The organism is Kitasatospora sp. NPDC028055 (genome assembly GCF_040637885.1).
Classification (GTDB): domain Bacteria; phylum Actinomycetota; class Actinomycetes; order Streptomycetales; family Streptomycetaceae; genus Kitasatospora.
Genome location: NZ_JBEZXE010000059.1, coordinates 1 through 45,238 on the forward strand (window position 1 = coordinate 1; position 45,238 = coordinate 45,238).

33 protein-coding genes are annotated in these 45,238 nt (G+C 72.4%); 19 read left to right on the top strand and 14 right to left on the bottom strand.

Annotated features, from left to right (window positions below; all coding sequences use genetic code 11):
- Window positions 1-220 precede the first annotated feature (220 nt).
- Entirely contained in the window at window positions 221-2,428 is a 2,208-nt protein-coding gene (gene glgX, locus AB0F71_RS35230; RefSeq protein WP_360243683.1) for a glycogen debranching protein GlgX, read from the top strand.
- Between the two features lie 70 nt (window positions 2,429-2,498).
- Here the strand turns inward: glgX and AB0F71_RS35235 are convergent, their stop codons facing one another.
- Window positions 2,499-3,926: a family 2B encapsulin nanocompartment shell protein gene (locus AB0F71_RS35235; RefSeq protein WP_360243685.1), complete on the bottom strand. Its 1,428-nt coding sequence runs from the start codon at window positions 3,924-3,926 to the stop codon at window positions 2,499-2,501.
- 235 nt (window positions 3,927-4,161) lie between these two features.
- On the opposite strand from AB0F71_RS35235, the gene AB0F71_RS35240 reads away from it, so the two are divergent.
- Window positions 4,162-6,030 (top strand): ABC transporter ATP-binding protein, encoded by a 1,869-nt coding sequence (locus AB0F71_RS35240; protein WP_360243687.1) that lies wholly within the window; start codon window positions 4,162-4,164, stop codon window positions 6,028-6,030.
- The gene (locus AB0F71_RS35245; protein ID WP_360243689.1) at window positions 6,027-7,898 is read left to right on the top strand and encodes an ABC transporter ATP-binding protein; all 1,872 of its coding nucleotides are present in this window, start codon (window positions 6,027-6,029) and stop codon (window positions 7,896-7,898) included. Before AB0F71_RS35240 ends, AB0F71_RS35245 begins: the two co-directional genes overlap by 4 nt.
- An 88-nt stretch (window positions 7,899-7,986) precedes the next feature.
- Here the strand turns inward: AB0F71_RS35245 and AB0F71_RS35250 are convergent, their stop codons facing one another.
- Window positions 7,987-8,886, bottom strand: coding sequence for a hypothetical protein (locus tag AB0F71_RS35250; RefSeq protein ID WP_360243692.1), 900 nt, complete (start codon window positions 8,884-8,886; stop codon window positions 7,987-7,989).
- Between the two features lie 88 nt (window positions 8,887-8,974).
- On the bottom strand, window positions 8,975-11,638 hold the full coding sequence (gene glgP, locus AB0F71_RS35255; RefSeq protein WP_360243695.1) for an alpha-glucan family phosphorylase: 2,664 nt from the start codon (window positions 11,636-11,638) through the stop codon (window positions 8,975-8,977).
- A gap of 1,061 nt (window positions 11,639-12,699) precedes the next feature.
- Here glgP and AB0F71_RS35260 point away from each other — a divergent pair.
- From AB0F71_RS35260 to AB0F71_RS35280, 5 genes are all read left to right on the top strand, one after another.
- A complete protein-coding gene (locus AB0F71_RS35260; protein ID WP_360243767.1) occupies window positions 12,700-14,655 on the top strand; it encodes an alpha-1,4-glucan--maltose-1-phosphate maltosyltransferase in 1,956 nt (651 codons plus the stop codon).
- Window positions 14,652-16,376 (top strand): maltose alpha-D-glucosyltransferase, encoded by a 1,725-nt coding sequence (gene treS, locus AB0F71_RS35265; RefSeq protein WP_360243698.1) that lies wholly within the window; start codon window positions 14,652-14,654, stop codon window positions 16,374-16,376. The genes AB0F71_RS35260 and treS overlap by 4 nt, the downstream gene beginning before the upstream one ends.
- 253 nt (window positions 16,377-16,629) lie before the next feature.
- The gene (locus AB0F71_RS35270; protein ID WP_360243701.1) at window positions 16,630-18,120 is read left to right on the top strand and encodes a phosphotransferase; all 1,491 of its coding nucleotides are present in this window, start codon (window positions 16,630-16,632) and stop codon (window positions 18,118-18,120) included.
- 64 nt (window positions 18,121-18,184) lie between these two features.
- Complete coding sequence (glgB, locus tag AB0F71_RS35275; protein ID WP_360243704.1) at window positions 18,185-20,605, top strand: 1,4-alpha-glucan branching protein GlgB; 2,421 nt, start codon at window positions 18,185-18,187, stop codon at window positions 20,603-20,605.
- A 46-nt stretch (window positions 20,606-20,651) separates the two neighbouring features.
- Window positions 20,652-21,323 (top strand): hypothetical protein, encoded by a 672-nt coding sequence (locus tag AB0F71_RS35280; protein WP_360243707.1) that lies wholly within the window; start codon window positions 20,652-20,654, stop codon window positions 21,321-21,323.
- 25 nt (window positions 21,324-21,348) lie between these two features.
- Here AB0F71_RS35280 and AB0F71_RS35285 read toward each other — a convergent pair whose 3' ends face one another.
- Together AB0F71_RS35285 and AB0F71_RS35290 are read right to left on the bottom strand one after the other, a co-directional pair.
- Complete coding sequence (locus AB0F71_RS35285; protein WP_360243710.1) at window positions 21,349-21,753, bottom strand: type II toxin-antitoxin system VapC family toxin; 405 nt, start codon at window positions 21,751-21,753, stop codon at window positions 21,349-21,351.
- Window positions 21,750-22,031, bottom strand: coding sequence for a type II toxin-antitoxin system prevent-host-death family antitoxin (locus AB0F71_RS35290; protein WP_360243713.1), 282 nt, complete (start codon window positions 22,029-22,031; stop codon window positions 21,750-21,752). The genes AB0F71_RS35285 and AB0F71_RS35290 overlap by 4 nt, the downstream gene beginning before the upstream one ends.
- A gap of 178 nt (window positions 22,032-22,209) precedes the next feature.
- Between AB0F71_RS35290 and pta the strand changes: the two genes are divergently transcribed.
- The 3 genes from pta to pyk all read left to right on the top strand — a co-directional run bounded on the left by pta (window position 22,210) and on the right by pyk (window position 27,081).
- Window positions 22,210-24,339 carry a phosphate acetyltransferase gene (gene pta / locus AB0F71_RS35295; RefSeq protein ID WP_360243716.1) on the top strand — a complete coding sequence of 710 codons (2,130 nt, stop codon included), beginning with the start codon at window positions 22,210-22,212 and terminating at the stop codon, window positions 24,337-24,339.
- Window positions 24,336-25,559, top strand: a complete 1,224-nt coding sequence (locus AB0F71_RS35300) for an acetate kinase (RefSeq protein WP_360243719.1) — start codon at window positions 24,336-24,338, stop codon at window positions 25,557-25,559. Before pta ends, AB0F71_RS35300 begins: the two co-directional genes overlap by 4 nt.
- Before the next feature lie 94 nt (window positions 25,560-25,653).
- A complete protein-coding gene (pyk, locus tag AB0F71_RS35305) occupies window positions 25,654-27,081 on the top strand; it encodes a pyruvate kinase (protein ID WP_360243722.1) in 1,428 nt (475 codons plus the stop codon).
- Window positions 27,082-27,156: 75 nt separating this feature from the next.
- On the opposite strand, the gene AB0F71_RS35310 is transcribed toward pyk, so the two are convergent.
- The 4 genes from AB0F71_RS35310 to AB0F71_RS35325 all read right to left on the bottom strand — a co-directional run bounded on the left by AB0F71_RS35310 (window position 27,157) and on the right by AB0F71_RS35325 (window position 31,883).
- Window positions 27,157-28,623 (bottom strand): hypothetical protein, encoded by a 1,467-nt coding sequence (locus tag AB0F71_RS35310; RefSeq protein WP_360243725.1) that lies wholly within the window; start codon window positions 28,621-28,623, stop codon window positions 27,157-27,159.
- Window positions 28,620-29,333 (bottom strand): DUF6114 domain-containing protein, encoded by a 714-nt coding sequence (locus tag AB0F71_RS35315; protein ID WP_360243728.1) that lies wholly within the window; start codon window positions 29,331-29,333, stop codon window positions 28,620-28,622. The genes AB0F71_RS35310 and AB0F71_RS35315 overlap by 4 nt, the downstream gene beginning before the upstream one ends.
- Before the next feature lie 133 nt (window positions 29,334-29,466).
- Window positions 29,467-30,138 (bottom strand): DUF6230 family protein, encoded by a 672-nt coding sequence (locus AB0F71_RS35320; RefSeq protein WP_360243731.1) that lies wholly within the window; start codon window positions 30,136-30,138, stop codon window positions 29,467-29,469.
- Window positions 30,139-30,890: 752 nt separating this feature from the next.
- Window positions 30,891-31,883 (bottom strand): tetratricopeptide repeat protein, encoded by a 993-nt coding sequence (locus AB0F71_RS35325; protein WP_360243734.1) that lies wholly within the window; start codon window positions 31,881-31,883, stop codon window positions 30,891-30,893.
- Between the two features lie 384 nt (window positions 31,884-32,267).
- Here AB0F71_RS35325 and AB0F71_RS35330 point away from each other — a divergent pair, with 384 nt between their 5' ends.
- Window positions 32,268-32,897 (top strand): TetR/AcrR family transcriptional regulator, encoded by a 630-nt coding sequence (locus AB0F71_RS35330; protein WP_360243770.1) that lies wholly within the window; start codon window positions 32,268-32,270, stop codon window positions 32,895-32,897.
- Between the two features lie 56 nt (window positions 32,898-32,953).
- Here the strand turns inward: AB0F71_RS35330 and AB0F71_RS35335 are convergent, their stop codons facing one another.
- The 3 genes from AB0F71_RS35335 to AB0F71_RS35345 all read right to left on the bottom strand — a co-directional run bounded on the left by AB0F71_RS35335 (window position 32,954) and on the right by AB0F71_RS35345 (window position 35,816).
- Complete coding sequence (locus AB0F71_RS35335; protein ID WP_360243737.1) at window positions 32,954-34,639, bottom strand: methylmalonyl-CoA mutase family protein; 1,686 nt, start codon at window positions 34,637-34,639, stop codon at window positions 32,954-32,956.
- 225 nt (window positions 34,640-34,864) lie between these two features.
- Window positions 34,865-35,203: a DUF3817 domain-containing protein gene (locus AB0F71_RS35340; RefSeq protein ID WP_360243740.1), complete on the bottom strand. Its 339-nt coding sequence runs from the start codon at window positions 35,201-35,203 to the stop codon at window positions 34,865-34,867.
- Between the two features lie 76 nt (window positions 35,204-35,279).
- The gene (locus tag AB0F71_RS35345; RefSeq protein WP_360243743.1) at window positions 35,280-35,816 is read right to left on the bottom strand and encodes a MarR family transcriptional regulator; all 537 of its coding nucleotides are present in this window, start codon (window positions 35,814-35,816) and stop codon (window positions 35,280-35,282) included.
- Between the two features lie 497 nt (window positions 35,817-36,313).
- On the opposite strand from AB0F71_RS35345, the gene AB0F71_RS35350 reads away from it, so the two are divergent.
- Both AB0F71_RS35350 and AB0F71_RS35355 read left to right on the top strand, forming a co-directional pair.
- Complete coding sequence (locus AB0F71_RS35350) at window positions 36,314-37,942, top strand: M4 family metallopeptidase (RefSeq protein ID WP_360243746.1); 1,629 nt, start codon at window positions 36,314-36,316, stop codon at window positions 37,940-37,942.
- A 386-nt stretch (window positions 37,943-38,328) separates the two neighbouring features.
- Window positions 38,329-39,951, top strand: coding sequence for a M4 family metallopeptidase (locus tag AB0F71_RS35355; RefSeq protein WP_360243749.1), 1,623 nt, complete (start codon window positions 38,329-38,331; stop codon window positions 39,949-39,951).
- A gap of 110 nt (window positions 39,952-40,061) precedes the next feature.
- Here the strand turns inward: AB0F71_RS35355 and AB0F71_RS35360 are convergent, their stop codons facing one another.
- On the bottom strand, window positions 40,062-40,376 hold the full coding sequence (locus AB0F71_RS35360; protein ID WP_360243773.1) for a DUF3817 domain-containing protein: 315 nt from the start codon (window positions 40,374-40,376) through the stop codon (window positions 40,062-40,064).
- Window positions 40,377-40,620: 244 nt separating this feature from the next.
- Here AB0F71_RS35360 and AB0F71_RS35365 point away from each other — a divergent pair, with 244 nt between their 5' ends.
- From AB0F71_RS35365 to AB0F71_RS35385, 5 genes are all read left to right on the top strand, one after another.
- A complete protein-coding gene (locus AB0F71_RS35365) occupies window positions 40,621-41,424 on the top strand; it encodes a DUF2127 domain-containing protein (RefSeq protein ID WP_360243752.1) in 804 nt (267 codons plus the stop codon).
- An 80-nt stretch (window positions 41,425-41,504) separates the two neighbouring features.
- Entirely contained in the window at window positions 41,505-42,143 is a 639-nt protein-coding gene (locus AB0F71_RS35370) for an AIM24 family protein (RefSeq protein WP_360243755.1), read from the top strand.
- A complete protein-coding gene (locus AB0F71_RS35375; RefSeq protein ID WP_360243758.1) occupies window positions 42,143-42,793 on the top strand; it encodes an AIM24 family protein in 651 nt (216 codons plus the stop codon). The genes AB0F71_RS35370 and AB0F71_RS35375 overlap by 1 nt, the downstream gene beginning before the upstream one ends.
- Before the next feature lie 251 nt (window positions 42,794-43,044).
- The gene (locus tag AB0F71_RS35380; RefSeq protein WP_360243776.1) at window positions 43,045-43,845 is read left to right on the top strand and encodes an AIM24 family protein; all 801 of its coding nucleotides are present in this window, start codon (window positions 43,045-43,047) and stop codon (window positions 43,843-43,845) included.
- 40 nt (window positions 43,846-43,885) lie between these two features.
- Window positions 43,886-44,401, top strand: coding sequence for a MarR family transcriptional regulator (locus AB0F71_RS35385; protein WP_360243761.1), 516 nt, complete (start codon window positions 43,886-43,888; stop codon window positions 44,399-44,401).
- A 60-nt stretch (window positions 44,402-44,461) separates the two neighbouring features.
- On the opposite strand, the gene AB0F71_RS35390 is transcribed toward AB0F71_RS35385, so the two are convergent.
- Complete coding sequence (locus AB0F71_RS35390; RefSeq protein WP_360243764.1) at window positions 44,462-44,974, bottom strand: hypothetical protein; 513 nt, start codon at window positions 44,972-44,974, stop codon at window positions 44,462-44,464.
- Between the last annotated feature and the right edge of the window lie 264 nt (window positions 44,975-45,238).

The window sequence follows — 45,238 nt, forward strand, 5'->3', positions numbered from 1 at the left end:
AGACCGCCAACGGCGAGCACCCCCCACCATGAGGGTCGGCGGTCCGAAAATCATCCAGCCCCCGGAGCGCCCACCCCCGGAACCGCCCCCGGACCCACCCACCCTCCCGAAAGCCCCCCAAACCCCCCAGCCCCGCGCAGCGGCCTGCTTTCCAGTCCCACATTCCGGGAAAGAGAAGGTGAACGGGGCCCGGGACCCCCCGTTCAGGGAGGGCACGACCATGACCTCAGGTCAGGATCTGGAAACCGAGGAAACCGAGGAGACCGAGCAGGCCGCAGTACGGCCCGGCAGCTGGCAGCCCCTGGGCGCCCGCTTCCGGCCGGACCGGCCGGACCCAGGCGGCCCCGGCACCAACTTCGCCCTCTGGGCGGCCGGCGCCGAGGCCGTCGACCTGTGCCTGTTCGACGAGGACGGCCGCGAGCACCGCCACCGCCTCACCGAGCAGGACCTCCAGGTCTGGCACGCCTTCGTCCCCGGCGTCCGCCCCGGCACCCGCTACGGCTTCCGGGTGCACGGCCGCTGGGACCCGTGGACGGGCGCCCGCTGGAACCCCGCGAAGCTGCTGCTCGACCCGTACGCCCGCGCCGTCGACGGCTGCTACACCTCCCACGACGCCGCGTGCTCCGCCGTCCGCAACTGGCCGGAGGCCGACGTCGCCGACACCGTCCGGGACAACCGCGACTCCGCCCCGTACGTGCCCAGATCCGTGGTCGTCCACGACGACGACGACTGGTACGACGACCACCGCCCGAAGACCCCCTGGGCCGAGACGGTCCTCTACGAGCTCCACGTCCGCGGCTTCACCATGCGCCACCCCGACGTCCCCCCGCACCTGCGCGGCACCTACGCCGGCCTGGCCCACCCGGCCGCCCTCGCCCACCTCACCCGCCTCGGGGTGACGGCCGTCGAGCTGCTGCCGGTGCACCAGTACGTCAGCGAGGACCACCTCCAGGCCCGCGGCCTGGTCAACTACTGGGGCTACAACACGGTCGGCTACTTCGCCCCGCACGCCGGCTACTCCGCCTCGGGCTCCCGCGGCGGCCAGGTCGGCGAGTTCAAGCGGATGGTCCGCGCCCTGCACGCCGCCGGGATCGAGGTGATCCTGGACGTGGTGTTCAACCACACCGCCGAGGGCGCCGAGCTGGGGCCCGCACTCTCCCTGCGCGGCATCGACAACGCCGCCTACTACCGGCTGGCCCCGCACCGCCCGCGCGGCTACGCCGACTACACCGGCTGCGGCAACACCCTGGACACCCGCCGCCCGCAGGTGATCCGGCTGATCACCGACTCCTTGCGCTACTGGGTCTCCGAGATGGGCGTGGACGGCTTCCGCTTCGACCTCGCGGCCGCCCTGGCCCGGGCGAGCGACGGCGTCGACATGGAGCACCCCTTCCTCGCCGCGATCGCCCAGGACCCCCTGCTGAGCCGGGTGAAGCTGATCGCCGAGCCGTGGGACGTCGGCCCGGGCGGCTACCAGGTCGGCGGCTTCCCCCCGCTGTGGGCCGAGTGGAACGACCGCTACCGCGACACCGTACGGGACTTCTGGCGCGGCGCCCGCCCGGACGTGCGCGAGCTCGGCTACCGGCTGGCCGGCTCCTCGGACCTCTACCAGCGCGGCGGCCGCCGCCCGTACGCCTCCGTCAACTACGTGACGGCGCACGACGGTTTCACCCTGCGCGACCTGGTCTCCTACGACCGCAAGCACAACGAGGCCAACGGCGAGGCCAACCGGGACGGCACGGACGACAACCGCTCCTGGAACCACGGCACCGAGGGCGAGACCACCGACCCGGAGGTGAACGCCCTACGGCTGCGCCAACTGCGCAACCTGATGGCCACGTTGCTGCTCTCCACGGGCGTCCCGATGATCACCGCCGGGGACGAGCTGGGCCGCACCCAGGGCGGCAACAACAACGCCTACTGCCAGGACGGCGAGATCAGTTGGCTGGACTGGTCGCTGCTGGAACAGCCCGGCTGGCGGGGGCTGTGCGAACTGACCGCCCGGCTGGTCCGGCTGCGCCGGGCCCATCCGGTGCTGCGCCGAAGGGCGTTCTTCTCCGGCCGGGCCGCCACCCCCGGCGGGCAGCCGGACCTCGCCTGGTTCACCCCGCTGGGCAAGGAAATGACCGAGGCGGACTGGTTCGGCCCCACGGCCTGCCTCGGCATGCTGCTCTCCGGCGCCGCGCTGCCCGAACAGGACGACACCGGGCTCCCGTTGGCCGACGACAGCTTCCTGCTGCTGCTCAACGCCGGCCCCGAACCGGTGGTGTTCACGCTGCCCGGCGAGCCCTGGGCGGAGCCGGAGGCCGCCTACGAGACGGTGCTGGACACGGCCGCCGCGGGCACCGGCGAGGCCCGGCCGCGGGGCGCGACGGTGCTGGGCGGGCGCTCGCTGCAACTGCTGCGCGCCCCCGCCCGCGACGCCTAGGCCTCACGCCCGGCCCCGACCCCGACCCCAAACCCGCGCCCGGACCCCGCGCCCGGCCTCAGCCCCGGCCTCAGCTCCGGGCGTGCCCGATCTCGACGTTCTCCAGGACGCCGATCGCGTCCGGCACCAGCACCGCCGCCGAGTAGTAGGTGCTGACCAGGTAGGAGGCGATCGCCTTCTCGTCGATGCCCATGAAGCGGACGTTCAGGCCCGGTTCGACCTCGTCCGGGATGCCGACCTGGGTGAGGCCGACCACGCCCTGGTTGTCCTCGCCGACGCGCAGCGCGATGAAGGAGGTGGCCTGGCCGCCCAGCACCGGGATCTTGTCGCAGGTGAGGATCGGCACCCCGCGCCAGACCGGCCGCTGCTTGCCGAGGACGTCGACGGTGCCGGGGTTGATGCCGCGCTTGTTGCACTCCCGCTCGAAGGCGGCGATCGCCCTCCGGTGGGCGAACAGGTAGTCGGTGTCGCGGCGCATGGCGAGCAGCTCGTCCAGGTCGTCCGGGGTGGGCGCGCCCGAGTGAGTCTGGATCCGCTGGTCGAAGTCGGCGTTGTGGAGCAGGCCGAACTCCGGGTTGTTGATCATCTCGTGTTCCTGCCGCTCGCGCAGCGCCTCGATGGTCAGCCGCAGCTGTTCCTCGGTCTGGTTCATCGGCTTGCTGTAGAGGTCGGAGACCCGGGTGTGCACCTTGAGCACCGTCTGCGCCACGCTCAGCTCGTACTCGCGCGGCTCCAGCTCGTAGTCCACGAAGGCGCCGGGCAGCTCGTACTCGCCCTGGTGGCCGGCCGAGAGGTCGATCTCCGCCTCGCCGTGGGCGTTCTGCGCCTGGGCGGCGTCGGCGGCGAATCCCAGCAGCTGCTCGCGCAGCGGCGCGGAGCGGTCGACCAGCTCCTGCAGCCCGGCCGCGTTCAGCGCCATGGCGACACCGGCGGTGGCGGCCCGCACGGTGTACGGCCAGTTGCCGCCGGGCTCGGTGATCACCTCGTCGCCGACGTGGTCGCCGTCCGCGAGGGTGCCGAGCACGGTCTCCTCGCCGTACTTGCCGGTGCCGATCCGGTCGACCTTGCCGTGGGCGATCAGGAACACCTCCTCGATCGGCGTCCCCTCCCGCACCAGGACGTCACCCGGCGCGAAGTCCCGCTGCACGAAGCGGCGGGCCAGCTCGGCCAGCACCTCCTGGTCCTCGAACCCGCGCAGCGCCGGCACCTCGGCCAGCGAGGGCGCGATCACCGTCACCGTGGAACCGGCCTTGGCGAAGCCCACCCGGCCGCGCCCGGAGGCGTAGCTGAGGCGACGGTTGACCCGGTACGTACCCGCGCTGACCTGCACCCACGGCAGCACCTTGAGCAGCAGCCGGGAGGTGATCTCCTGCATCTGCGGCTTCGACTTGGTGGTCGTCGCCAGGTTGCGGGCGGCAGTGGTGCTGAGACTGAGCTGGGCCCTGACCTGGAGAGTTGTCGTTCCGGGGCCGGGGGTGGGCTCGGTGTCGACCGTCATGTCCACACACTCCTGTCACTCGCTTACCAATGAGCATCCGTCAGGAGATGTAATCGGCCGTTCGGCAGGCGCTCGCAAGAGGCGCACGGCGCACTCCTCCCTGCACGAACGGCTTTGCACGCCCCGCCCCGCGCCCTCGCCTCACCCGTTCGGGTGGCCGGTTCTCGGCGGCCGTCGCCGTCAGGGGCGAAAAACCGGATGAGAAATGACGGGCAATCCGCCTACCCTCACCGCGATGGCCGAGAACCGACAGGACTCCGAGCTCACGACCGCGCGACGCCGCTCCACGGTCCGCTCACTGCTGCGCCTGTGGCCCTACGCCCGGGCCGTCCGCGGCCGGCTGCTGGTCTCGGTGTCGGCCGCCACCCTCGCCATGCTGAGCACCCTGGCCGTCCCGGTGGTGCTCGGCCGGATCGTCGACGGCCCGCTCGCCGCGCACGACCTCGACGCCCTGTGGCCGCCGGTCGGCCTGCTGCTGCTCCTCGGCTTGGTCGAGGCCGCCCTGTTCTACACCCGCCGGGTGGTGCTGTCCCGCCCGCTGGGCCGGCTGGAGGCGGCCATGCGCGCCGACCTCTACGCCCGGCTCCAGCGGCTGCCGGTCTCCTTCCACGACCGCTGGGGCTCCGGCCAGATGCTCTCCCGGGCCACCACCGACATGAACGCCATGCGGATCTTCCTGGCCTTCCCGCTGGTGTTCCTGGTCGTCAACTCGGTGACCCTGCTGGCCGGCGCGGTGCTGATGTTCGCCCAGGACTGGCGGCTCGCCCTGATCCTCCTGCTGCCCGCCGCGCCGCTGCTGGTGCTCACCCGGCGCTTCGTGTCCGAGTTCTCGGTCACCGCCCGGCTCGCCCAGGACCAGAACGGCGACCTCGCCACCGTGGTCGAGGAGTCGGTGCTCGGCATCCGCGTCCTCAAGTCCTTCGGCCGGCACCGCTCGATGGCCGAGCACTTCCGCGCCCAGTCCCACCGGTTGCGCCGCACCGAACTGAGCAAGGCGCACCAGCTCGCCAAGCTGTGGGCGGTCATCGTCGGCCTGCCGGAGATCGCCCTGGGCTGCGCCCTGGCCGTCGGCGCCTACCTGGTCGCCCACGACGAGCTGAGCGCCGGCACCCTGGTCGCCTTCCTCTCCACCGCGCTCGCGCTGCGCTGGCCGGTCGAGTCGCTCGGCTGGCTGCTCGCCTACGCCAACGAGGCCGCCACCGCCACCGACCGGTTCTTCGAGGTCATCGACGAGCCCGAGCCCGCCGACCCGGCCGCTACGACCACCACGACCACCGCAGACGCCACGACCGCCGCAACCGCCACCTCCGGGGCCCCGGGCACCCCGGACGGCATCCGCTTCACCGGCGTCCGCTTCCGCTACCCCGACGCCCCGGACGACACCCCCGACCTGCTGGCCGGCATCGACCTGCACGTCCGCAGCGGCGAGACGATGGCCCTGGTCGGCGCCACCGGCAGCGGCAAGACCACGCTCACCGCCCTGCTCCCCCGGCTGTACGAGGCCACCGGCGGCCGGATCACCCTGGACGGCCGGGACATCGCCGAGCTGCCCCGGCAGGAGCTGCGCGAACTCGTCGCGGTCGCCTTCGAGGAGCCCACCCTGTTCTCCGCCACCGTCCGGGAGAACGTCCTGATGGGCGCCCCCGGCGCGGACGACCGACAGCTGGCCGCCGCCCTGGCCACCGCCCAGGCCGGCTTCGTCGAGAGGCTCCCGGACGGCGTGGAGACCGAGGTCGGCGAGCAGGGCCTGAGCCTGTCCGGCGGCCAGCGCCAGCGCCTCGCGCTGGCCCGCGCCGTGGTCGGCGACCCGCCCTTCCTGGTGCTGGACGACCCGCTCTCCGCGCTCGACGTGCACACCGAGGCCCTGGTCGAACGGGCGCTGCGCGAGGTGCTCGGCTCCACCACCGCCCTGGTGGTCGCCCACCGCCCCAGCACGGTGCTGCTCGCCGACCGGGTCGCGGTGCTCGCGGACGGCCGGATCGAGGCCGTCGGCACCCACCAGGAGCTGCTCCGGGACTGCCCCCACTACCGCGAACTGATGTCGGGCGAGGCCGCCCCGGCACCCGAGCGCCCCTTCGTCCTCGAGGAGGGCTCCGCCCGATGACCACCACCGTCGACCCCACTGGGCCCGCCGCGGCCGAGCCGGCCGACCAGGCCGGCCCGGCCGAGGAGGAGCTGCCCGCGCCCCCGGCGGACGAGGAGGACATCCCCGTCCCGCCCGGCGCGCCCCGGGCGCTGCTGCGCTCGCTGCTCGGCCCGCACCGGGCCCGGATCGCCGTCGCCATGGTGGTGATCCTGGTCCAGCAGGCCGCCCTGCAGTCCGGCCCGCTGCTGGTCGCGGTGGCAATGGACCGCGGCATCCCGGCGCTGCGCGAGCACGACTCCGGCCCGCTGGTCGCGGTGGTGGCCGGCTACCTCTGCTGCGCCCTGCTCAGCCCGCTGCTGCAGTGGGTGTTCATCAAGATCAGCGCCCGGGTGAACCAGGACGTCCTGCTGGACCTGCGCGGCCGGATCTTCCGGCACGCCCAGCGGCTCAGCCTGGACTTCCACGAGCGCTACACCTCGGGCCGGATCATCTCCCGGGCCACCAGCGACATCGACGCGCTGCGCGAACTGCTCTCCGAGGGCCTCCAGGAGCTGCTGACGGTCTTCCTGTCGGTCTGCTACATCTCGGTGCTGCTGGTGGTGCTGGACTGGCGGCTGGGCCTGGCCTCGCTGACGGCCTTCCTGCCGCTGGCCCTGATCGCCCACTCCTTCCGCACCCGCTCGCGCCGGGTCTACCGCCGCTCGCGGACGGCCGCCGCCTCGATGATCGTGCGCTTCACCGAGACCATGAACGGCATCCGCCCGGTGCAGGCCTTCCGCCGCGAGAAGGCCAACGACGCCGCCTTCGGGGTGGTCAACCGGCAGGCCTCTGCGGCCAACGCGGAGGGCTTCCTGGAGCTCGCCCGGTACGTCGGCCTCTCCCGCGCCACCGCCAACATCTGGTTCACCGGCAGCGTGCTGATGGGCGCCTACCTGGTCGCCGACGACGCCCTGGAACTGGGCGTGCTGACCGCCTTCGCGCTCTACCTCCGCCGCCTGTTCGACCCGCTCGACCAGCTGGCGATGTTCCTGAACAGCTACCAGTCCGCCGCCGCGGCGCTGGAGAAGATCGCCGGCCTGCTCGCCCACGAGCCGACCGTCGTCGAGCCGGCCGAGCCGAGGAAACTGCCGAGCGGGCGAGTCACAGTCAAGGGCCGCGAGGTCTCCTTCGAGCGGACGCGCTTCGCGTACCGCACCGGCAAGGAGGTGCTGCCGCCCTTCGACCTGCTGATCCCGGCCGGGCAGACGGTCGCGGTGGTCGGTGCGACCGGTGCCGGCAAGTCGACGGTCGCCAAGCTGCTGGCCCGCTTCTACGACCCGACGGACGGCCGGATCCGGCTGGACGGCGTGGACCTGCGCGACCTCGCCACCCCGGAGCTGCGGCGCGGGGTGGTGATGGTGACCCAGGAGTCCTTCCTGTTCTCCGGCACCGTCGCCGAGAACATCGCGATCGGCCGCCCCGACGCCACCCGCGCCGAGGTCGAGCAGGCCGCCCGGGAGATCGGCGCGTACGGGTTCATCGCCTCGCTCCCGGACGGCTTCGACACCGACGTGCGCAAGCGCGGCGGCCGGATCTCCGCCGGGCAGCGCCAGTTGGTCGCCTTCGCCCGCGCCCTGCTGGCCGACCCGGCCGTGCTGATCCTGGACGAGGCGACCAGTTCCCTGGATGTACCGGGCGAGCAGGCGGTGCAGCGGGCGATGCGCACGGTGCTGGCCGGCCGCACGGCGGTGATCATCGCGCACCGGCTCTCCACGGTGGAGATCGCCGACCGGGTGCTGGTGATGGACCAGGGGCGGATCGTCGAGGACGGCACACCGCGGCAGCTGATCGAGGGGGCGGGCCGTTTCGCCACCCTGCATCGTGCCTGGCGGGACAGCCTGGTGTAAGAAAGGCCCTGGCCGCAGGGCCCACAGTTGTGCCCGTCCGGGTGCGCCGTCACGCACCCGGGCGGGCCGCTCCGTGTCCGGGCCGGCGTCAGTTCACGGTCACCACGTAGTCGGTGTGCCAGTCGGGCGACGGGCAGTCCTCCTCCGCGGCCACCACGTCCAGCGTGCCGCCCGGCAGCACCTGCCCGGCGACCGTCGAGGTATCGATCACCACGGCCGGGTCGATGTAGACCGCGTCGTGGTAGCGCGGCCCGGTCGGGTAGTGGCAGCTCAGCGTGCGCGGCCCGGTGGCGGTGCAGCCGTACGGGGGCGTGCCGGTCAGCGTGGTGTGCTCGGGCACGGTGATCGCCAGGTCGATCGGGTGCCGCGAGTACGAGGGGCCCGCGTTGTACACCCACAGCGGCAGGTTGATGGTCGCCCCGGGCGCGCCGGTGAGGTCGCCCGGCTGCGGGACGGGGTGCCCGGCCTGCCAGGCGGAGGAGGCGCCGACCATGAAGTGGGCCTTGGTGTCGGCGGTGGTGAGGCTGTACGCGGTGGTGTGGCCGGACTGGTCCGGGTCACCCGGGTAGTAGGCCTGGACGTCGCCGCTGATGGTGATGAACGGGTCGGTGACCGGCGCGACGTACAGCGCCAGCCGCTCGACCGAGGCCGCCCCCGGCGCCAGCCGGGCCGGGACCTTGTAGGAGCTGCCGGTGCCGAAGTAGGTCAGGGTGACGGCCGGGTCGGCCGACTGCACCACGCCCGGCGCGGGGAAGTGCACCACCACCAGGGTGTCGTCGGTGGTGGCGGCCGGGCCCCGGTTGGTGACCTTCACCTCCAGGGTCCCGGTCTCGCCCGGGACCACCGGGTGCTGCGGCGGGCAGACCTCCAGGGACAGCTGCGCGGTCGCCGGTGGCGCCGCGAGGGGGGCGGTGGCGGCCTGGGCCGGCCCCGCCACGAGGAGCACGGAGAGCGCGGCCAGGGCGGTCGCGCGCAAGGTTCGCATCATGACCATCACGCTCCCCCCGCCCGCCACGCAGGGCAAGCGGGCGGCTGCCGTCCGTAGCAACGGGGGCGGCAGCCACCCGCCAGGGGCCTCAGCGCAGCAGCCCGGCGTCCATCCCCGTCGACTCGGCCGGGAGGGCGACCAGCCCCAGTTCGGCCGGCGAGGCCAGCCGGGGGTGCGCGGGCAGCACCCGCACGGTGTAGCCGAACGGGCCGGTGCGGCCGAGCTCCAGCGAGCCCTCGTAGCGGGTGCGGCCGTCCAGGTCGGGCCCGCCGACCGGTTTGAGGGCGAGCACCTCGGCGTCCGAGATGCCGTCAGTCTCGTCGACCCGGCCGGAGACCACCTGCACCTCGACGTCGCCCGGTTCCAGCGCGCCGAGCGCGACCTGCACCCGCAGCGCCAGCGAGCTGCCCAGCTCCTGGGCCTCGGCCGGGCAGTCCGCCTCGACGTGCTCGACCCGCACGCCCGGCCAGCCCTCCCGGACCTTGGCCTTCCAGCCGGCCAGCTCCCGGGCGCAGGCGTGGTCCCGGACCGCCAGCTCGCGCTGGGCCAGCGCCGCCGGGGTGTACAGCCGCTCGACGTACTCGCGCACCATCCGCCCGGCCAGCACCTTGGGGCCGAGGGTGACCAGGGTGTGCCGGACCATGGCGATCCAGCGGTGCGGCAGCCCGTCCGAGCCCCGGTCGTAGAACCGGCCGGCGACCTGCTCCTCGATCAGGTCGTACAGCGCGGCGGCCTCGATGTCGTCGCGCCGCTCGGCCTCGCTGCTCTCCGGGTCGAGCACCCCGGCGCCCTCGTCGGCGGTGGGGATCGCCCAGCCGTTCTGGCCGTCGTACCACTCGTCCCACCAGCCGTCCAGGACGGACAGGTTGAGGCAGCCGTTGAGCGCGGCCTTCATCCCGGAGGTGCCGCAGGCCTCCAGCGGGCGCAGCGGGTTGTTCAGCCAGACGTCGCAGCCCGGGTAGAGGTGCTGGGCCATCGCCATGTCGTAGTCCGGCAGGAAGACGATCCGGTGGCGCACCGTCGGGTCGTCGGCGAAGGCGACCATCTGCTGGATCAGCCGCTTGCCCCCGTCGTCGGCCGGGTGGGCCTTGCCGGCGACCACGATCTGCACCGGCCGGGTGGGGTGCAGCAGCAGGGCGCGCAGCCGGGCCGGGTCGCGCAGCATCAGGGTGAGCCGCTTGTACGAGGGCACCCGGCGGGCGAAGCCGATGGTGAGCACGTCGGGGTCGAGCACCGAGGAGACCCAGCCGAGTTCGGCCTCGCCGGCCCCGCGCTGGCGCCAGGAGGCGCGCAGCCGGCGGCGGGCCTCCTCCACCAGCTGGGCGCGCAGGCTGCGGCGCAGGTCCCAGATCTCGGTGTTGCCGATCCGCTCCAGACCGGTCCAGCGCTGGGTGTCGCCGGTGGTCATCGCCTCCTCGGCGCGTTCGGCGCCGATCTCGGCGGCGCCCAGGCGGACCACGGCCGGGTCGATCCAGGTGGCGGCGTGCACCCCGTTGGTGACCGAGGTGATCGGCACCTCGGCGGAGTCGAAGCCGGGCCAGAGGCCGTTGAACATCGAGCGGCTGACCTCGCCGTGCAGGGTGGAGACCCCGTTGGCGCGCTGGGCGAGCCGCAGGCCCATGGCGGCCATGTTGAAGAGCTTCGGGTCCCCGCCGGCCCAGGTCTCGGCGCCGAGGGCGAGCACCGGCTCGACCGGGACGCCGGGCAGCGCGGCGTCGCCGTCGAAGTGACGGGCGACCAGCTCGCGGTCGAAGCGGTCGATGCCGGCCGGAACGGGCGTGTGGGTGGTGAACAGGGTGCCGGCCCGGACGGACTCCAGGGCGGCGGCGAAGTCCAGCCCGGCCCCGGTGGCGACCAGTTCGCGGATCCGCTCGACGCCGAGGAAGCCGGCGTGGCCCTCGTTGGTGTGGAAGACCTCGGGGGCGGGGTGCCCGGTGAGCCGGCAGTAGGCGCGCACGGCCCGGACGCCGCCGATGCCGAGCAGCATCTCCTGGAGCAGCCGGTGCTCGCTGCCGCCGCCGTAGAGCCGGTCGGTGACGTCCCGCTCGGCGGGCGAGTTGGCCTCGATGTCGGAGTCGAGCAGCAGCAGCGGGACCCGCCCGACCTGGGCCTTCCAGATGTGCGCGGCCAGGGTGCGGCCGCCGGGCAGGGCGAGGTCGACCCGGCAGGGGGTGCCGTCGGCCTCCCGGAACAGGCTGACGGCCAGTTCGTCCGGGTCCAGCAGGGGGTAGCGCTCCTGCTGCCAGCCGCTCCGGTCGAGGGACTGCCGGAAGTAGCCGTGCCGGTAGAACAGCCCGACGCCGATGATCGGGACGCCGAGGTCGCTGGCGGCCTTGAGGTGGTCGCCGGCCAGGATGCCGAGACCGCCGGAGTACTGGGGCAGCGCGGCGGCGATGCCGTACTCGGGCGAGAAGTAGGCGATGGCGGTGGGCGGCGGGGTGGCTGCGCCGTCCTGTTGGGCCTGGTACCAGCGCGGGCCGGTGAGGTACTCGCGCAGGTCGTCGGCGAGGTCGCCGAGTCTGCGCAGGAAGCGCCGGTCGGCGGCGAGCGCGGCCAGCCGGGCGGCCGGGACCTCCCCGAGCAGCCGCACCGGGTCCTCGCCGGTCGCGGCCCAGACCTCCGGGTCCACGGACCGGAAGAGGTCCCTGGTCTCGGGGTGCCAGGACCAGCGCAGGTTGAGGGCCAGCTCGTGCAGCGGCTGGAGTTGTTCGGGCAGGACGGTGCGGACGGTGAATCTGCGGATTGCCTTCACAGCGGTGAAGCGTAGCCGCGACGCTCGGTCCGACTACGGGTCAAGTGGACTATTGGGCATCCGTTCGGCCTATTGATGAGATCGCATTCGGCGCACTGGTCTGCACGGGGGGCGCGCGAGGCGCACATTTCCGGGCGTCGCGCTACCAATGCGTGAACTCTGCGGAACAGATCCATTTCCGGCCGCTCCCCGGCCCCGGACAAAACCCGAAACTACTGTCGTACCGCTGCGAAAACCGCGTCGCCGATGCGAGGATGGCCGAAGGTCGTTGATGCCTCGGGGACAACGACGACGGGTGGCGTCCCCCGTGGAACAGCACGTCCGAATCCTTTTCGCGTTGATCGTTCCCCTTCTCCCTTAGCCCGTTCGGCGCTCACCGCGCACCGGCGCGTGTCCTCGCGCACGGTCGGCTCGTTCACGGGTCGACCGGCCCGCCCGGGGGCGTGCCCGCGGAGGCGTGCGCCGGAACGCGCACCGGTTCCGGGGCGCCCCGCCACCGGTTCGGCGGGCGCCGGGCAGGTTGCCGGGGACAGCGGCGCGGGCAGGCTCCGGTCGCACGTCCACCCCACCCAGCAGTCCTCCCGGTACTCCCCCCGGCCCACCCCCGGCCCGCGGGAGCTGCCGCTGATCTCGGGCAGGAGTTTGGCATGCACGGTGACACGCGGGACCAGTCCACACCGGTGGCCGACAGCGTCGACGCAGCGGTCGCGGAATCCGCCGGGCGGATGGATTCTGACACTCGGACAGACCCGGCGATGCCGTCGCCCCGGGTGTCCGGGGCGGTCCGTACCGAATCCTCCGCAGCACAGGCTCCCGCGGCACAGCCCTCCGCACCGGCCCCACACCCCGGGGCCGAGGAGGGCCCGGCGGCGGCACCGCGCAGGCGCGCCACCACCACGCGCCGCAGCACCGCCGCCGCGGGGGCCGGCGCCGCGGCCGCCTCGCCGGAGCCCTCGGGAGCCGCCGCGAAGACGCCCGCGCGCACGGCCCCCGCCCGCAAGACCGCCGCCCGCAAGACCGCCACCAAGCCCTCCGCCCGCAAGACGACAGAGAGCGACACCGTGATCGGCCGCATCCCCGTCCTGGACGTCAGCCCCCAGATCGACGCCGGCCGCCGCCCGGCCAAGGCCGTCGTCGGCGAGACCTTCCTGGTCACCGCGACCGTCTTCCGCGAGGGCCACGACGCCGTCAACGCCAACGTGGTGCTGCGCGACCCGCGCGGCCGCAGCGGCCCGTGGACGCCGATGCGCGAGCTGGCCGAGGGCACCGACCGCTGGGGGGCGCACGTCACCCCGACCGCGCCCGGCCGCTGGTCGTACCTGGTGGAGGCGTGGAGCGACCCGGTCGCCACCTGGCGCAGGACCGCCGCCGTGAAGCTGCCGGCCGGGATCGACACCGCGCTGGTCCTGGAGGAGGGCGCCCGGCTGCTGGAGCAGGCCGCCGCCGGGGTGCCGAAGAAGGAGGGCCGGGCGCACGTGCTGGCCGCCGTGGACGCGCTGCGCGACCCGGGGCTGCCGCCGCTGTCCCGGCTGGCCGCCGCGCTCGCCCCCGAGGTGCTGGAGCTGCTGGCCCGCTACCCGCTGCGGGAGCTGCTCAGCGCCTCCCGTCCGCTGCCGCTCCAGGTGGACCGCGAGCGCGCGCTGTTCGGCTCCTGGTACGAGTTCTTCCCGCGCTCGGAGGGCGCGGTGGTGGACCCGAACGGGGTGGAGCCGCCGCGGTCGGGCACCCTGCGCACCGCCGCCGAGCGGCTGCCGGCGATCGCCGCGATGGACTTCGACGTGGTCTACCTGCCGCCCGTCCACCCGATCGGACGAGCCTTCCGCAAGGGCCCGGACAACACCCTGACGGCCGGTCCGCACGACGTCGGCTCGCCGTGGGCGATCGGCTCGCCGGAGGGCGGCCACGACGCCGTCCACCCGGACCTCGGCACCATCGAGGACTTCGACCACTTCGTCGCCGAGGCCAGGGCGCTGCACCTGGAGGTGGCGCTGGACTTCGCCCTCCAGTGCTCCCCGGACCACCCGTGGGTGAACAAGCATCCGGAATGGTTCAGCCATCGCGCCGACGGCACCATCGCGTACGCCGAGAACCCGCCGAAGAAGTACCAGGACATCTACCCGGTCAACTTCGATCAGGACATGGACGGAATCGTCAAGGAAACCGTCCGGATCCTCCGGTTCTGGATGTCGCACGGCGTCCGGATCTTCCGGGTCGACAACCCCCACACCAAACCGGTGGTGTTCTGGGACAAGGTGCTCGGCGACATCGCCCGCACCGACCCGGACGTGGTGTTCCTGGCGGAGGCGTTCACCCGCCCCGCGATGATGCACACCCTGGCGAAGATCGGTTTCCACCAGTCGTACACGTACTTCACCTGGCGCAACACCAAGCGCGAACTCACCGAGTACCTCACCGAACTCACCGGGGACGCGGCCGCCTACATGCGCCCCAACTTCTTCGCCAACACCCCGGACATCCTGCACGCCTACCTCCAGCACGGCGGCCGCGCCGCCTTCGCGATCCGCGCCGTGCTCGCCGCCACCCTCTCCCCCAGCTACGGCGTCTACGCCGGCTACGAGCTGTTCGAGAACGAGCCGGCCCACCCCGGCTCCGAGGAGTACCTGCACTCGGAGAAGTACGAGCTGCGCCCCCGCGACTGGAACCGCACCGACACCCTCGCCCCGCTGCTCACCGTGCTGAACCGGCTGCGCCGGCGCCACCCCGCCCTGCAGCAGCTGCGCGACCTGCGCTTCCACCCGACCGACAACGAGCAGGTGCTCGCCTACTCCAAGACCGCGACCACCCCCGACGGCCTGACCGACCGGGTCATCACGGTGGTCAACCTCGACCCGCACCACGTCCAGGAGGCCACCGTCACGCTCGACGGCGACGGGCCCCACGCGGTGCACGACGAGCTCACCGGCGCCGCCTACACCTGGGGCCGGCACAACTACGTCCGGCTCGATCCCTCAGCCGAGCCGGCTCACCTCCTCACGGTTCGGAGGAACCCAGCGTGACAGTGAACGAGCCCGTCCCCGACACCTTCCCGGAGACCTCGAAGAAGAACCTGGACCCGGAATGGTTCAAACGTGCGGTCTTCTACGAGGTGCTGGTGCGGTCCTTCCAGGACAGCAACGGCGACGGGGTCGGGGACCTCAAGGGGCTCACGGCCAAGCTCGACTACCTGCAGTGGCTCGGCGTCGACTGCCTCTGGCTCCCGCCGTTCTTCGCCTCGCCGCTGCGCGACGGCGGGTACGACGTCGCCGACTACAAGTCGGTGCTGCCGGAGTTCGGCGACCTCGCCGACTTCATGGAGTTCACCGACGCCGCGCACGCCCGCGGCATGCGCGTGATCATCGACTTCGTGATGAACCACACCAGCGACCAGCACCCGTGGTTCCAGGCCTCCCGGGCGGACCCCGACGGGCCGTACGGCGACTTCTACATGTGGGCCGACGACGACAAGCAGTACCCGGACGCCCGGATCATCTTCGTCGACACCGAGACCTCCAACTGGACCTACGACCCGGTGCGCAAGCAGTACTACTGGCACCGGTTCTTCTCCCACCAGCCGGACCTCAACTACGACAACCCCCGCGTCCAGGACGAGATGATCGCCGGGCTGCGGTTCTGGCTCGACCTCGGCATCGACGGCTTCCGGCTGGACGCGGTGCCGTACCTGTTCGCCCGCGAGGGCACCAACTGCGAGAACCTCCCGGAGACCCACGAGTTCCTCCGGCGGGTCCGCAAGGAGATCGACGCCGACTACCCGGACACCGTGCTGCTCGCCGAGGCCAACCAGTGGCCGGAGGACGTGGTCGACTACTTCGGCGACTTCACGGCCGGCGGCGACGAGTGCCACATGGCGTTCCACTTCCCGGTGATGCCGCGGATCTTCATGGCCGTGCGCCGGGAGTCCCGGTACCCGGTGTCGGAGATCCTGGCCAAGACCCCGGCGATCCCGGGCGGCTGCCAGTGGGGCATCTTCCTGCGCAACCACGACGAGCTGACCCTGGAGATGGTCACCGACGAGGAGCGCGACTACATGTACGCGGAGTACGCCAAGGACCCGCGGATGCGCGCCAACGTGGGCATCCGCCGCCGGCTCGCCCCGCTGCTGGAGAACGACCGCAACCAGATCGAGCTGTTCACCGCCCTGCTGCTCTCCCTGCCCGGCTCGCCGGTGCTCTACTACGGGGACGAGATCGGCATGGGCGACAACATCTGGCTGGGCGACCGGGACGGCGTGCGCACGCCGATGCAGTGGACCCCGGACCGCAACGCGGGTTTCTCCTCCGCCGACCCGGGCAGGCTCAGTCTGCCGCCCATCATGGACCCGGTGTACGGCTACCAGGTGACCAACGTCGAAGCGCAGCAGAGCAGTTCGAGTTCACTGCTGCACTGGACGCGTCGCATGATCGAGATCCGCAAGCTCAACCCGGCGTTCGGCCTGGGCACCTACACCGAACTGCCGTCCAGCAACCCCGCCGTGCTGGCCTTCGTGCGCGAGTACGAGGGGGACCTGGTCATGTGCGTGAACAACTTCTCGCGGTTCGCGCAACCGACCGAGCTGGACCTTCGGCAGTACGGCGGGCGGTACCCGGTCGAGCTGATCGGCGGAGTGCGCTTCCCGTCGATCGGCGAGTGGCCCTACCTGCTCACGCTGGCCGGGCACGGCTTCTACTGGTTCCAACTCCGGCAGCCCCCGCGCACGAGCGGAACCGGGCGGTCGAAGTAACGATCCGCCGAGCCCTGCCACCAGCGGCCCGCACGGCACCACCAGACCCTCCGGGGGCGCGAGTTGACCCCCGCGCCCCCGGAGTTCTCTGCACCACCGCGTACGGAGAACAGCCCAACGGCCACCCACACGAAGGCGTGACACCCGAGCCGTGCTCGCGTGCCGCGACCGCCGCGCCGCCGAAATCCGGAAGACTGACGGACCCCGGCCACGACCCGTCGGGCCGTCCGCGTGCTTCCGGGGAAAGGGAGTCATGTCCGAAACCTCCCGTTCGCAAGCCCATGTGCAGCACGACGCCCCGGCCGGCTCCGCCGCGCACCCGGGCGCGCGGGGCACCGGGGTCCGGAGAACGGCCCTGGGCGTCAGCGAGCTCGTCCAGGCGGCCCTGCCGCTGATCGCCGACTGGCTCCCCACCCAGCGCTGGTACGCCGGGAAGGGACGCCCCATCACCGGGCTCGTGCCGGTGGTCGGCACCCCGCTGCAGGTCGGCGACCCGGCCCTGCTGCACCTGCTGCTGCGGGTCGAACACGCCACCACGGCCGGCCTCCCGCACGGCGACACCTACCAACTGCTGCTCGGCGTCCGCTCCCAGGGGCCCGCCGGCATCGAACCCGGCGCCGTGCTCGGCCGGCTCACCCAGGGCCCGTACGACGGCGCCGCCCTCTACGACGCCGTGCACGACCCCGAACTCACCGGACGCCTGCTGGAACACCTGGCCACCGGCGACCGGTTCGGCTCGCTGTCCTTCCGCCGCACCCCCGGCTCCGGACTGCCCGCCAACCTCCCCGGCCGCGCCTCCACCGCCGAACAGTCCAACAGCTCGGTCATCTACGGCACCTCGTACATCCTCAAACTGTTCCGGCGCATCCACCCCGGCACCAACCCCGACCTGGAGCTCTCCCTCGCCCTCTCCCGGGCCGGCTCCACCCGCATCCCCCGGGTCGCCGCCTGGTTCGAGAGCCGGATGGAACGCGCCGAACCCGCCACCCTCGGACTGCTCCAGCGCTACCTGCCGGACGCCGAGGACGGCTGGGAACTCGCCCTCGACCAGGTCGGCCGGCTCAAGGGCGACCGCTCCCCCGGCAACTTCGCCATCGAGGCGCACCGGCTCGGCCGGGCCACCGCCGAGGTGCACCGGGTGCTCGCCCGCTCCATGCCCGTCGCCCGGCTCGACCGCACCCAGACCGGCCGGCTCGCCACCGCGATGGCCGACCGGCTGGACAGCGCCGTCGCCGCCGTCCCCGGCCTGCTGCGCTTCCGCGCCGCCCTGCGCGCCGCCTTCCAGCAGCTCGCCGACGCCCACCCGGACGGCCTGCCGGTCCAGCGCATCCACGGCGACCTCCACCTCGGCCAGGCCATGCGCACCCCGCACGGCTGGGTGCTGCTGGACTTCGAGGGCGAGCCCGCCAAATCCGTCAGCGAGCGCCGCGAACCCCAGCCCGCCCTGCGCGACGTCGCCGCGATGCTGCGCTCCTTCGACTACGCGGCCGCCCACCTGCTGGCCGGCGGCCCGGTCGACCCCGAGCTGGCCCACCTCGCCGCCGCCTGGGCCCAGCGCAACCGCACCGCCTTCTGCGCCGGCTACACCGCCGGGGGCGGCGCCGACCCGGCCGCCTCGCCGGAGCTGATGCGGGCGCTGGAGATCGACAAGGCGGTGTACGAGGTGGTGTACGAGGCCCGGCACCGGCCCAGCTGGCTGCCGATCCCGCTCGCCGCGATCAACCGGCTCGCCCTGTCCGTCTGACCCGCGCTCCCGCCCCGCCCGCCCGCCACGAGTTCGCCCATCCCCGCCGCTGGAGGACCACACCGTGACGCCGCTCGACCCGACCGGCCGCCCCACCCGCCCCGTTCCGGCCACCTTCCTGGCCGGGGCCGCCGAACCCGGGGCCGCCGACCGCGGGGGCTCCGAACGCGGGGCCGCCGACCACGGGAGCTCCGAACGCGAGAGCTCCGAACGCGTGAGCTCCGAACGCGGTGGCTCAGCACCCGGGGCCGCCGCCCCGGCCGGTCCCCCCGCGGACGCCCCGGCCGGCGCCCTGCGCCTGCCCGACGCCCCGCTGCCGCCGGCCGAGGTGGACCGGCTGGTGAACGGGCAGCACCACGACCCGCACGCCCTGCTCGGCGCCCACCCGGTGCACGGCGGGACGGCGATCCGGGTGCTGCGCCCGTTCGCCGAGCGGGTGGTGGTGGAGACCGCCCACGGCCCCGCCGAACTCACCCACCAGCAGGGCGGGCTGTTCACCGGCCTGCTGGCGGGCGGCGAACTCCCGGACTACACCCTGTTGGTGACCTACCCCGACGGCGAACCGCTGCGCCAGCACGACGGCTACCGCACTGCGCCCACCCTCGGCGAGCTCGACCTGCACCTGATCTCCGAGGGCCGGCACGAACAGCTCTGGCAGGCGCTCGGCTCGCACGTGCGCACCGTCGACGGCGTGGCCGGCACCGCCTTCGCGGTCTGGGCGCCCAACGCCGTCGGAGTGCGGCTGATCGGCGACTTCAACCACTGGAACGGCACCGGCCACCCGATGCGCTCGCTGGGCTCCTCCGGCATCTGGGAGCTGTTCGTCCCCGGCCTCGCCGAGGGCGCCACCTACAAGTACGAGATCCACACCCGGCAGGGCTGGGTCCTCGACAAGGCCGACCCGCTCGCCCGGGCCGCCCAGTGCCCGCCCGGCACCGCCTCGGTGGTCACCTCCTCCGCCTACCGGTGGCAGGACGACGACTGGATGGCCCGCCGGGCCCGCACCGCGCACCACCGGGCGCCGATGTCGGTGTACGAGCTGCACCTGGCCTCCTGGCGGCCCGACCTCACCACCTACCGCGAGATCGCCGAGGAACTGCCGCGCTACCTCAAGGAGTTGAACTTCACCCACGTGGAGTTCATGCCGGTGATGGAGCACCCCTTCGGCGGCTCCTGGGGGTACCAGGTCTCCGGCTACTACGCCCCCACCGCCCGGCTCGGCTCCCCGGACGACTTCCGGCACCTGGTCGACACCCTGCACCGGCACGGCATCGGCGTGATCGTCGACTGGGTGCCCGCGCACTTCCCCAAGGACGACTTCGCCCTCGCCCGCTTCGACGGCGAGCCGCTGTACGAGCCCGCCGACCCGCAGCGCGCCGAGCACCCCGACTGGGGGACGCTGGAGTTCGACTACGGCCGCACCGAGGTCCGCAACTTCCTGGTCGCCAACGCCGTGTACTGGTGCGAGGAGTTCCACATCGACGGCCTGCGGGTCGACGCGGTCGCCTCGATGCTCTACCTCGACTACTCCCGCGAGGGCGGCGCCTGGACGCCCAACCAGTACGGCGGCCGGGAGAACCTGGACGCGGCAGCCTTCCTCCAGGAGATGAACGCCACCGTCTACCGGCGCTGCCCCGGCGTGATCACCATCGCCGAGGAGTCCACCGCCTGGGACGGCGTCACCCGGCCCACCGACGCCGGCGGCCTCGGCTTCGGGCTCAAGTGGAACATGGGCTGGATGCACGACTCGCTGGTCTACATGTCCAAGGAACCGGTGCACCGCAAGTACCACCACAACGAGATCACCTTCTCGATGGTGTACGCCTACTCCGAGAACTACGTCCTGCCGATCTCCCACGACGAGGTCGTCCACGGCAAGCAGGCCCTGGTCTCCAAGATGCCCGGCGACTGGTGGCAGCAGCGCGCCAACCACCGCGCCTACCTGGGCTTCATGTGGTCCCACCCCGGCAAGCAACTACTCTTCATGGGGCAGGAGTTCGCCCAGGGCGCGGAGTGGGACCACGAGCAGGGCCCGCAGTGGTGGGTGCTCGACGAGCAGTGGCCCGCCCACCGGGACCACCAGGGCGTGCGCCGCCTCGTCCGCGACCTCAACCGGACCTACCGCGACACCCCCGCCCTCTGGGAGCTGGACACCACCCCGGACGGCTTCCGCTGGCTGGACGGCGGCGCCGCCGAGGACAACCTGCTCTCCTTCGTCCGCTTCGCCGCCGACGGCACCCCGCTGGTCGCCGTCTGCAACTTCTCCCCGGTCGTCCGGCACGGCCACCGGGTCGGCCTGCCCGCCCTGGACGGCCGCGAGCAGCTCTGGGAGGAGCTGCTGAACACCGACGCCGAGGCCTACGGCGGCAGCGGCACCGGCAACTCCCGCCCGATCAAGGCCGATCCGGTCGAGTGGAACGGCCAGCCCCGCTCCGCCGAACTGGTCCTGCCCCCGCTCGCCACCCTCTGGCTCCGGCCCGCCTGACCCCGTAGGCTCCCCGCCTGGCAGTGATCGTCGGCAGGCGGGGGGCTTGCTCGTGTACGTGGTCCTGGCACTGGGCTATCTGCTGCCGCCGCTGGTCTGCTGGGCGTTCCTGGTCCGCACCCGGGCCGTCGGAGCGGCCGTCCTCGCCGTCCTCGCCGCGCCGGCCCTCGCGCTGGTCGGCCTGGAGCAGGAGTGGTACTTCACCCGCGCCACCGCCGAGATCGAGGCCGGGTACCCGCTCGCGGCCGGCCTGGTGGTGCTGGCGGGCGCACTGGTCGAGCGGCGCCTGCGCGGCCCCCGACCGGAGCGGCAGTTCTACCACCCGGTCGCCGGAGCGGCCGTCGCGCTCACCGTCCACGCCCTGGTCGGAGCGGCCGTCGCCGTCGCCTACCCGCTGTTCGCCCACGACGCCTTCCTGCCGAGCGCCGCGGAGGTGCCCGTCCCCGCCGGCCTGACCGTCACCCGCACCGACGGGGGCTACTGCGGCTCCGACTTCTGCGCCCGCACCCTCACCATCGGCAGCACCACCGGCCTGCCCGCCGCCGAGCTGGAGGCCCGGATGCGCGCCGCCCTCACCGCCGACGGCTGGACCGCGGGCCGCGACGGCGCCCTGCTCCGCCCGCACGGCTGGCTGCTGGACCGACGCCTGTCCACCGTCTACCTCAACGGCCGGGAACTGGACCTGTCCGGCTCCGAAGCCGCCAACGCCGCGCGCTGACCGCTGGTAACCGCCCCAGTGGGCGTCACCGGGGAGCCGTGACCGGGAACCCGAGCTCCTCGGCGGCCCGGCCGAGCTCGCGGTCGTAGGTGACGAAGTCGGTGAGTTCGGCGCGGAAGGGCTCCGCGCTGGCCAGGTGCAGCGCGTCCAGCGAGCCCAGCCGCGGGGTGCGGTAGGCGAGCGCCCTGGCCAGCACCGCGCTGCTGAGGTCGACCCGGTAGGCCCCCCGGAGCGCCTGGTCCACGTGGTACGGGACCAGCTGGTGCGACAGGCCCGCGCGGAGCAGCGTGCGGGTGATCTCCAGCCGGGCCAGTTCGCCGGTGATCAGCTCGGTGCCGTCGGGAAGCGCCTCCCGCCAGGCGCGCAGCGCGGCCGTCTCCGGCTCCGGCTTGATGAACTTCAGCAGTGCGCAGGAGTCCAGGTAGATCAACGGTCGCGCTCCCGGTTCCGGTCCTCGATCAGCAGGTCCGACAGGCTGCCGACGTCCGGCAGCAGGTCGAGGGCGAGCTCGGGCATGCCCTGGTCGGTGGGCGGAGTGACCTCGCCGGCCGCGACCAGGCGTTCGAGGGTCGACTCCGGGGCCGTCTCCGGCACCATTCGCAGCACGGGCCGCCCGCGGTCGGTCACGACGATCGTCGCACCGGCCCGGACCCGCGCGACCGCCTTCGACGGGTTCTGGTTCAGCTCACGCAGTCCCATGGTCTCCATACCAGCCAATGTAACTACATGACGTAGGTACATCAAGGGCAGGCAGTGCCGCAAGTCCCCGGTCCGGGCCCTTGGTCCCTTGCCCTTCCCCCCTGCCTCTGCTCGCGGACAGGCGTTCGTGGTGCGAAGGTATGGTCGAGATGACCACCTTCCGAGACGACGGGACGGAGACATCCGCGTGGCGCGCAGCGTGTACGTGACCGGGATCGACCGGGGGGACGGCCGGCAGGCCGTCGAACTCGGGGTCATGGAACTGCTCACCCGCCAGGTGGACCGGGTCGGGGTGTTCCGTCCGCTGGTGCACGCGGCCGCGCCCGGCGAACCCGGCTCCGACCACGTCGTCGAGCTGCTGCGCGGGCGGTACCGGATCGACCTGCCGGGCACGGAGCTGTACGGGCTCGGCTACGAGGAGGCCGCCGCGCTGCAGGCCGCCCGGGGGCAGGACGAGCTGGTCTCCGCGCTGGTCGACCGCTTCCGCGCGCTGGAGCGGCGCTGCCAGGCGGTACTGGTGCTCGGCACCGACTTCGCCGACACCAACATCCCGGACGAGCTGGCCTTCAACGCCCGGCTCGCCAACGAGTTCGGCGCCGCCGTGCTGCCGGTGGTCGGCGGCCAGGGCAAGGACCCGGAGGCCGTGATCGCCGAGGTGCTGGGCGCCCACCGGGCGTACACCGACCTCGGCTGCGAGACCCTGGCGATGATCGCCAACCGGACCTCCCCCGGGGCCAAGCAGCGGATCCAGCGCGCGCTCACCGAGCGGCTGCCGATCCCGGCCTACGTGATCCCGGAGGAGCCGGCCCTGGCCGCGCCGACGGTCGCCCAGCTGGTGGAGGCGACCGGCGCCGAGGTGCTGCTCGGCGACGCGGCCGGCCTGGCCCGGGACGTCCGCGGCTTCGTCTTCGGCGGCGCCATGCTGCCCACCTTCCTGGACGCGCTGACCGAGGGCGCCCTGGTCGTCACCCCCGGGGACCGCGCCGACCTGGTGATCGGCTCGCTGGCCGCGCACGCGGCGGGCGCCCCGCCGATCGCCGGCGTGCTGCTGACCCTCGGCCAGCACCCCGGCCCGAACGTGATGGCGCTGGCCGCCCGGCTCGCCCCCGGCACCCCCGTCGCGGTCGTCCCGGAGGGCAGCTGGCCCACCGCCGCCACCCTGACCCATCTGGAGGGCAAGCTCACCACGGCCAGCCCCCGGAAGGCCGAGATCGCCCTCGGACTCTTCGAACTGCACGTGGACACCGTCGAGTTGACCAACCGGATCGAGGTCGGCCGGTCCGAGCGGGTGACCCCGATGATGTTCGAGCACGAGCTGCTGGAGCGCGCCCGGGCCGGCCGCCGGCACGTGGTGCTGCCCGAGGGCACCGAGGAGCGGGTGCTGCGGGCGGCCGAGATCCTGCTGCGCCGCAACATCTGCGACCTCACGCTGCTCGGCGAGGTCGACGCGGTGCGCCGCAAGGCCGCGAGCCTGGGCATCGTCCTCCCGCAGGACGACCCGGGCGCCGACCGTGCCCAGGTCCGGATCGTCGACCCGAGCACCAGCCCGCTGCGCCGCCAGTTCGCCGAGCTGTACGCCCGGCTGCGCGCCCACAAGGGGATGACCGTCGAGCTGGCCCTGGACGTGGTCACCGACGTCTCCTACTTCGGCACCCTGATGGTCCAGGAGGGCATCGCCGACGGCATGGTCTCCGGCGCGGTGCACTCCACCGCGGCGACCATCCGCCCCGCCTTCGAGGTGATCAAGACCTCGCCGGGCGCGTCCATCGTGTCGAGCGTCTTCTTCATGTGCCTGGCCGACAGGGTGCTGGTGTACGGCGACTGCGCGGTCAACCCGGACCCGGACGCCCAGCAGCTGGCCGACATCGCGATCCAGTCGGCCGCCACCGCCGCCCAGTTCGGGGTGGAGCCGCGGGTCGCGATGCTCTCGTACTCGACCGGCACCTCCGGCTCGGGCGCGGACGTCGACAAGGTCCGCAAGGCCACCGAGCTGGTCCGCGCGCTGCGGCCGGACATCCTGGTGGAGGGCCCGATCCAGTACGACGCGGCGGTGGACGAGCACGTCGCGGCCACCAAGCTGCCGGGCTCGCCGGTGGCCGGGCGGGCGACCGTGCTGATCTTCCCGGACCTCAACACCGGCAACAACACCTACAAGGCCGTCCAGCGCTCGGCCGGCGCGGTCGCGGTCGGCCCGGTGCTGCAGGGGCTGCGCAAGCCCGTCAACGACCTCTCCCGCGGCGCGCTGGTCGAGGACATCGTCAACACCGTGGCGATCACCGCCATCCAGGCCCAGGACGACAAGGAGCCGCAGGCATGACCGGAGGGACGCGCGTCCTCGTTCTCAACGCCGGCTCCTCGTCGGTGAAGTACCAGCTGATCGACATGCTGGACGGCTCCCGGCCGGCCTCCGGGCTGGTGGAGCGGATCGGCGAGGCGGGCGGGCGGCTGGTGCACACCCCGCGGTCCGGCGAGCGGCGCGAGCTGGTGCAGGCCTTCCCGGACCACTCGGCCGCGTTGAAGGCCGTCGCCGAGGAGCTGGCCGCCGACGGCCTCGGGCTGGACTCCCCCGAGCTGGCCGCGATCGGCCACCGGGTGGTGCACGGCGGCAAGCGGTTCACCGAGCCGACGGTGATCACCGACGAGGTGCTCCGGGAGATCCGCCGGCTGATCCCGGTCGCGCCGCTGCACAACCCGGCGAACATCACCGGCATCGAGGTGGCCCGGGCGCTGCGGCCGGACCTGCCGCAGGTGGCGGTGTTCGACACCGCCTTCCACGCCTCGATGCCCGAGTACTCGGCGCGCTACGCGATCGACAAGGCCGTCGCCGACGAGCACCGGGTGCGCCGCTACGGCTTCCACGGCACCTCGCACCAGTACGTCTCGCGGGCCACCGCCCGGCTGCTCGGCAAGGACCCGGCCGAGGTCAACGTGATCGTGCTGCACCTGGGCAACGGCGCCTCCGCCTCGGCGGTCAGCGGCGGCCGCTGCGTGGACACCTCGATGGGCCTCACCCCGCTGGAGGGCCTGGTCATGGGCACCCGTTCGGGTGACATCGACGCGGGCGTGGTGTTCCACCTGCACCGGGTCGGCGGCCTGTCCGTCGACCAGATCGACGACCTGCTCAACCGCCGCAGCGGGCTGCGCGGCCTGTGCGGCGAGAACGACATGCGGGAGATCATGCGCCGCGCCGACGAGGGGGACGCGGACGCCAGGCTCGCCTTCGACGCGTACGTCCACCGGCTGCGCAAGTACATCGGCGGCTACTACGCGGTGCTCGGCCGGGTGGACGCGATCGCGTTCACCGCGGGGGTCGGGGAGAACGCGGCGCCGGTGCGCGCGGCGGCCACCGCGGGACTGGAGGAGCTGGGCATCGCCGTGGACCCGGAGCTGAACTCGGTGCGCTCGGGCGACGCCCGGATCATCTCGCCCGAGTTCTCCCGGGTGGCGGTCGCGGTGGTGCCGACCGACGAGGAGCTGGAGATCGCCCGGCAGGCCTTCGCCCTGGTGCACCACGAGGGCGAGCTGTCCGAGGACTGACACGGAATCGTCTCGTTCCTCGGGATCATTCGTCGGCGATTCCTCCCGGTCCGTGCCGAATGCACCCATAACACGAACGGATAGACTGATCCATATGCGCCGAGCGAAAATTGTCTGCACCCTGGGTCCGGCCACGGACTCCTACGAACAGCTGAAGGCCATCGTCGAGGCGGGCATGAACGTCGCCCGACTGAACATGAGCCACGGCAACCACGCGGACCACGAGGAGCGGTACCGGAAGGTCCGCCAGGTCTCGGAGGACACCGGCAAGGCCATCGGCGTCCTGGCCGACCTCCAGGGTCCCAAGATCCGTCTGGCGACCTTCGCCAACGGCCCGGTGACCGTCGACAACGGCGACGAGTTCACCATCACCACCGAGGACGTCCCCGGTGACCAGCACATCTGCGGCACCACCTACAAGGGCCTGCCCGGCGACGTGAAGCCCGGCGACCCGATCCTGATCAACGACGGCGTCATCGCCCTGGAGGTCGTCAGCGTCGACGGCCCGCGGGTGAAGACCGTGGTGGTCGAGGGCGGCGTGCTCTCGAACAACAAGGGCATCAACCTGCCCGGTGCGGCCGTGAACGTGCCCGCCCTGTCCGAGAAGGACAAGGACGACCTGCGCTTCGCGCTGCGTCTGGGCGTCGACATGGTCGCGCTGTCCTTCGTCCGCAACGCCGAGGACATCAAGGACGTCCACGAGGTCATGGACGAGGTCGGCATCCGGGTGCCGGTCATCGCCAAGATCGAGAAGCCGCAGGCCGTCGAGGCCATGGAGGAGATCGTCCTCGCCTTCGACGCCATCATGGTCGCCCGCGGCGACCTGGCCGTCGAGTACCCGCTGGAGCGGGTGCCGCTGGTCCAGAAGCAGCTGATCACCCTGGCCCGCCGCAACGCCAAGCCGGTCATCGTCGCCACCCAGATGATGGAGTCGATGATCCACGCCTCGCGCCCGACCCGCGCCGAGGTCTCCGACGTCGCCAACGCCATCCTGGACGGCACCGACGCGGTGATGCTCTCCGCCGAGTCCAGCGTCGGCAAGTACCCGGTCGAGACCGTCCGCACCATGAGCCGGATCTGCGAGAAGGCCGAGGAGGAGCTGGTCTCCCAGGGCCTCCAGCCGCTCAACCCGGGCCGCAAGCCGCGCACCCAGGGCGGCTCCGTCGCCCGCGCCGCGTGCGAGCTGGGCGACTTCCTGAACGGCAAGGCGCTGATCGCGTTCACCAAGTCCGGTGACACCGCGCGCCGGCTGTCCCGCTACCGTTCGCCGATCCCGGTGATCGCGTTCACCCCGGACGCGGCCACCCGCAACCAGCTCTCGCTGAGCTGGGGCGTCGAGTCGTACGTCACCGAGCAGGTGGCCACCACCGACGCGATGGTCGCGCAGGTCGACCGCGAGCTGCTGAAGCTGGGCGAGCTGGGCGAGGGCGACACCGTGATCGTCACCGCCGGTGTCCCGGTCGGCATCCCCGGCACCACCAACATGGTGCAGGTGCACCGCCTGGGCAGCCACGGCGAGTGACACCCCGGTAGTACGAACGCCGGTGGGGCGGTCCTCCTGTACGGGAGGGCCGCCCCACCGGCGTTGCCGGGTCCGCTACTTGTCGCTGTAGGGCGCGTCGTCGTTGAACAGGTGCATCCCCGGGATGTGCAGGGTGCCGCCGAACTGGCCGGCCTGCTTGGCGGTCACCCCGGTCAGCTCGATGTCCAGCGGGATCGGGATGGCGCCGATCAGGTCGTACAGCCAGCGGGGCAGGGTGTCCGGGGTGAGGGTGATCTCGCCCAGGTCGATCGGGATCGGCAGGCCGAGCAGCTTGGACAGGTGGCCGGAGAGCCGCTCCACGTACATGGTGACCGGGCCGTTGCGCATGGTCGAGGTCGAACCCGGGGCGCCCTGGACGTGGAAGGTGACGCCGTTGCCCTCCAGGGTCGACATGTCGAGGTTCTCGATGTCCACGCTGTCGACCACGAACTTGAGCACCCGCTTGGTGCCGGTCGGGGTCTTCACGTCGTAGACGCCGTGGAAGACCGCGCCGTGCAGGCCGAGCCGGCTGGTCCGGAGCGTCCAGTTCTGCTCCGGGACGACGTGCTCGGCGGTGGCCGCACCGGCGGTCAGGTTCCGGGTGTCCACGGCGCAGTTGGGGTTCGCGGTGGGCGAGCCGGACGGGGTGGGGGTGGCCGAGGAGCTCGCCGACGCACCCGCCGACGGGGTCGCGGACGGGGCCGCCTTGCCGCTCGCCTTGCCGCCCGCCTTGCCGCTGGGGGCGGTGGCGGCCGGCGAGGGCTGCCCGCCCGAGGGCTGGGCGGCGGACTGCCCGTCCGAGGACCCGGCGGGCGGCGCGGCCTGCTGGGTGCCGGCGGCCGGAGCCTGCGGCTGGGCGGGCTGCGCCGGGGTGCCGACCCGCGGGGCGGGGGCGGCCGGCCCCTGGGGGGTGGCACTCGGTGTCGCGCTCGGCGTCGGACTGGCCGAACTGCCGGGGTTCAGCAGGTGGTTGATGCCGCCGACGATGTCGTCGATCAGCCCGGCCTGGCTCGCGGTGGCCGTGCCGCCCCCGGTGCCCTGGTAGACGGCGCTGACCGCGCCGGAGCCGCCGGTGGTGGCGGAGCGGACGGCGGGCTGGGTGGCCGTCGTCGCCGGGGGCTTCACCGGCACGGTGGTCGGCGCGGTGGTGGGCGCCGTGGTGGGCGCCTCGGTCGGCGTGGTGGTCGGCAGCGAGCTCGGGCCGGAGGAGGGCGGCGCCGTCGGGCTCCCGGTCGCCCCGGGCGTACCGGTCGGCGCGGGCGGCGGCTCGGGCAGCTCGCTCTTGGGGACGGGCGTCTCCTCGACCGGCGCCACGTCCGGCACGGTCACCGGGGCGTTGCCGCACGGCTTGCCCGCGGCGGACTCGGCCACCGCCGGGTTGGGCGTGTAGGCGGCCGCCATCAGCAGCGCGGTCGGCACCGCGGCCATCGCCAGGGCGCGGCCTCTCAGCCGGACCCGGACCGGCGGGCGCGGCGCGGCGTGCCGGCCGGAGCGCTGCGCGGGGACGGCCGTGCCCTCTGCTTGCTCGGCCGGCCCGGTCACCGCGCCCCCTCCTGCTCCCCGGCGGTGCCCTGCTTCGGAACGGCGGCCTCGGCGGGCTCGGCGGCGGGCTGGGCGGCCGGCTGCTCGGGTGCGCCGCCCTGGGTGGGCAGCTTCGCGGTGGGCGCCTCGGTGGCGGCCTCGGCGGTGGTGGCCTCAGCGGCGATGGCCGTCTCGGCGGCGGCGGTCTCGGTGGCGGTCTCGGTGGCGGCCGTCTCGGTGGCGACGCTCTCCGCCACCGCACCGTCCGCCTGCTTGCCGTGCCGTGCGCGCCGCCCCTTGACCGGCGCGGTCGCGGTGGACGGCTCCGGCAGCGGCGCCCAGGAGACCATCAGCCCGCCGCCGATCAGACCGGGCAGCAGGGAGAGGCCGAAGCCCGCGAGGTTGGAGACCGGGATCGAGACCAGCGTCAGCAGGATGGTCGCGATGCCCGCGAAGACCCGTACGGCGGGCTGGAACCAGGCGGTCAGCCCGAGGATGATCATCAGCACCCCGATGATCAGCGACCCGGCACCGGCCGTGGTGGACATCGCGATGGTCAGCCCGCCGAAGGTGAGGTGGGCGTACGGGAAGTAGAGGATCGGGACGCCGGCGATCATGGCCAGCAGGCCGCCCCAGAAGGGCCTGGAGCGGCGGAATTCACGGAAGTGCCGCCAGAGCCACCCGATGGGGTTCTGCTGACGGGGCCGTGTCTCGACCGTTGCGCTGGACATGGTGCAGCTCCTCGACGTCGCTACGAGGGAAGAACGAAAAAGGTGGGTGCCGGGGGCGGCGGTCGCCCGCCACCCCCGGCCCCGGGTTGCCCGGTCATCCGGGCACGCCGGTCGGCGTGCCGTCAGACGTGGCTCAGAAGCACTCGTTGCCCGCGCCGTCGCCGCTCTTGAGCGCGAGGTTGAGGCCGTTCAGCTTGAACGTGCCGGCCGAGGTGGCCCGCGCGGTCTGCTGAACGCCGCTCAGGTCGGCGGTCTTGGCGGACTGGGCGAAGCCGGTCGCGCCGGACGGCAGGCCGGCGCCGCCGCCCGCCTTGGTGACACCCGCGTGCGGGGCCCAGCCCTGGGTGGCCGTACCCGAGAGGGTGGAGGCGTCCTGGCCGATGTTCATCTGGCTGAAGGTCGCGTCTGCCTTGAGCTGCTCAAGGTCGATCAGCAGGTTGTCGGCCTGGACCGGCTTGCCCGCCTCGGTACCGGCGTGCAGCTGGAGGGTGATCTTGCCCAGGCCGAACGCGGACAGGTCCGTCACCACCGACTGGCACAGGTTGGTGATGTCGGCGTGGTCGAAGGCCGAGACCGCGACCGGGTGGGGCTTGCCGTTCGCCTCGATGTCGACCGAGCCGAACTGGGCGAAGTTGGTGCCGTGCAGCTGGTCGGTGCTGACCTTGAACTGCTGGCCGGAAATGCTGAACGAGGCGGCGAGCGCGCTGTTGGCGATCGAGACGCCGACCATCGCGGTGGCCGCGACGCTCGGCACCATCACCAGGGCGAAGCGCTTCCAGCGGGTCTTGCCGTAGGTCTTGGACATGCGAGTCCTCCTTCTAGGACGTACATCTCCGGCCTCCCGGCGGCGCGTCCCGCGCCGGTGGGAGCCTGGGATGGGAGAGAGCTACGTCCTCGGTAGCGGAGAGCGCCTCGGTCGTCGTCGGACGCGGGAGCGGCCTGCGTGCTGCGGCACTCCCGTCCCGAAACCGGCCGTCCTTGCGGGACGACGGGTCGGACCGACGACATCGGCGATCACCCCCGAGCGACAACCAGCGACCGCGCAGGGCCGCGCGGCCGGTCGAGGACAGGAACCGCCGTGGGACCGCGGATACCCCCCTGCCCTCCCTACCGCCGACCGGAGCCGGCGGATCACCCGGTGGGGATCCCTCACTCCGCGTGGCCGACGGGCTGTCGGAGGGTGTGGAGTCAGGGACCGGGCGTGGCCGATCGTGCTTGAATCCCGGGCGAAGCACAAGGGGTGCCTTACTGACGGGTAATGCAACACCAGGTGGCATTGATCATGGAATCGACCCGCATTGCACCGTGCGTGACGTGTTGAAGGAAACGTGACGGCGAAATCTGCCGGAAACAGCAACGAAACACCCGTGGGTAGTCACGGATAGTGACCACCCACGGGTGAAATCAAGATTTGGTAAACCTCTGTCCGGTTGACCGGATTGTCGCCAAATCACCAGGCGACACCGCAGGTCATCCGAGGTGTCAGGCACCCGGTGCCAGCACCGGGTCCGGGCCGCCGCGGGGGCGGCTCAGAACACCCGGCTCAGAACACGCGGCTCAGAACAGCACGCGGGCCAGCGCCGCACGGGCCACGACCACCCGCGGGTCCTCCGGGCCGATCACCTCGAACAGCTCCAGCAGGCGCCGCCGGACGGTGTCCCGGTCCTCGCCGAAGGTCCGGCCGACGGTGTCCACCAGTCGCCCGAAGGCGTCCTCGACGTGACCGCCCACCAGGTCCAGGTCGGCGGCCTGGAGCTGGATGCCGATGTCCTTCGGGTCGGCGGCGGCGGCCGTCCGGACCGACTGGAGGTCCAGGCCCTCGACCCGCTGGAGCAGCTCGGCCTGGGCCAGGCCCAGCTTGGCCTCGGTGTTGCCCGGCTGGTCGACCAGCACGTTCCGGTACGCCTGGATGGCGCCGCTCAGGTCGCCGGCGTCCAGCGCGTCGTGCGCGGCGGCCAGCGCCGGGTCCTCCGGCCGCTGCGGGGCGGCGGCGCCGGCCTCGCCCGGGACGACCGAGCCGCCGGAGATGCCGAAGCGCTGCTCGGCGACCAGGATCAGCTGGTCCAGCACCTTGCGGACGTTGGCGGCGCTCTCCGCGCCCTGGAACAGCGGCACCAGCTGACCGGCCACCACGGCCATCACGGCCGGGATGCCCTGGATGCCGAACTGCTGGGCGATCAGCTGGTTGGCGTCCACGTCGATCTTGGCGAGCACGAAGCGGCCGGCGTACTCCTCGGCCAGGCCCTCCAGGATCGGGCTGAGCTGCTTGCAGGGTCCGCACCACTCGGCCCAGAAGTCGATGACGACCGGCACCTCGGCGGAGCGCTGGACGACCTCCGTCTCGAAGGTGTCCTCGGTGACGTCGATGACGAGCTGGTAGGCGGGCTGGGGGGCGGCGACTCCGTCCGCTTCGGCGGCGGCCGCCTGACGGGCCCGCTCGGCCCGGGCCTGCTCGGCCTTCTGGGCGGCCTCACCGGCCGCCTTCACTGCGGCGAGGTCGACCGCACCGCGCAGGGAGGAGCTGTTGAGACGCGAATTCCGTGGCTGCATGGCACTATCCTCCCCCGTCCTCGCTGCTCGCGGGCGCCAACCTCCGGAAAGTCGCCCCGCGCGGGCTGCGCGGTGCGGGTTCCCGGCCGGTGCGCCCTTCCCCCGGTAGCCTGAACCGTTCGGCGCGGATCCCCACCCGCACCCGCGCCGCCCCGTCCCACGGGGTCGGCGCCTGGTTGTCACTGCTTTCGCTACAGGTCGTAGCGTAACTGGAGCCGGTGCCCCGGCCGCAAGCCCCACCGGCGGTTCGGGGACGTGAGCTGCCCCACTTTCCCGGGCCGCCCGACTGCCCGAATCCCCGAACAGTCGCTACCGTTACCAGCCCCACCCAGGTTACTTACCAGTAGATCGCAAGGAGGTCCGGTGCCGGCCGCCCAGCCCTCCGTGAGACCGGACGACGCCGTCCGGGACGGCGCCGTACGGGCCAAGGGCCGCCCGCGCAGCGCCGCCGCCGACCTCGCGATCCTCGACGCCACCCGCGAGGCCCTCGCCGAACTCGGCTGGGGCGGACTGACCATGGGCCACGTCGCGACCCGGGCCGGGGTCGCCAAGACCACCCTCTACCGGCGCTGGCCCTCCAAGAACGAGCTGGTGGTCGACGCCGTCGCCAGCCTCTTCGACGACCTGGTGATGCCCGACCTCGGCAGCCTGCGGGCCGACATCGAGGCCGTGGTCGGCCAGTTCGCCGACCTGCTGGCCCGCCCGGAGACCCAGGCCGCGCTGCTCGCCCTGTTCGCCGAGGGCACCCGGGACCCTCAGCTGCGCCGCCGGATCCGGGAGGCCATCGTGGACCCGCAGAAGCGGCTGGTCCGGCAGGGCCGGGCGGCCGCCCAGGCGCGCGGCGAACTGGAGGCGGACACCGACACCGCCTCGGCCCGCGAGGAGGTCGACATCATCTTCGACACCATCGCCGGCACCGTCGAGCACCGCGTGCTGGTCAGCGGAGAGCCGATCACCCCCGCGTGGACCCGCCGCTTCATCGACCTGCTGCTCGGACCGCTGGTCATCGGCTGACGGCACGCCGAAGCCGCCGTACGGACCTCCGTACGGCGGCTCGGACGTTCAACGGGTCAGAAGGCCGCGTTCTCCTGGTACGTCCCCCACTCCTGCCGCAGCGCGTTGCAGATCTCGCCCAGGGTCGCCTCGGCGCGCACCGCGTCCAGCATCGGCGGGATCATCGACTCGCCCGAGCGGGCCGCCGCCAGCATGGCGTCCAGCCCGGCCCGCACCGCCGCCTCGTCCCGGGCCGCCTTGCGCTCGCCCAGCACCCGCACCTGCTCGCGCTCGACCTCGTGGCTGACCCGCAGGATCTCCAGGTCGGGGGTGACGCTGCGCGGGTGGCAGTTGACGCCGACCACGCGCTTCTCGCCCTTCTCCACCGACTGCTGGTACTGGAAGGCCGCCTCGGCGATCTCGCCGGTGAACCAGCCCTCCTCGATCCCGCGCAGGATGCCGGAGGTGATCGGGCCGATCTCGTGGTCCGCCCGGCCCTTGTCCAGGATCCGTTGGAAGATCGCCTCGGCCTGCTGCTCGATCCGGTCGGTCAGCGCCTCGACGTACCAGGAACCGCCCAGCGGGTCGGCCACGTTGGTGACGCCGGTCTCCTCCATCAGCACCTGCTGGGTGCGCAGCGCGATCTCGGCGGCCTGCTCGGAGGGCAGCGCCAGGGTCTCGTCCAGCGCGTTGGTGTGCAGCGAGTTGGTGCCGCCGAGCACCGCGGAGAGCGCCTCGACCGCGGTGCGCACCACGTTGTTGTACGGCTGCTGCGCGGTCAGCGAGACGCCGGCGGTCTGGGTGTGGAAGCGCAGCCACTGCGCCTTGTCGGTCTTGGCGCCGAAGCGGTCGCGCATCCAGCGGGCCCAGATCCGGCGCGCGGCGCGGAACTTGGCGATCTCCTCGAAGAAGTCCAGGTGGGCGTCGAAGAAGAAGGACAGGCCGGGCGCGAAGACGTCCACGTCCAGGCCGCGGGACAGGCCCAGTTCGACGTAGGCGAAGCCGTCCGCGAGGGTGTACGCCAGCTCCTGCGCGGCCGTCGCCCCGGCCTCGCGGATGTGGTAGCCCGAGACGGAGAGCGGCTTGTACGCCGGGATGCCCTGGGCGCAGTGCTCCATCAGGTCGCCGATCAGGCGCAGGTGCGGCTCGGGGGCGAAGAGCCACTCCTTCTGGGCGATGTACTCCTTGAAGATATCGGTCTGCAGGGTGCCGTTGAGCACCGCCGGGTCCACACCCTGGCGCTCGGCGGCGACCAGGTACATGCAGAAGATCGGGACGGCCGGGCCGCTGATCGTCATCGAGGTGGTGACCTCGCCGAGCGGGATGCCGGCGAACAACACCTCCATGTCGGCGGCCGAGTCGATGGCGACACCGCAGTGGCCGACCTCGCCGAGCGACTTGGGGTCGTCCGAGTCGTAGCCCATCAGGGTGGGCATGTCGAAGGCGACCGAGAGGCCGCCGCCGCCCGCGTCCAGGATCATCCGGTAGCGCTCGTTGGTCTGCTGGGCGTTGCCGAACCCGGCGAACTGCCGGATGGTCCAGGTACGGCCGCGGTAGCCGGTGGGGTGCAGGCCGCGGGTGAAGGGGTACTCGCCGGGCCAGCCGATCCGCTCGAAGCCCTCGACGGGCTGGCCGGGCGCCGGGCCGTAGACCGGCTCGACCTCGTCGCCGGAGAGGGTGGTGAAGTCCGCGTCGCGCTTGCGGGCCTTGTCGTACCGCTGCTGCCAGCGCTGGCGTCCGCGCTCGATGTCCTCGGCGTCCATGGGCCGAACTCCGCTCCGTACGGCCGCCACGGCACCGGGCGGCACAGCTATTAGGACGTCCTACTAATTTACTCGGACGTCCTAGTACTTGTCGATGGAGCCCCGCCCGTGGAAACGGCGGCAGGGGACGGCGGCCGGGGGCGGAAACGCCGAGGGCGCCCTCCCCCGGTCGGGGAAGGGCGCCCTGGTGGCTCGTGCTCGTGGCGCGTGCTCGTGGCGTGCGGCTCAGACGCCGGCCGGCTGACGGGCGCCGCCCGCCGGGAGCTGCTCGGCGGCCTCGCGGGCCACCCGGCGCTCGAAGACGAAGGAGAGGAACGGGATGCAGCCCGCCGCCAGGGTCAGCACCAGGCGGCCGAGCGGCCACTTGAGCTTCTGCCCGAGCAGGAAGGTCACCACGAAGTACCCGATGTACAGGTAGCCGTGCAGCATCGCGACGTAGGTGGTCACGTCCTCGGCGGTGCTGAAACCGTACTTCGCGACCATGAAGCCGCAGAACACCAGGAGTGCCACACCGGTCGCAATGGCCAGGCCGCGGTACCAGCCCAGCAGGGGGGTCGCCTTCATACTCTTCCTCGCCTCGCTCGGCTCTTTCGACCGGTACGCCCGGATCCGCGCACCGCTCCCACGAGGGTAGCCGTCCTCACGGCCGCCCCTGAGCAGCCCCCTCGTCCGGCTCGGCGAAGTCGCCCGCCGCGATCCGCAGCGGCCTGAGCAGTTCGAAGACCTGCCGGCACTGCTCGGGGCCGTACTCCTCCAGCCCGAACTCCATCGACATCAGCTCCCGGGTGGCCTCCTCGACCACCTCGCGGCCGCGCCCGGTGATCGCGGCGAGCACCCCGCGGCCGTCCAGCGGGTTGGGGCGGCGGGCGACCAGGCCGGCCCGCTCCAGCCGGTCGACGGTGTTGGTGACGCTGGTCGGGTGGACCATCAGCCGCTCGCCGATCTTGGAGAGCGAGAGCTCGCCGGTCCGGCTGAAGGTCAGCAGCACCAGCGCCTCGTACCGGGCGAAGGTCAGTCCGTACGGTTTGAGCACCGCGTCGACCCGGGACAGCAGGATCTGGTGGGCGCGCATGATCGAGGTGATCGCCGCCATCGAGGGCACGGTGCCCCAGCGGCGGGCCCACAGTTCGTCGGCGCGGGCGATCGGGTCGAAGTCGAGTGCGAGGGGCTTGGCCACCTCCTTACCGTACCGGCGGACGGGACGTGTGCTACCAGCCGTCCTGATGGTGGACAAGCGCGACGCGTGGCGGGATCCCGCCAATCGGACGGCCAGGTCCATACCTGGACATTGCGTCGGTGTGAACTGCGGGCAACGGTCGCCCGGCGCAACGGGGTTGACCATCGAACGCCCGAACGCCCCGGTATCAGGCCTCGGTTCGGACCGTAACCCGCTGAAAGTCGGGGTAAAACGTCCGCTTTGTCCGTCCGTTCACATTCCTTCGCCTTGGCGGGACTTGGCCAATTCATGAGGAAGACCTGTCATTTGATTTGCTCGATTGTCATGCTTTCCGCCAACCCCGTTCGACCGCCACCACCCCCACCCAACCGGTGGCAGCCGCACGACCGTTCGGGGTCCTCGCACGTCAGCGCCCGTCCCGCCCCGAAGGTGCCGACCCCGGCCCCCGGGACGCGGTGCGACCGCGCCCACACGCGGTTTCCCGGAAGGACTCGTCCGTGAAGCGAAAGCTCGCCGCAGTCGCCGTACTGTCCGCCACCGCTCTGCTCACCGGTGTCGTCCAGGCCGGCGCGGCCCAGGCCGACCCCGCCCCGCAGGCCGGCAGCTCCCAGCAGCTCGCCGCCCTGCTCGCCCAGGCGAACGGCCAGTCCGGCAAGGTCGCCCACGCCCTGGCCCTCGGCGGCCAGGAGCAACTGGTGGCCAAGGACGTCGTGGTGGACGCCGACGGCACCCGCCACCTCCGCTACGAGCGCACCCTCGCCGGGCTCCCCGTCCTCGGCGGCGACCTGGTCGTGCACCAGAAGGCGGACGGCACCACCACCGCCGTGGACAAGGCCATCGGCGCCAAGCTCGCGCTGCCCAGCCTCACCCCGCAGATTCCCGCGGACAAGGCCGCCGCCCAGGCCACCGGCGCCGTGCAGTCCACCGTCGGCATCACCGTCGACGAGGACGAGGCGCCGCTGACGGCGGTGCACCAGACCGGCAAGGCCGAGCTGGTGGTCTGGGCCACCGACGGCAGCCCGCGCCTGGCGTACCGCACCACGGTCGAGGGCGAGCGCGCCGACGGCACCCCGAGCCGCCAGCTGCTGGTCACCGACGCGGCGAGCGGCCAGGTGCTCTCCACCCACGAGGAGGTGCAGACCGCCTCCGGCACCGGCAAGGGCGTCTTCGTCGGCACCGTCCCGCTGACCACCACCCAGAGCGGCAGCTCCTACCAGCTCAAGGACGCCACCCGCGGCGGCCAGGCCACCTACACCCTCAAGGGCAGGACCTCCGGCTCCGGCACCCTGGTCGCCAACACCACCAACAGCTTCGGCAACGGCCTTGCCTCCAACGCCGAGTCCGCCGCCGTGGACGCCCAGTACGGCGCCGCGGCCACCTGGGACTTCTACAAGAACACCTTCGGCCGCAGCGGCATCAAGAACAACGGCGTCGGCGCCGCCAGCCGGGTCCACTACGGCTCCAACTACGTCAACGCGTTCTGGGACGACTCCTGCTTCTGCATGACGTACGGCGACGGCACCAGCAACACCCACCCGCTCACCGCGCTGGACGTGGCCGGCCACGAGATGAGCCACGGCGTCACCTCCGCCACCGCCGGCCTCAACTACTCCGGTGAGTCCGGCGGCCTCAACGAGGCCACCTCGGACATCTTCGGCACCATGGTCGAGTGGTACGCCAACCTGCCCTCCGACAAGCCGGACTACCTCATCGGCGAGCAGATCAACATCAACGGTGACGGCAAGCCGCTGCGCTACATGGACCAGCCCTCCAAGGACGGCGCGTCGGCGGACTACTGGTCCTCCACGGTCGGCAACAAGGACGTCCACTACTCCTCGGGCGTCGCCAACCACTTCTTCTACCTGCTGTCCGAGGGCAGTGGCGCCAAGACCATCAACGGCGTCAGCTACAACAGCCCGACGTACGACGGCTCCAGCCTCGCCGGCATCGGCCGGGACAAGGCGGCGAAGATCTGGTACCGCGCGCTGACCACCTACTTCACCTCCACCACCAACTACGCGGCGGCCCGTACCGGCACCCTCAAGGCCGCGGCGGACCTGTACGGCGCCACCAGCGCCGAGTACAGCGCCGTCGCCGCGACCTGGACCGCCGTCAACGTGAAGTGACGCACGGCGCAAGGTGAGCTGGACGCCCGGGGCCCCGTTGGAGGGCAGGTCCCGGGCGTCCGTCCATACCCGCAGCTGGCGGGGTTCCGCCAGCCGGACGAACCGTAAATTCCGGACAGTGGACGGCAACCGAACCATCCGCACCGCCGCTGGCGACTCCTGGCCAATCCCCGGCGGCGCCCTGTTCTTTCCTGCCACGAATTGTCATGCTTATGACCAAGCTCCCGCTCAATGCTCCGTCACCCCCCACCCAATTGACGGATCGTCAGAAGCCGCTCGGGAGCAGCACGTCCGCGCCCTACCGCCCCCAACGGCGCCACCCCCGGCGCCCCGGTACGCGGCGCACCCGCAGGCACCCGCGGGTCTCGTGGAAGGAACTGCCCCACGTGAAGCGAAAGTTGACCCTTCCGGCGGTGCTCTCCGCCACCGCTCTGCTGGCCGGCGTCGTCCAGATCGCCGCCCTCCCCGCCGCCCAGGCGGCCGTACCCGCCCCGCCGTCGGCCGCCCCGCTCGCGCTGGCCGCCGCGCAGAGCGCCCCGCTGGCGCAGCAGCTGGCCCTCGGCGGCCAGGAGCGGCTCGTCGTCAAGGACGCCGTGGTGGACGCCGACGGCACCCGGCACCTGCGCTACGAGCGCACCTTCGCCGGCCTGCCGGTGCTGGGCGGCGACCTGGTCGTCCACCAGCGCCCGAACGGCTCGGTGGCCTCGGTGGACCGCGCGTTCGACGGCCGGCTGGCGCTGACCACCACCACCCCGGCGCTCACCGGCGGCCAGGCCGCCGCACGGGCCACCGACGCCGTCCGGGCGACCGTCGGCCTGGCCGCGGACGCGGACGAGCCGGCGCTCAGCCGGGTGGACGGCGCCGACACGCCGGAACTGGTGGTCTGGGCGGCCGACGGCAACCCGCGGCTGGCGCACCGCACGGTGGTCCAGGGCCAGCGGGCGGACGGCACCCCGAGCCGCCAGGAGGTCGTCACCGACGCCGCCACCGGCCGGGTGCTCTCCAGCCAGGAGCAGGTGATGACCGCGACCGGCACCGGCAAGGGCGTCAACGTCGGCACCGTCACCCTCACCACCACCCAGAGCGGCTCGACCTACTCGCTCAAGGACGCCTCCCGGGGCAACCAGTCCACCACCGACCTCAAGGGCGGCACCTCGGGCAGCGGCACGCTGTTCAGCAACACCACCAACTCCTGGGGCAACGGCTCACCGTCCAACCGGGAGTCCGCCGCCGTGGACGCCCAGTTCGGCGCGGCCGCCACCTGGGACTTCTACAAGAACACCTTCGGCCGCAACGGCATCAAGAACAACGGCGTCGGCGCCGCCAGCCGCGTCCACTACAGCAGCAACTACGTGAACGCGTTCTGGGACGACTCCTGCTTCTGCATGACGTACGGCGACGGCTCGGGCAACACCCACCCGCTCACCGCCATCGACGTCTCCGGCCACGAGATGAGCCACGGCGTCACCTCCGCCACCGCCGGGCTGATCTACTCGGGCGAGTCCGGCGGCCTCAACGAGGCCACCTCGGACATCTTCGGCACCATGGTCGAGTGGTACGCCAACCTGCCCTCCGACCCGCCGGACTACCTGATCGGCGAGAAGCTCAACATCAACGGCAACGGCACCCCGCTGCGCTACATGGACAAGCCGTCCAAGGACGGCCGCTCGGCCGACTACTGGTCCTCCACGGTCGGCAACAAGGACGTCCACTACTCCTCGGGCGTCGCCAACCACTTCTTCTACCTGCTGTCCGAGGGCAGCGGCGCCAAGGTCGTCAACGGGGTCAGCTACAACAGCCCGACCTCCAACGGCTCGACGGTGACCGGCATCGGCCGCAACAAGGCGGCCGCGATCTGGTACCGCGCGCTGACCGTCTACATGACCTCCACCACCAACTACAAGGCCGCCCGCACGGCGACCCTCAAGGCCGCCTCCGACCTCTACGGCGCGAGCAGCGCCGAGTACAAGGCGGTGGGCGCGGCCTGGAGCGGGGTGAACGTCAACTAGCCGCCCCCGGCGCCGACCAGCCACCACCGGTGAGAAACGGCGACAGGCTGCCGCGGCCCTTTGGGAGAGGAGGCCGTGGCAGCCTGTCGACCGTCCGCACGGGAGCGGGATCAGGCGGTGGCGGGCTGCAGCTCGCCGCGCTCCTCCCGGCCGAGCATCCGCTCGGCGAAGAAGCCGCCGAGCGGCAGCACCGAGAGCACGAAGAGCAGGGCGCCGCGCTTGACGTCCCACTTCTGCGCCTGCCAGGCCTGGATCCAGAAGACCACGTACAGGATGAACAGGATCCCGTGGACCATGCCCATCACCGGCACGGCGTCGAAGGACGTGGTCCGCTTCAGCACCGAGCAGATCAGCAGCAGGATGAAGGAGATCCCCTCGGGAGCGGAGACCAGGCGCAGGCGGTGGACGGCGCTGCTGTTCACGATGGATACCTCAATACGGGGGTCGGAGGCGCGGGCACGCTTGTGAAGCGACTCACAAGCCTTCCGGCCATTATCACCGAGCACATGTACGGGCCCCGGGCCGGGGGTGGCCACCGTGCCGGATGTCACAGCCGCGCGCCAGAACCCCGCCGGATGCGCCGGAGCGTCGCCCGTACCCCCTATCCTGCTGCCCGCGCGCCCGACGGAACCGGGCGTCACCGGCACCGCACCACGGGGGTAGCACCACATGTTCAAGCGTGACTGGGACCGCAGGACCTGCGCCAAGCGCGGCCACATCACCTACGCGCCGGCCGAGCCCGAGCTGGCCGCCCGGCTGCACACCGCCACCGCCGTCGGCGACGCCTGGCGCTGCCTGCGCTGCGGCGACTTCGCGCTCGGCGCCCCGCACGGCTCCGGCCCGGCGGCGGACGCCCCGCTGGTGCCGCGCGGCAAGGCGCTGCGGGACCTCTTCATCCTGCGCTTCCTGGCCGTCGAGCGGGTCCTGCGCGGCGTGATCATCATCCTGATGGCCTGGGGCGTCTGGAAGTTCTCCAACAGCCAGGAGGCCGTGCAGCGGATCTTCGAGGACGACCTCACGATCTTCAAGCCGGTCACCGACCACTTCCACTGGGACCTCGACCACGCCCCGATCGTCGAGACCATCCGCAAGACCTTCGGCTACCAGAAGAAGACCCTGCTGATCGTCGCGGGCGCGCTGGTCGCCTACGCGCTGATCGAGATCGTCGAGGCGGTCGGCCTCTGGCTGGGCAAGCGCTGGGCCGAGTACCTGACCGTGGTCGCCACCGCCGCCTTCCTCCCGCTGGAGGGCTACGAGCTGCACGAGCACGTCAGCGCGGTGAAGATCTGCACCCTGCTGCTGAACATCGCCGCGGTGCTCTGGATCATGCTCTCCAAGCGGCTGTTCGGCCTGCGCGGCGGCGTGGTGGCCTTCGAGGCGGAGCGCCACTCGGCCTCGCTGCTGGAGGTCGAGGAGGCCGCCGGGACGGTCCCGCACCCCGGCCACGGCCACGGGGCGCACGCACGCTCCTGACCCGAACGACTGTCCCGAGTCCGTACCGGTCCGCCCCGGCCCTCTCGCCCGGCCGCCCCCGCGGCGGCTAGATTGCGGCCGTGGCACAGTTCAGACTCCAGGGATCGCGGGTGCTCGCCGTCGAGTTGGGCGGGGACGCCGTCAAGGCCCGGCACGGCTCGATGGTCGCGTACACCGGCCAGATGACCTTCAAGAAACTGACCGGCGGCGGGGACGGGCTGCGCGGCATGGTCGCCCGCAGACTCACCGGCGAGCGGATGACGGTCATGGAGGTGAAGGGGCAGGGCACCTGCTACTTCGCCGACCGGGCCACCGAGATCAACCTGGTCCGCCTCGACGGGGAGACGCTCTACGTCGAGGCGGACAACCTGCTCTGCACCGAGGCCGGGCTGCACACCGGCACCAGCTTCACCGGGCTGAACGGCGTCTCCTCGGGCAACGGCCTCTTCACCACCAAGGTGGAGGGGCACGGCTGGGCGGCCGTCACCTCCAACGGGCCGGCCGTCATCCTGCGGGTCGGCAAGGACATGCCGCTGCGGGTCGACCCCGGCGCGTACGTCGCGCACACCGGCAACCTGCACCGCAGCGTGAAGTCGGGCGCGGGCTGGACCACGGTGATCGGCGAGGGCGGCGGCGAGGCCGTGCAGGTCGAGTTCACCGGCGAGGGCCTGGTGTACGTCCAGCCCTCGGAGAAGGTCACCATCGGGGGTGACGTCTGATGGGCTTCACCCGGATCAACGGCAAGATGGTCGAGGCCCAGGTGGTGCCCGGTCAGCGGCTGTTCAGCCAGCGCGGGGCCATGCTCGGGTACACCGGCGACGTCCGCTTCACCCCGAACATCACCGGCGGCCAGGGCGGGGTGATGTCGATGATCGGCCGGCGGGTCGCCAACGAGGACACCCCGCTGATGACGGTCGAGGGCCAGGGCCGGGTGATGTTCGGCCACGGCGGCCACCACGTGCACGTGATCGACCTGGTCGGCGACACCCTGTTCGTCGAGGCGGACCGGCTGCTCGCCTTCGAGGGCACCCTGCGCCAGTCCACCGTCTTCCTCGGCTCGCAGGGCGGGGTGATGGGCATGGTCCGCGGCCAGGTCAGCGGGCAGGGCCTGTTCACCACCCGGCTGGAGGGGCACGGCGCGGTCGCGGTGATGGCCCACGGCGGCGTCTTCGAGCTGCCGATCACCCCCGGCCAGTCGGTGCACGTCGACCCGCAGGCGTACGTGGCGCACCGCGGCGAGGTGCGCAACAAGCTGTCCACCGCGATCGGCTGGCGCGAGATGATCGGCCGCGGTTCGGGCGAGGCGTTCCAGTTGGAGCTGTCCGGGCAGGGCACGGTGTACGTCCAGGCGAGCGAGGAGAAGCTCTGATGTCCCACCCGCCGCAGCCGCCGCAGCCGCCGTACGGGCAGTCGCCGCACGACCAGCAGACCCAGCCGGGCTTCACGCTGCCGCCGGACCACGGCCGCTCCGCGGGCCACCCGCCGCCGCCTCCCCCGCCGCCGCCGTCCTACCAGCCGCAGGCCTACCCGGCGCAGGCCTACCAGCCGCAGCCGCAGGCCCAGCCGCCGCAGCCCCAACAGTCGTACGCCCAGGAGCAGTTCGGCGGCCCACAGGCCCCGCTGCCGACCACCCACGGCGGCACCGGCCCGGTGGTGTACGACGCGCACACCCTGCCGGCCAACGACAACGTCAACCCCTACGCCTTCGCCGTCGAGCTGAACGGCTCCTACTTCCTGCAGAAGGGCAAGATGGTCGCCTACTACGGCGACATCTCCTTCCGCGGCGTCGGCGCCGGGATGGTCGACCGGGTGCTCGGCCAGCACTTCAACTCCCCGCTGCACGCCTCGGACTGGGTGGTCGCCCAGGGCTCCGGCCGGCTGCTGCTGGCCGACCGCGCCTTCGACCTCAACTCCTACGACCTGGACGACGGCAACCTGACCGTCCGCTCGGGCAACCTGCTCGCCTTCGACCCGACGCTGCGGCTCAAGCAGTCGATCATCCCGGGCTTCCTGACCCTGATCGGCACCGGCCGCTTCGTCGCCGCCTCCAACGGGCCGGTGCACTTCGTGGAGCCGCCGGTCCGGGTGGACCCGCAGGCCCTGGTCGGCTGGGCGGACTGCCCGGCGCCGTGCCACCACTACGACCACGACTACCTGCACGGGGTGGTCGGCGGCCTGCGGCGGCTGACCGGCATCGGCGGCGCCTCCGGCGAGGAGCACCAGTTCGAGTTCATCGGTGCCGGGCAGGTGCTGGTGCAGTCCAGCGAGACGCTGCTGGCCGAGCGCTCGGTCGGCCGGGTGGACGCCGAGGCCGGGGTCCCGGGCGGCGGGGTGCCGGTCCAGCCGGGCCACGGCGGCAACCAGCCCAACGCACCGGGCCTCGGTAACCTGGGCGAACTCGGTCGGCGTTTCGGCCTGTAAACTTGTACAAGATTGAACTAAATCGGCTATGCTGGATCCCATGGATACGCACACGATCGACACTGCGGACAACCCTCCGCCGCAGCCCGAGGAGGAGACTCCCTGGCTGACCGCCAGGGAGCAGCGGATGTGGCGCGCCCATCTGGAGGTCGCCAAGCTGCTGGACTACCAGCTCAGCCGTGAACTCCAGCCCCACAACCTGGCGATCAACGACTACGAGATCCTGGTCGTGCTCTCCGAGGCCCCCGACCACCGGATGCGGATGACGGACCTCGCGACCGCCACCCTGCAGTCCAAGAGCCGGCTCTCGCACCAGATCACCCGGATGGAGAACGCCGGGCTGGTGCTGCGTCAGGAGTGCCCCGGCGACCGCCGCGGCCTCTACGCCCACCTCACCGAACAGGGCTGGGAGACCATGCAGCGGGTCGCCCCCGACCACGTGCGCAGCGTCCGGGCCCACTTCATCGACCGCTTCACCCCGGAGCAGCTCGACGCCCTCTACGCGGCCCTGGCCCCGGTCGCCGAACACCTCCGCGGCCTGCGCGGCAAGCCGTAGGCGCTACGACGGCGGCCCCGCCGAGAGGGCGGGGCCGCCGGATGCGGTGCGCAGGACCGGTCAGCGGTCGAGGTCGATCGTGAAGCGCCTCGTGCCCGGACCGATCGTGTCGGCGTGGATCTGGCCACGGGCCCGGTCGAACTCCCCGGTGCCGCCGGTGATCGCGTTGTCGAAGGACGGCGGCGGGCCCGGGTTGAGGTTGCCGAAGACCATCCCCTGCGCGGAGATCTGGCCGTCCGCGAGGGTGTAGGTCACGACGCACTCCTCCGCTCCGCCGTTGTCGACGGTGGTGGTGGTGCAGGTGCCGTCGGTCTCGCCGACCTGATTGATGCCGTCCTTGTCGAAGAGGATCGAGCGGAAGACGGTCCGATCGCCCTGGGCCGGGGCGCCGCCGGGGTTGACCGGGAAGTGCGACTGCTGCGCGAGCCGGCCGATGAGGGTGATGACCCGGTCCCTGCCCATGGCCTGGGCGGAATCGGCGGTGGCCGCCGCGGCGGCCGCGACGGGGGTGCAGGCGAAGAGGGTGACCAGCGCTGTGGCCGTGCCGAGACGAGCTGCTCTGGTGGGGCGCATCGGGTGACTCCTGAGGTTGGTGCTCACGGGTGGTCCGGTGAGCAATTCATAACCTCGGTTCTGCCGCCGCCGGATCGTCCCGGCACGACCCACCGGAAGGTCCGTCCGGTCGGAGCAGCCGGGGCGGGCACCGGCTCACCCGACCGGGCCGTACGGGCGGGTGCCCAGGCCCTGCGCAGGAAGTCGGCCGGACGACTCTGCTGGCGAAGTATTTGATCTAGGTCAGGCTCAGGCTGCCGTTGCGATGCCGTGTTGGGTGCAGAG

Coding starts and splice junctions, on each gene's coding strand:
- glgX (WP_360243683.1), top strand. CDS start 221: ATGACCTCAGGTCAGGATCTGGAAACCGAGGAAACCGAGGAGACCGAG.
- AB0F71_RS35235 (WP_360243685.1), bottom strand. CDS start 3,926: ATGACGGTCGACACCGAGCCCACCCCCGGCCCCGGAACGACAACTCTC.
- AB0F71_RS35240 (WP_360243687.1), top strand. CDS start 4,162: ATGGCCGAGAACCGACAGGACTCCGAGCTCACGACCGCGCGACGCCGC.
- AB0F71_RS35245 (WP_360243689.1), top strand. CDS start 6,027: ATGACCACCACCGTCGACCCCACTGGGCCCGCCGCGGCCGAGCCGGCC.
- AB0F71_RS35250 (WP_360243692.1), bottom strand. CDS start 8,886: ATGATGCGAACCTTGCGCGCGACCGCCCTGGCCGCGCTCTCCGTGCTC.
- AB0F71_RS35270 (WP_360243701.1), top strand. CDS start 16,630: ATGTCCGAAACCTCCCGTTCGCAAGCCCATGTGCAGCACGACGCCCCG.
- AB0F71_RS35290 (WP_360243713.1), bottom strand. CDS start 22,031: ATGGAGACCATGGGACTGCGTGAGCTGAACCAGAACCCGTCGAAGGCG.
- AB0F71_RS35300 (WP_360243719.1), top strand. CDS start 24,336: ATGACCGGAGGGACGCGCGTCCTCGTTCTCAACGCCGGCTCCTCGTCG.
- pyk (WP_360243722.1), top strand. CDS start 25,654: ATGCGCCGAGCGAAAATTGTCTGCACCCTGGGTCCGGCCACGGACTCC.
- AB0F71_RS35315 (WP_360243728.1), bottom strand. CDS start 29,333: ATGTCCAGCGCAACGGTCGAGACACGGCCCCGTCAGCAGAACCCCATC.
- AB0F71_RS35320 (WP_360243731.1), bottom strand. CDS start 30,138: ATGTCCAAGACCTACGGCAAGACCCGCTGGAAGCGCTTCGCCCTGGTG.
- AB0F71_RS35325 (WP_360243734.1), bottom strand. CDS start 31,883: ATGCAGCCACGGAATTCGCGTCTCAACAGCTCCTCCCTGCGCGGTGCG.
- AB0F71_RS35335 (WP_360243737.1), bottom strand. CDS start 34,639: ATGGACGCCGAGGACATCGAGCGCGGACGCCAGCGCTGGCAGCAGCGG.
- AB0F71_RS35340 (WP_360243740.1), bottom strand. CDS start 35,203: ATGAAGGCGACCCCCCTGCTGGGCTGGTACCGCGGCCTGGCCATTGCG.
- AB0F71_RS35365 (WP_360243752.1), top strand. CDS start 40,621: ATGTTCAAGCGTGACTGGGACCGCAGGACCTGCGCCAAGCGCGGCCAC.
- AB0F71_RS35375 (WP_360243758.1), top strand. CDS start 42,143: ATGGGCTTCACCCGGATCAACGGCAAGATGGTCGAGGCCCAGGTGGTG.
- AB0F71_RS35385 (WP_360243761.1), top strand. CDS start 43,886: ATGGATACGCACACGATCGACACTGCGGACAACCCTCCGCCGCAGCCC.
- AB0F71_RS35390 (WP_360243764.1), bottom strand. CDS start 44,974: ATGCGCCCCACCAGAGCAGCTCGTCTCGGCACGGCCACAGCGCTGGTC.